The 52,531-nt window shown below is 59.0% G+C and carries 65 protein-coding genes and 8 pseudogenes (1 of these 73 only partly in view); 37 read left to right on the top strand and 36 right to left on the bottom strand.

Going from position 1 to position 52,531, the window contains the following annotated elements:
• Window positions 1-445: 445 nt before the first annotated feature.
• Window positions 446-922 carry an SH3 domain-containing protein gene (locus tag RBH77_RS04635; RefSeq protein ID WP_311030971.1) on the bottom strand — a complete coding sequence of 159 codons (477 nt, stop codon included), beginning with the start codon at window positions 920-922 and terminating at the stop codon, window positions 446-448.
• Window positions 923-1,175: 253 nt separating this feature from the next.
• Window positions 1,176-1,679, bottom strand: coding sequence for a MarR family winged helix-turn-helix transcriptional regulator (locus RBH77_RS04630; RefSeq protein ID WP_311030970.1), 504 nt, complete (start codon window positions 1,677-1,679; stop codon window positions 1,176-1,178).
• Between the two features lie 277 nt (window positions 1,680-1,956).
• Between RBH77_RS04630 and ectA the strand changes: the two genes are divergently transcribed.
• From ectA to RBH77_RS04580, 9 genes and pseudogenes are all read left to right on the top strand, one after another.
• Entirely contained in the window at window positions 1,957-2,514 is a 558-nt protein-coding gene (gene ectA, locus RBH77_RS04625; RefSeq protein ID WP_311030969.1) for a diaminobutyrate acetyltransferase, read from the top strand.
• Window positions 2,515-2,543: 29 nt separating this feature from the next.
• Window positions 2,544-3,842: a diaminobutyrate--2-oxoglutarate transaminase gene (gene ectB, locus RBH77_RS04620; RefSeq protein WP_311030968.1), complete on the top strand. Its 1,299-nt coding sequence runs from the start codon at window positions 2,544-2,546 to the stop codon at window positions 3,840-3,842.
• 12 nt (window positions 3,843-3,854) lie between these two features.
• Window positions 3,855-4,253, top strand: coding sequence for an ectoine synthase (locus RBH77_RS04615; RefSeq protein ID WP_311030967.1), 399 nt, complete (start codon window positions 3,855-3,857; stop codon window positions 4,251-4,253).
• 47 nt (window positions 4,254-4,300) lie between these two features.
• Window positions 4,301-5,230, top strand: a complete 930-nt coding sequence (thpD, locus tag RBH77_RS04610; protein WP_311030966.1) for an ectoine hydroxylase — start codon at window positions 4,301-4,303, stop codon at window positions 5,228-5,230.
• 62 nt (window positions 5,231-5,292) lie between these two features.
• Complete coding sequence (locus RBH77_RS04605) at window positions 5,293-6,729, top strand: aspartate kinase (protein ID WP_311030965.1); 1,437 nt, start codon at window positions 5,293-5,295, stop codon at window positions 6,727-6,729.
• Window positions 6,730-7,151: 422 nt separating this feature from the next.
• The gene (locus RBH77_RS04600) at window positions 7,152-7,643 is read left to right on the top strand and encodes a BCCT family transporter (RefSeq protein WP_311030964.1); all 492 of its coding nucleotides are present in this window, start codon (window positions 7,152-7,154) and stop codon (window positions 7,641-7,643) included.
• A gap of 94 nt (window positions 7,644-7,737) precedes the next feature.
• Entirely contained in the window at window positions 7,738-8,121 is a 384-nt protein-coding gene (locus RBH77_RS04595; RefSeq protein WP_311030963.1) for a transcriptional regulator, read from the top strand.
• Between the two features lie 32 nt (window positions 8,122-8,153).
• A pseudogene (locus RBH77_RS04585) lies at window positions 8,154-8,915 on the top strand (mechanosensitive ion channel family protein); the annotation flags it as partial.
• Between the two features lie 78 nt (window positions 8,916-8,993).
• A complete protein-coding gene (locus RBH77_RS04580; RefSeq protein WP_311030961.1) occupies window positions 8,994-9,146 on the top strand; it encodes a hypothetical protein in 153 nt (50 codons plus the stop codon).
• Window positions 9,147-9,321: 175 nt separating this feature from the next.
• Here the strand turns inward: RBH77_RS04580 and RBH77_RS23980 are convergent, their stop codons facing one another.
• The 4 genes from RBH77_RS23980 to RBH77_RS04565 all read right to left on the bottom strand — a co-directional run bounded on the left by RBH77_RS23980 (window position 9,322) and on the right by RBH77_RS04565 (window position 11,247).
• Window positions 9,322-9,594, bottom strand: a complete 273-nt coding sequence (locus tag RBH77_RS23980; protein ID WP_371832867.1) for a GCG_CRPN prefix-to-repeats domain-containing protein — start codon at window positions 9,592-9,594, stop codon at window positions 9,322-9,324.
• On the bottom strand, window positions 9,515-9,895 hold the full coding sequence (locus tag RBH77_RS04575; RefSeq protein ID WP_311030960.1) for a hypothetical protein: 381 nt from the start codon (window positions 9,893-9,895) through the stop codon (window positions 9,515-9,517). The genes RBH77_RS23980 and RBH77_RS04575 overlap by 80 nt, the downstream gene beginning before the upstream one ends.
• Before the next feature lie 266 nt (window positions 9,896-10,161).
• Window positions 10,162-10,674, bottom strand: coding sequence for an Hsp20/alpha crystallin family protein (locus RBH77_RS04570; RefSeq protein WP_311030959.1), 513 nt, complete (start codon window positions 10,672-10,674; stop codon window positions 10,162-10,164).
• A gap of 96 nt (window positions 10,675-10,770) precedes the next feature.
• Window positions 10,771-11,247, bottom strand: a complete 477-nt coding sequence (locus tag RBH77_RS04565; protein WP_311030958.1) for an Hsp20 family protein — start codon at window positions 11,245-11,247, stop codon at window positions 10,771-10,773.
• A 227-nt stretch (window positions 11,248-11,474) separates the two neighbouring features.
• Between RBH77_RS04565 and RBH77_RS04560 the strand changes: the two genes are divergently transcribed.
• Entirely contained in the window at window positions 11,475-11,798 is a 324-nt protein-coding gene (locus RBH77_RS04560) for a DUF982 domain-containing protein (RefSeq protein WP_311030957.1), read from the top strand.
• Here the strand turns inward: RBH77_RS04560 and RBH77_RS04555 are convergent.
• Window positions 11,782-12,060: an usg protein gene (locus tag RBH77_RS04555; RefSeq protein ID WP_311030956.1), complete on the bottom strand. Its 279-nt coding sequence runs from the start codon at window positions 12,058-12,060 to the stop codon at window positions 11,782-11,784. The genes RBH77_RS04560 and RBH77_RS04555 overlap by 17 nt on opposite strands.
• A gap of 21 nt (window positions 12,061-12,081) precedes the next feature.
• A complete protein-coding gene (locus RBH77_RS04550; RefSeq protein ID WP_311030955.1) occupies window positions 12,082-12,423 on the bottom strand; it encodes a hypothetical protein in 342 nt (113 codons plus the stop codon).
• A 331-nt stretch (window positions 12,424-12,754) separates the two neighbouring features.
• On the opposite strand from RBH77_RS04550, the gene groES reads away from it, so the two are divergent.
• From groES to RBH77_RS04535, 3 genes are all read left to right on the top strand, one after another.
• Window positions 12,755-13,069, top strand: coding sequence for a co-chaperone GroES (groES, locus tag RBH77_RS04545; RefSeq protein WP_311030954.1), 315 nt, complete (start codon window positions 12,755-12,757; stop codon window positions 13,067-13,069).
• Window positions 13,070-13,120: 51 nt separating this feature from the next.
• The gene (gene groL, locus RBH77_RS04540) at window positions 13,121-14,749 is read left to right on the top strand and encodes a chaperonin GroEL (protein ID WP_311030953.1); all 1,629 of its coding nucleotides are present in this window, start codon (window positions 13,121-13,123) and stop codon (window positions 14,747-14,749) included.
• A 69-nt stretch (window positions 14,750-14,818) separates the two neighbouring features.
• Window positions 14,819-15,043 (top strand): hypothetical protein, encoded by a 225-nt coding sequence (locus RBH77_RS04535; RefSeq protein WP_311030952.1) that lies wholly within the window; start codon window positions 14,819-14,821, stop codon window positions 15,041-15,043.
• 272 nt (window positions 15,044-15,315) lie between these two features.
• On the opposite strand, the gene RBH77_RS24060 is transcribed toward RBH77_RS04535, so the two are convergent.
• The 6 genes and pseudogenes from RBH77_RS24060 to RBH77_RS23975 form a co-directional block, all read right to left on the bottom strand.
• Window positions 15,316-15,777 (bottom strand): hypothetical protein, encoded by a 462-nt coding sequence (locus RBH77_RS24060; RefSeq protein WP_442920460.1) that lies wholly within the window; start codon window positions 15,775-15,777, stop codon window positions 15,316-15,318.
• A 308-nt stretch (window positions 15,778-16,085) separates the two neighbouring features.
• Window positions 16,086-16,271: a DUF2934 domain-containing protein gene (locus RBH77_RS04525; protein WP_311032428.1), complete on the bottom strand. Its 186-nt coding sequence runs from the start codon at window positions 16,269-16,271 to the stop codon at window positions 16,086-16,088.
• Window positions 16,272-16,319: 48 nt separating this feature from the next.
• A pseudogene (locus RBH77_RS04520) lies at window positions 16,320-16,505 on the bottom strand (hypothetical protein); the annotation flags it as partial.
• 11 nt (window positions 16,506-16,516) lie between these two features.
• Window positions 16,517-16,801, bottom strand: a complete 285-nt coding sequence (locus RBH77_RS04515) for a PRC-barrel domain containing protein (RefSeq protein WP_311030951.1) — start codon at window positions 16,799-16,801, stop codon at window positions 16,517-16,519.
• Between the two features lie 178 nt (window positions 16,802-16,979).
• The gene (locus RBH77_RS04510) at window positions 16,980-17,288 is read right to left on the bottom strand and encodes a low affinity iron permease family protein (protein WP_311030950.1); all 309 of its coding nucleotides are present in this window, start codon (window positions 17,286-17,288) and stop codon (window positions 16,980-16,982) included.
• Window positions 17,289-17,445: 157 nt separating this feature from the next.
• Window positions 17,446-17,670, bottom strand: coding sequence for an MgtC/SapB family protein (locus tag RBH77_RS23975; protein ID WP_371832836.1), 225 nt, complete (start codon window positions 17,668-17,670; stop codon window positions 17,446-17,448).
• Between the two features lie 705 nt (window positions 17,671-18,375).
• Here RBH77_RS23975 and RBH77_RS04505 point away from each other — a divergent pair.
• The 3 genes and pseudogenes from RBH77_RS04505 to RBH77_RS04495 form a co-directional block, all read left to right on the top strand.
• A pseudogene (locus RBH77_RS04505) lies at window positions 18,376-18,639 on the top strand (transposase); the annotation flags it as partial.
• A 220-nt stretch (window positions 18,640-18,859) separates the two neighbouring features.
• Complete coding sequence (locus RBH77_RS04500; protein ID WP_311030949.1) at window positions 18,860-20,221, top strand: IS110 family RNA-guided transposase; 1,362 nt, start codon at window positions 18,860-18,862, stop codon at window positions 20,219-20,221.
• Window positions 20,222-21,116 (top strand): annotated as a pseudogene (locus RBH77_RS04495) (IS3 family transposase); the annotation flags it as partial.
• Window positions 21,117-21,287: 171 nt separating this feature from the next.
• On the opposite strand, the gene RBH77_RS04490 reads toward RBH77_RS04495, so the two are convergent.
• Window positions 21,288-21,710: a PRC-barrel domain-containing protein gene (locus tag RBH77_RS04490; protein ID WP_311030948.1), complete on the bottom strand. Its 423-nt coding sequence runs from the start codon at window positions 21,708-21,710 to the stop codon at window positions 21,288-21,290.
• 842 nt (window positions 21,711-22,552) lie between these two features.
• Between RBH77_RS04490 and RBH77_RS04485 the strand changes: the two genes are divergently transcribed.
• Complete coding sequence (locus RBH77_RS04485) at window positions 22,553-22,897, top strand: hypothetical protein (RefSeq protein WP_311030947.1); 345 nt, start codon at window positions 22,553-22,555, stop codon at window positions 22,895-22,897.
• Window positions 22,898-22,911: 14 nt separating this feature from the next.
• Here the strand turns inward: RBH77_RS04485 and RBH77_RS04480 are convergent, their stop codons facing one another.
• Together RBH77_RS04480 and RBH77_RS04475 are read right to left on the bottom strand one after the other, a co-directional pair.
• A complete protein-coding gene (locus RBH77_RS04480) occupies window positions 22,912-23,955 on the bottom strand; it encodes a PAS domain S-box protein (RefSeq protein WP_311030946.1) in 1,044 nt (347 codons plus the stop codon).
• A gap of 428 nt (window positions 23,956-24,383) precedes the next feature.
• Window positions 24,384-24,716: a hypothetical protein gene (locus tag RBH77_RS04475; RefSeq protein WP_311030945.1), complete on the bottom strand. Its 333-nt coding sequence runs from the start codon at window positions 24,714-24,716 to the stop codon at window positions 24,384-24,386.
• Window positions 24,717-24,851: 135 nt separating this feature from the next.
• On the opposite strand from RBH77_RS04475, the gene RBH77_RS04470 reads away from it, so the two are divergent.
• The 4 genes from RBH77_RS04470 (at window position 24,852) to RBH77_RS04455 (ending at window position 28,239) form a co-directional block, all read left to right on the top strand.
• On the top strand, window positions 24,852-26,060 hold the full coding sequence (locus RBH77_RS04470; RefSeq protein WP_311030944.1) for an alpha/beta hydrolase: 1,209 nt from the start codon (window positions 24,852-24,854) through the stop codon (window positions 26,058-26,060).
• Between the two features lie 281 nt (window positions 26,061-26,341).
• Window positions 26,342-27,196 carry a DUF1236 domain-containing protein gene (locus tag RBH77_RS04465; protein WP_311030943.1) on the top strand — a complete coding sequence of 285 codons (855 nt, stop codon included), beginning with the start codon at window positions 26,342-26,344 and terminating at the stop codon, window positions 27,194-27,196.
• 121 nt (window positions 27,197-27,317) lie between these two features.
• Window positions 27,318-27,803: a DUF992 domain-containing protein gene (locus RBH77_RS04460; RefSeq protein ID WP_311030942.1), complete on the top strand. Its 486-nt coding sequence runs from the start codon at window positions 27,318-27,320 to the stop codon at window positions 27,801-27,803.
• Between the two features lie 97 nt (window positions 27,804-27,900).
• Window positions 27,901-28,239 (top strand): DUF1236 domain-containing protein, encoded by a 339-nt coding sequence (locus tag RBH77_RS04455; protein ID WP_311030941.1) that lies wholly within the window; start codon window positions 27,901-27,903, stop codon window positions 28,237-28,239.
• A gap of 811 nt (window positions 28,240-29,050) precedes the next feature.
• Here RBH77_RS04455 and RBH77_RS04450 read toward each other — a convergent pair.
• The 6 genes from RBH77_RS04450 to RBH77_RS04425 all read right to left on the bottom strand — a co-directional run bounded on the left by RBH77_RS04450 (window position 29,051) and on the right by RBH77_RS04425 (window position 31,861).
• Entirely contained in the window at window positions 29,051-29,263 is a 213-nt protein-coding gene (locus RBH77_RS04450) for a transposase (RefSeq protein WP_311030940.1), read from the bottom strand.
• 68 nt (window positions 29,264-29,331) lie between these two features.
• The gene (locus RBH77_RS04445; RefSeq protein ID WP_311030939.1) at window positions 29,332-29,595 is read right to left on the bottom strand and encodes a hypothetical protein; all 264 of its coding nucleotides are present in this window, start codon (window positions 29,593-29,595) and stop codon (window positions 29,332-29,334) included.
• Window positions 29,596-30,024: 429 nt separating this feature from the next.
• A complete protein-coding gene (locus tag RBH77_RS04440; protein WP_311030938.1) occupies window positions 30,025-30,204 on the bottom strand; it encodes a hypothetical protein in 180 nt (59 codons plus the stop codon).
• Window positions 30,201-30,392: a DUF3606 domain-containing protein gene (locus RBH77_RS04435; protein ID WP_311030937.1), complete on the bottom strand. Its 192-nt coding sequence runs from the start codon at window positions 30,390-30,392 to the stop codon at window positions 30,201-30,203. Before RBH77_RS04435 ends, RBH77_RS04440 begins: the two co-directional genes overlap by 4 nt.
• Before the next feature lie 14 nt (window positions 30,393-30,406).
• Window positions 30,407-31,228, bottom strand: coding sequence for a non-homologous end joining protein Ku (gene ku, locus RBH77_RS04430; protein ID WP_311030936.1), 822 nt, complete (start codon window positions 31,226-31,228; stop codon window positions 30,407-30,409).
• A gap of 267 nt (window positions 31,229-31,495) precedes the next feature.
• Window positions 31,496-31,861 carry a PRC-barrel domain-containing protein gene (locus tag RBH77_RS04425; RefSeq protein WP_311030935.1) on the bottom strand — a complete coding sequence of 122 codons (366 nt, stop codon included), beginning with the start codon at window positions 31,859-31,861 and terminating at the stop codon, window positions 31,496-31,498.
• Between the two features lie 662 nt (window positions 31,862-32,523).
• Between RBH77_RS04425 and RBH77_RS04420 the strand changes: the two genes are divergently transcribed.
• Window positions 32,524-32,802, top strand: a complete 279-nt coding sequence (locus RBH77_RS04420) for a DUF6894 family protein (protein WP_311030934.1) — start codon at window positions 32,524-32,526, stop codon at window positions 32,800-32,802.
• Here RBH77_RS04420 and RBH77_RS04415 read toward each other — a convergent pair.
• Complete coding sequence (locus RBH77_RS04415; RefSeq protein WP_311030933.1) at window positions 32,777-33,661, bottom strand: Crp/Fnr family transcriptional regulator; 885 nt, start codon at window positions 33,659-33,661, stop codon at window positions 32,777-32,779. The two genes, RBH77_RS04420 and RBH77_RS04415, sit on opposite strands and share 26 nt — an antisense overlap.
• A 526-nt stretch (window positions 33,662-34,187) precedes the next feature.
• Between RBH77_RS04415 and RBH77_RS04410 the strand changes: the two genes are divergently transcribed.
• The 6 genes from RBH77_RS04410 (at window position 34,188) to RBH77_RS04385 (ending at window position 39,217) form a co-directional block, all read left to right on the top strand.
• Complete coding sequence (locus RBH77_RS04410; RefSeq protein WP_311030932.1) at window positions 34,188-35,084, top strand: hypothetical protein; 897 nt, start codon at window positions 34,188-34,190, stop codon at window positions 35,082-35,084.
• 571 nt (window positions 35,085-35,655) lie between these two features.
• Window positions 35,656-35,904, top strand: coding sequence for a hypothetical protein (locus tag RBH77_RS04405; RefSeq protein WP_311030931.1), 249 nt, complete (start codon window positions 35,656-35,658; stop codon window positions 35,902-35,904).
• Window positions 35,905-36,034: 130 nt separating this feature from the next.
• Window positions 36,035-36,688, top strand: a complete 654-nt coding sequence (locus tag RBH77_RS04400) for a BA14K family protein (RefSeq protein WP_311030930.1) — start codon at window positions 36,035-36,037, stop codon at window positions 36,686-36,688.
• Window positions 36,689-37,040: 352 nt separating this feature from the next.
• A complete protein-coding gene (locus RBH77_RS04395) occupies window positions 37,041-37,877 on the top strand; it encodes a DUF1236 domain-containing protein (protein ID WP_311030929.1) in 837 nt (278 codons plus the stop codon).
• Between the two features lie 72 nt (window positions 37,878-37,949).
• Window positions 37,950-38,264 carry a DUF1236 domain-containing protein gene (locus RBH77_RS04390; protein ID WP_311030928.1) on the top strand — a complete coding sequence of 105 codons (315 nt, stop codon included), beginning with the start codon at window positions 37,950-37,952 and terminating at the stop codon, window positions 38,262-38,264.
• A gap of 458 nt (window positions 38,265-38,722) precedes the next feature.
• Window positions 38,723-39,217 (top strand): YciE/YciF ferroxidase family protein, encoded by a 495-nt coding sequence (locus tag RBH77_RS04385; protein ID WP_311030927.1) that lies wholly within the window; start codon window positions 38,723-38,725, stop codon window positions 39,215-39,217.
• 783 nt (window positions 39,218-40,000) lie between these two features.
• Here the strand turns inward: RBH77_RS04385 and RBH77_RS04380 are convergent.
• Window positions 40,001-40,324, bottom strand: coding sequence for a hypothetical protein (locus RBH77_RS04380; protein WP_311030926.1), 324 nt, complete (start codon window positions 40,322-40,324; stop codon window positions 40,001-40,003).
• A gap of 110 nt (window positions 40,325-40,434) precedes the next feature.
• On the opposite strand from RBH77_RS04380, the gene RBH77_RS04375 reads away from it, so the two are divergent.
• Window positions 40,435-40,599 carry a hypothetical protein gene (locus RBH77_RS04375; protein ID WP_311030925.1) on the top strand — a complete coding sequence of 55 codons (165 nt, stop codon included), beginning with the start codon at window positions 40,435-40,437 and terminating at the stop codon, window positions 40,597-40,599.
• 552 nt (window positions 40,600-41,151) lie between these two features.
• On the opposite strand, the gene RBH77_RS04370 is transcribed toward RBH77_RS04375, so the two are convergent.
• From RBH77_RS04370 to RBH77_RS04360, 3 genes and pseudogenes are all read right to left on the bottom strand, one after another.
• Window positions 41,152-41,271, bottom strand: coding sequence for a hypothetical protein (locus RBH77_RS04370; RefSeq protein ID WP_311032427.1), 120 nt, complete (start codon window positions 41,269-41,271; stop codon window positions 41,152-41,154).
• A 39-nt stretch (window positions 41,272-41,310) separates the two neighbouring features.
• Window positions 41,311-42,126, bottom strand: a pseudogene (gene tnpC, locus RBH77_RS04365) (IS66 family transposase); the annotation flags it as partial.
• A 96-nt stretch (window positions 42,127-42,222) separates the two neighbouring features.
• Window positions 42,223-42,609: pseudogene (locus RBH77_RS04360) on the bottom strand (hypothetical protein); the annotation flags it as partial.
• A 272-nt stretch (window positions 42,610-42,881) separates the two neighbouring features.
• Here RBH77_RS04360 and RBH77_RS04355 point away from each other — a divergent pair.
• A complete protein-coding gene (locus RBH77_RS04355) occupies window positions 42,882-43,127 on the top strand; it encodes a DUF6074 family protein (protein ID WP_311030924.1) in 246 nt (81 codons plus the stop codon).
• A gap of 50 nt (window positions 43,128-43,177) precedes the next feature.
• Here RBH77_RS04355 and RBH77_RS04350 read toward each other — a convergent pair whose 3' ends face one another.
• Complete coding sequence (locus tag RBH77_RS04350) at window positions 43,178-43,393, bottom strand: hypothetical protein (RefSeq protein WP_311030923.1); 216 nt, start codon at window positions 43,391-43,393, stop codon at window positions 43,178-43,180.
• A gap of 213 nt (window positions 43,394-43,606) precedes the next feature.
• On the opposite strand from RBH77_RS04350, the pseudogene RBH77_RS23970 reads away from it, so the two are divergent.
• Together RBH77_RS23970 and RBH77_RS04340 are read left to right on the top strand one after the other, a co-directional pair.
• Window positions 43,607-44,124 (top strand): annotated as a pseudogene (locus tag RBH77_RS23970) (SRPBCC family protein).
• A gap of 331 nt (window positions 44,125-44,455) precedes the next feature.
• Window positions 44,456-45,094: an outer membrane protein gene (locus RBH77_RS04340; RefSeq protein ID WP_311030922.1), complete on the top strand. Its 639-nt coding sequence runs from the start codon at window positions 44,456-44,458 to the stop codon at window positions 45,092-45,094.
• A 101-nt stretch (window positions 45,095-45,195) separates the two neighbouring features.
• On the opposite strand, the gene RBH77_RS04335 is transcribed toward RBH77_RS04340, so the two are convergent.
• From RBH77_RS04335 to RBH77_RS04325, 3 genes are all read right to left on the bottom strand, one after another.
• Window positions 45,196-45,558, bottom strand: coding sequence for a hypothetical protein (locus RBH77_RS04335; protein ID WP_311030921.1), 363 nt, complete (start codon window positions 45,556-45,558; stop codon window positions 45,196-45,198).
• A gap of 341 nt (window positions 45,559-45,899) precedes the next feature.
• Window positions 45,900-46,442: a cytochrome b gene (locus RBH77_RS04330; protein WP_311030920.1), complete on the bottom strand. Its 543-nt coding sequence runs from the start codon at window positions 46,440-46,442 to the stop codon at window positions 45,900-45,902.
• A gap of 607 nt (window positions 46,443-47,049) precedes the next feature.
• Window positions 47,050-47,388: a hypothetical protein gene (locus RBH77_RS04325; protein WP_311030919.1), complete on the bottom strand. Its 339-nt coding sequence runs from the start codon at window positions 47,386-47,388 to the stop codon at window positions 47,050-47,052.
• A 115-nt stretch (window positions 47,389-47,503) separates the two neighbouring features.
• Between RBH77_RS04325 and RBH77_RS04320 the strand changes: the two genes are divergently transcribed.
• Window positions 47,504-47,764, top strand: a complete 261-nt coding sequence (locus tag RBH77_RS04320) for a hypothetical protein (RefSeq protein WP_311030918.1) — start codon at window positions 47,504-47,506, stop codon at window positions 47,762-47,764.
• A 1,241-nt stretch (window positions 47,765-49,005) separates the two neighbouring features.
• Here RBH77_RS04320 and RBH77_RS04315 read toward each other — a convergent pair.
• Window positions 49,006-49,293, bottom strand: coding sequence for a hypothetical protein (locus tag RBH77_RS04315; RefSeq protein ID WP_311030917.1), 288 nt, complete (start codon window positions 49,291-49,293; stop codon window positions 49,006-49,008).
• Between the two features lie 253 nt (window positions 49,294-49,546).
• Between RBH77_RS04315 and RBH77_RS04310 the strand changes: the two genes are divergently transcribed.
• Window positions 49,547-49,789, top strand: a complete 243-nt coding sequence (locus RBH77_RS04310) for a hypothetical protein (RefSeq protein ID WP_311030916.1) — start codon at window positions 49,547-49,549, stop codon at window positions 49,787-49,789.
• A 253-nt stretch (window positions 49,790-50,042) separates the two neighbouring features.
• Window positions 50,043-50,222 (top strand): hypothetical protein, encoded by a 180-nt coding sequence (locus RBH77_RS04305; RefSeq protein ID WP_311030915.1) that lies wholly within the window; start codon window positions 50,043-50,045, stop codon window positions 50,220-50,222.
• A gap of 14 nt (window positions 50,223-50,236) precedes the next feature.
• On the opposite strand, the gene RBH77_RS23965 is transcribed toward RBH77_RS04305, so the two are convergent.
• Together RBH77_RS23965 and RBH77_RS04300 are read right to left on the bottom strand one after the other, a co-directional pair.
• Window positions 50,237-50,527, bottom strand: coding sequence for a DUF982 domain-containing protein (locus tag RBH77_RS23965; RefSeq protein ID WP_371832835.1), 291 nt, complete (start codon window positions 50,525-50,527; stop codon window positions 50,237-50,239).
• Window positions 50,528-50,798: 271 nt separating this feature from the next.
• A complete protein-coding gene (locus RBH77_RS04300) occupies window positions 50,799-51,110 on the bottom strand; it encodes a DUF982 domain-containing protein (RefSeq protein ID WP_311030914.1) in 312 nt (103 codons plus the stop codon).
• A 252-nt stretch (window positions 51,111-51,362) separates the two neighbouring features.
• Between RBH77_RS04300 and RBH77_RS04295 the strand changes: the two genes are divergently transcribed.
• Entirely contained in the window at window positions 51,363-51,662 is a 300-nt protein-coding gene (locus RBH77_RS04295) for a type II toxin-antitoxin system Phd/YefM family antitoxin (protein WP_311030913.1), read from the top strand.
• Window positions 51,659-52,132 (top strand): type II toxin-antitoxin system VapC family toxin, encoded by a 474-nt coding sequence (locus RBH77_RS04290; RefSeq protein ID WP_311030912.1) that lies wholly within the window; start codon window positions 51,659-51,661, stop codon window positions 52,130-52,132. The genes RBH77_RS04295 and RBH77_RS04290 overlap by 4 nt, the downstream gene beginning before the upstream one ends.
• 91 nt (window positions 52,133-52,223) lie before the next feature.
• Here RBH77_RS04290 and RBH77_RS04285 read toward each other — a convergent pair.
• Window positions 52,224-52,531: pseudogene (locus tag RBH77_RS04285) on the bottom strand (hypothetical protein) (its annotated part continues 87 nt past the right edge of the window); the annotation flags it as partial.

The following is a 52,531-nucleotide window of genomic DNA, read 5'->3' as shown; positions in this document are numbered from 1 at the left end:
GTTGGTAGCATCGGCTTATTTCCCTCCAACTTTTCAGTATTGGACTCTCATTCCTGAACAAGGTTCGGAATCCGCTATGAAGGCGAAGGATAACATAAAATGTTGAGTTTTGATCCTTCGTGATGTGGCGACCCCTTGGTGCGGCTTTGCGCTAGCCATGACGGCTGGTTTGACCGTCGTCAGCAGGGACTGCCCCACAGCCTTCGGCAATCTGTATTCCTATGACGACGCCATCGTGCCGTGGCTGAACGAACTGGCCGACGAATGTTACAGACAGGGCGAGGCGGCGATGATCCGATTGGTATCGTCGTGCCGTATGACAGATTCCGGTCTAGGCTTCCCGTGCCATGATAAACGCTGTACCGATCATGCTTCGGCCAGAATCTCGGGCAGGCTGGGAACTTCGGCTGGGAGGGTAACAAGCTTGCCGCCAATCATTCGTTGCTTACCGATCACCATCTGTATTGATGTTCATATAAAGATCATCCCGATCGACCCAACCCTTCTCGGCTTCCCAGGAGACTTTGCACCAGCCTACCTTGCATTCGTGGACGAGCACGATGCTGGACGCTGGTATTATCCCCTTCAAGTTCGCAGATCGGGATGGGTGAGCACGGATCGGGGTTTGCGACGCAAATGTCATATCCACGCCCTCCAGCCACGCTGCACTGATCCAAACATGGCGTCCCTCCCAACTGATTTTGCAGTCGGGCAGAGGGGAACGTGTACAGTTCTTGACTTCGACAGTATCACCGCTGGGCTTTAACCTGACAGGCGGCCCTTCAAGGCTATCGACACGGGCTGGAATGGATGCACGGGCTCCAAATTGAAGGCTTGTCTGCCAAGCCAATGCCGGTGAGCAAAAAGTGACAAGCAACAGGATTGCTCCTCCCACGCGGCCAAAGACCTCATAATAGGTCATGCGGTACTCCCTGAGACTCCTCTGACGATTGTGCGCCGGACATGGCTATGTCGGCTTCGGGCAGGACGCAACCCTCCCTCATGGAAGGAGAACCTGGCATCAATTTCTCGCTCGGGATCGCTGAGCAGAGCGTCCGTGGTCCTGGCGTTCCTCGCCAGAGACTGTACTCGGATTGAGATGCCATAGTCGCCTTGGAATTATTCGCTCCCGCCAATTTGTGACATGCTTCGGCTAACCAGATAAGCCGTGAATGTCAGTTCCCCTCAATCCGAAAGCTAGGGAGTTCCAACGCGTTTTCCACCCCCTCGGCGAGTGTCTCGGCATCCAGATCCTCGGGACCGAGCATATCGGCAACCCGCTCAAGCGAGGCGATCAGCATTGCCTGCTCCCAATCCTTGAGTTGAATGAAGCGCTGGTGAAAACGTGTGTGCACGCCATCCGGGGCAATTGCCAGCACTGCCCGCCCCTTGTCACTGAGCGTCAGCCACACCTGACGCCGGTCGGTTTCGCCCCTGCGTCGCGTCACAAATCCAAGAGCCTCAAGCTTGTGGGTCAAAGCTGTCGTCGTCGCCTGGGTGATGCCCATGCGGGTCGCAATCACCCCGGCCGTCTTTTCATGGCCGTCGTCCAGCATCTGCAGGAAGATAAGTTGCGACGGCGTCAGCCCGGTCTCGCGGATCAGCGCCTTGCTGTTGGCTTGAGCGACACGCAGAACCTTACGCATCGCGGTCAGGATCGTTTTCGTCCGGTCGTCCAAGGCTGTAACCCAACTTCGAAATCTACCCTAAGCCTTCTGCATGCCGAAGCGAATGATGTCCATATCGGTTCATATCTCGCAGTTTCCGAATGTATTTGGCCATCGAATGATTCGGACACCGATCAAGATGCATATTTCTCCCGTCAAGAAATTTGAGCGGGGAAATACCTTTTTCTATCAGCCGATTACCCTGATCCTTCCTCAGAAATGTGGCGGTACGCCGGTTGACACTTAGTTCGTAATAGCTAAGTTTCCGGCAATCGGAAAGGAGAGGAACATGCCTCCGACGGAGATCGCCGCCAGGCGTTCCACGGAACAGAACGACGACATTACCATTCGAATGCCCAGTGAAGAGGACGGGTCCAAGGTCTGGCGACTCGTAAAGGCGGCAGACACGCTCGACGAGAATTCCATGTACTGCAATCTCCTGCAGTGCAGCCATTTCGCTTCCACCTGTGCGCTTGCTGAGCGGAACGGCAAGATCATCGGCTGGGTTTCCGGTTATATCCCGCCAGACCATCCTGAACGCCTCTTTGTCTGGCAGGTCTGCGTGCGCGAGGATGCCCGCGGCAATAGCCTCGGCAAGCGCCTTGTTCGCGATATCCTGGAACGCGATACATGCCGTGACATAAGCCACATCAATACAACCATCACGGACGACAACGACGCGTCGTGGTCGCTTTTCCATAAGATCGCGCAGTCGCTCGATGCCGACCTGGCACGGTCGGCGCATTTCGAGGAAGAGACACATTTCGATGGCCATCATCAGACCGAGCATCTGGTGACGATTGGCCCCTTCGATGTCGACCGGGCCGCGATAAAAGTCGCAGCCTGATTCAATACGACACCAACCGGAGAAAAATCATGACACACACTGACGGCGTTGCCGCCGGCGGCAGGAATACGTTCGAGCGGATCGAAAGCCAGGTGCGCAGCTATTCGCGCAACTTCCCCCGCGTTTTCGGCAAGGCGACGGGCGCAACGATCTACAGCACGGACGGCCGCGCCTACACGGATTTCCTCGCCGGCTGCTCGACACTCAATTACGGACATAACGATCCCGACATGAAGCAGGCGCTCGTCGATTATATTGGCGCTGACGGCATCGCGCATGGGCTCGACATGTTCACGGTCGCGAAGGAACGATTCCTGGAGGCGTTCGAGGAGATCGTGCTGAAGCCGCGCGGCATGGATTATCGCATCCAGTTCACCGGCCCAACCGGCACCAACGCCGTCGAGGCGGCGCTGAAACTCGCCCGCAAGGTGACCGGCCGCCAGACTGTCATCGCCTTCACGAACGGCTTCCACGGCGTTACCCTCGGTTCACTCGCCGCCACCGGCAATGGCGGCCATCGCGGCGGAGCCGGGCTACCGCTCGGCGGCGTCCACCGCGCACCCTATGACGGCTATTTCGGCCCAGAGGCCGATACGGCCGCGATGCTCGACAAGGAACTCTCCGATCCCGGCAGTGGCGTCGATGCGCCAGCGGCAATCGTTGTCGAGACGGTGCAGGGCGAAGGTGGTCTCAATGCCGCCTCGGCCGATTGGCTACGCAGGATCGAGGCGATCGCCCGCAAACATGGCACCCTTTTTGTTCTCGATGATATCCAGGCGGGCTGCGGCCGCACCGGCACTTTCTTTTCCTTCGAGGAGATGGGCCTTTCGCCCGATATCATCACTATGGCGAAATCACTTTCCGGCATGGGGCTGCCCTTCGGCATTACGCTGATGAAGCCGGAACACGACATCTGGTCACCGGCCGAGCACAACGGCACCTTTCGCGGTAACAATCACGCCTTCGTCACCGCCCGGGTAGCGCTGGTGAAATACTGGAAAGACAAGGCTTTTCAGAACGAGGTCCAGGACAAAGCCCACCATCTCGCCAGCCGTCTCGAAGCAATCGCCAAGCGTCATAGCCTTTCGGTCAAGGGTCGCGGCATGATGCAGGGCATCGATGTGCGCACGGGGAAGCACGCCGCGGCGGTTTGCGCCGCCTGCTTTCGCGAAGGCGTGATCATCGAGACTTCCGGCCCGAATGACGAGGTGGTCAAGGTATTGGCCCCACTGACGATCTGTATGGACCAGTTCGATGCAGGCATCGCCATCATGGAAAGCGCCTTTGCCGAAGTCTTCGACAACGAAACCCTGATCGCCGCAGAGTAAGAGGAAAGAGGAATGATCGTCCGCAATCTCGAAGACGCCCGCAAGGGCGAACGCCTCGTCAAGACCAGGGGATGGGACTCGACCCGGCTGCTGCTTGCCGGAGACAAAATGGGCTTTTCGTTTCACATCACCCGCATCTTCGCCGATAGTGTCAACACGTTTGAGTACAAGCATCATTTCGAGAGCGTCTACTGCATCTCGGGCGAAGGTACGATCGAGGACCATACGACGGGAGAAATCCACGAGATCCGTCCCGGTGTCATGTACGCCCTCGACAAACACGACCGGCACACGCTGCGTACCAAACCAGGCCAGGAAATGGTCATGGCCTGCTGCTTCAACCCCCCGGTCACCGGCAACGAAGTGCACCGAGAAGACGGCTCGTACGCGCCGATGCCGGAAACCGTCTGACGCTTTTTCACCCACCCCGAACGCCCCGGAATGAGAATGGAGAAACAATGACACAGGCACTCAGAGAAAACATCAAGGACCTTTATCCGACCCGATCCGCCGAGGACGAGAGCTGGAGCGAACGCCATGATCCGGTAGTCTGGTCGGACTGGAACGCCGCAGCGCCATTGACGCGTGCCCAGGCCGATGCCTTCGAGCGTGAAGGCTATATCATGCTTGAAAATATTTTCTCGTCGGGCGAGCTTGCCATCCTGAGGAACGAACTTGATGCCATCCGCGGTGGCGGCAAGCGCCTAACGCCCGACAGCGTCATTACCGAACCGGGTTCCGATGAGATCCGCACCGTCTTCCAGCTCGAAAAGCAGAGCGAGGTCTTCGATCGTCTGGCACGCGATGCGCGCATCGCCGGTGTTATCCGCTTCCTGCTCGGTGACGAGCTCTACATCCATCAGTCGCGTCTGAACTACAAGCCGGGGTTCACCGGCAAGGAGTTCTACTGGCATTCGGATTTCGAGACCTGGCATGCCGAAGACGGCATGCCTCGCATGCGCGCCATCTCCGCCTCGATCCTGCTTACCGACAACGACGCGCTGAACGGACCGCTCATGCTGATGCCCGGATCCCACAGAACGTTCGTGCGTTGCGCCGGCGCAACGCCCGACGACAACCACAAGACCTCGCTCAAAAAGCAGGAAGTGGGTGTGCCGTCGAACGAGACGCTGACACGCATGGCGGAAAAGCACGGGATCAACTACGCCGCAGGCAAGGCGGGCACGGTGATCCTGTTCGACTGCAACACGCTGCACGGGTCGAATGGTAACATCACGCCATTTCCCCGTTCCAACGCCTTCTTTGTGTTCAACGCCTGGTCGAACCGCCCACAGCGACCCTTCGCTGCAGCGAAGCGGCGGCCGGAATTCCTCGGTGCTCGCGCGCCGGAGGCGCCGATCGCCATCGAGCGCGGCGGCCTCGCCTAGTCTGGGCACCCAATCCCGACCCGATTTGCCCTGGCGGGCCAGGCCGTGAAAGGAATACCAAAATGAAGAGCCATTCCGTCGAGAAGATCGGTGGCACGTCGATGTCGCGCACCGAAGCCCTCCTCGACAATGTCCTGATCGGCGGACGAAAAGGCACTGATCTCTACTACCGCATCTTCGTCGTCTCCGCTTATGGCGGCATGACCGACCTTCTGCTCGAACACAAGAAGTCCGGCGAGCAGGGCGTCTACAGCCTCTTTGCCAGCGCCGAGAGCGGCTGGAGCTGGGGCGACGCGCTCAGCCGCGTCGGCGAGCGGATGATCGAGAAGAACGCCGACATCTTCACCGACCCGACGGCGCTGGCGACGGCAGACGCCTTCATCTGCGAGCGGATCGAGGGCGTGCGCTCCTGCCTGATCGACCTTCAGCGGCTTTGCTCCTACGGCCATTTTCAGCTTGAGCATCATCTCTTGACTGTGCGCGAAATGCTGGCCGCTCTCGGTGAGGCGCACTCCGCCCACAACACGGCGCTGCTTCTGCGCCAGCACGGCGTAAAAGCCCGCTTCGTCGACCTTACCGGCTGGCGCGACGAAACCCAGCGCGGCCTCGATGACCAGATCCTTCATGCTTTTGCCGAGATCGACGTAGCTCTAGAACTGCCGATCGTTACCGGTTACGCACAATGCCTGCCGCCACTCATGCAGACTTACGATCGCGGTTATTCCGAGGTGACGCTGTCGCGTCTCGCGGTCGTCACCGAAGCACGTGAGGCTATCATCCATAAGGAGTTTCACCTCTCGTCCGCGGATCCCAGGATTGTCGGAAAGGATGCGGTGCGGGTGATCGGTGAGACCAATTACGACGTCGCCGACCAACTCTCCAACATGGGCATGGAGGCGATTCATCCGAGCGCAGCTAAGAGCCTGCGCCAATCGGATATTCCACTCAGGGTTAAGAACACCTTCGAGCCGGATCATTCCGGGACATTGATCCGCTCCGGTCTCGATGCGGATGGTACCGGGGTCGAGATCGTCACTGGCCTGAGGGGCGTTTACGCCTTCGAATTCTTCGAACAGGATATGGTCGGCGTAAAGGGCTATGACGCCAGCATTCTCGAAGCGCTGAAGCGCCACAAGGTGTGGATCCTATTCAAGACCTCAAACGCCAACACCATCACCCATTTTCTCAAAGGGTCTATGAAGGCGATCAAGCGCGTCAGCGCCAATCTCATGGAGAAATTTCCACACGCCCGCATTGCAATCCGCAAGGTCGCAGTCATCTCGGCGATCGGCCGCGACTTGAGTGGCGCCCGTAGCGCCGCCCGTACAATCACCGTGCTCGACGACGCAGGTATTGAGCCGGTCGGCTTCCACGATTTGATGCGCAAGGTTGACCTGCAAGTGGTCGTTGAGGAGAGCGATTACGAGAAGACGATCATTGCGATGCATCGTGGGCTGATTGAATGCAATAGCACCGAAGAACTTCGCAAAGCCGCTTGAGCCACAGCGGTGAGCGCGGCCTCAAATAAGAACCGGCCACTTCCACGAGGCGCATCAGCGCCAATATGGTTGCGGGGGCGGGGGCGGCCCCGACTAACGCTATCACCTGCCCACACCCTGCCTTGCGCGAACACCCACCTGTCTATTGCATCATCAGCGAAAAACCGCAACCGCCGGAGAATGTGGATAGTTGTGTGCAGCCCCTGCCCTTCGATATCGAGCTTGCACCTGTCCTCTCACCGGAGGCAGGGCGTCTCTTCCCTTAAAGCAGGCAACTGCCAACGGCGCACCACTCTCCCCACACTTACGCTTACGTCCCGTCAATTTGCCATTCCCCGCCGAGGATGGGATAACCCGCCATCACCCTGACTGGAGGAATAGCGTCCGGATTGGCCTTCGGACGGAAGCAAAAAGGATTGCCGATGAGTTTGCCGAGCGAAACCGAATACGAGGTTGGGCAGGACAACATTGAGATATTCGGCCTCGATATACACAATCCGGTTTTTTTCGTCTCCGGCGGGACCATCGTTCTGTTTGTGTTTATCGCCGCGATCTTTCAGGGACCTACGACGGAGTTTCTTGGCTGGCTCCGGCCTGCGGTAACTGACTCGTTCGACCGGTTTCTAGTCATATCCGGCAACATCTTCGTCATCTTCTGCGTTGCCCTGATCTTTACGCCCCTCGGCAGCATCCGCCTGGGAGGTGAGGATGCAAGGCTTGACTTCTCCTATACGGGCTGGTTCACCATGCTGTTCGCCACCGGCATGGGCATCGGGCTGATGTTCTACGGCGTTTCAGAGTTGAAGGCGGCGGCATTGACGACCGGCGCGCCGTTTGCGCTTGTTCTGCTCGGCATGTGCGTCGCTATCTGGAAAGATCTCTCCTCCGAGAGAGCCAGTTTGCAGAACGCCTGAGTTCATCGATTTCTCGTCGGTCAGCATGCCCTGCGTCCGCACGGCATGCTGACCAATTTTGCATCTACTGGATTCAATGACTTGGAGATTGACGATGTTTGCAGACCAAAACGCGCCTCACTATGACGACACGCTTGGAGGCCGCATATCGCTGGCCCGAGGAGCCAAGGCGATTTCTGCTAAGGAAGCAGCACAGCAGCTTGGCGTTCTTCCGTCAAGCTGGAACGCGTGGGAGTGTGACCGAGATACTCCCCGTGTGAACCGATTGACAATGATGGCCGGTATTCTCGGCGTCAGCCCAACCTGGCTATTGACCGGCCATGGAAACGGCCCGCTGGACCACACCGCAGACCACGATCGGGGGGACCTGCTTCAGGCCATCCGTGAAATTTCAGACGACCTTGCAGCGCTTGACAGGCGCATGCGCGTATTGTCCCGGCGTTTCGAACGCGACGCCATGGCCTGTGAGGTAGATTGAGCAGACCGCACGATGATCCCGACCTTTCCGACATGCTCCCGGTTCTCGCCACTGCGACTGCCCTTGTCGCGCGGGCACTGGCCGCCCTCTTCGCCAACTATGTTGTGAAGGCGGTTCTGGTGCGGCTGCTAAACCGTGTGCTTGCCTATACCGCCTATGGCCGCGATCCTGAATTGCGTCGCCATGGGTTCATCGAGCGTCTGGAAATGTCACGCCCGCGCTGGTGATCTCGACCGGCATCGGGCTAGATTCCAATCTCCCCCCTTCGTCGCGGCGCTGCTGATGATCGCGACCCTCATAGACCGATCGCCGCTGATCCTGCTGTCAGGCCTTGGCGCCACGCCGCGGTCCCCATCCTGGTATTCCAGGACACGTTGTTGTCGCTGTTGGCAGGCATCCAGATTTCCTCCACGGATATGGTGCGCGTGGGTTACTGGATCGAGATGCCGGGACAGAATGCCGACGGAGATGTTGTCGAGATCGCTTTGCACACCGTAAAGGTGCAAAACTTCGACAAGACCGTCACAACATCGCCGATCCGCAAACTGGTCACGGAGCCGTTCAAGAACTGGCGTGGAATGCAGGAAACGGGCGGCAGACAGATCAAGCGAGCACTGTTTATCGATCAGACAGGCATCCGCTCCCTGGCGTTAGAGGACCAGAAAAGACTTGCATCTTTCGGACACCTGGAAGCTTACCTGAAAAGCAAGCAGGCCGAACTTGCTGAATGGAACGACAAGCTCGGCGAGCGCACGAAAATCCCTGCCAATACGCGCCGCTCGACAAATATCGGGATAGCGTCCCGAGAAGTGGTGTAGGAGGCGGCCACCGCGCTCTTTCGATAGTCTGAGGTTTGTCGAAGACCGACGACCATGAAGCAGAGTACGATGACCGAACCGATGATCGACCTTCCGGGGCTGATCGCCAAGAGCGACGACACGGATTTTCTCAAGGAGCTGATCGAGGAACCGCAGCTTCGAGAGGACGCGACGATGCCGATGACCCTCATCACATGGACACGATGAGGCGGACGGCGCGGTGGATCTTCCAAACTTGCTGGAACCACAGTAACGCCGAGGGAGCCGGTGACCGCCCGCCGCACTTGCAAAATGATACCCGAAAAATGGATTCGAGATAGAAGTTCCTAGGTTTCCCCGACATTCGGGACGTCCGTTTGTGGATGCCCGTGGAGGTCAGGTATCAGCGCCAGGTGGGAACGCAGAAACCTTGGCGATTCAGATGATAGTGGGGAGGGCATGCTCGATAGACTCCGCGGTTGCGAACGCAGAAACCTCGGCGGTTCAAGTGCCATCCGCGCGGACAGGCCCGGTAGACTTCCCGATTGCGAACGCAGTCACCCCATCGGTTGCGATGCCATCCCCGGCCGCACCCTTCAGAAACGTTGATAACCAGCGATGAGGATGCGCCCGGTACAACTGGCGTGTATGGCGTTGCGGCCGATGAAGGCCCCATCGAGAGTATCAGTGAACCGGCGGCCAGAAACGCCGCGACAGAGAGTTTTGCAAATATGATATGAGCCTCCATTCGCCCCGCCCGCAAATGTCAGGTCGATAGCCAGACACCGATGATGATGAATGATAGATCGGGGCAAATGCATGGCATCGCTCCATTCCACCCGGGTCACCTTTCGAATCAGCTTCAGTTGACGAGGCCCGAAATATTCCAGATCGTTCGAAGGATTTTCCACGGGCAAATCCTGCCATAGACGTAAGTGCCCGGAGAGGCTCGGTGCAGGGAGGCTGCGCTGGGACATAAGCAAATCCCAGCGGAGGCGGTTCTTGCTTTGTTACAATAGAAAGACGGGCGTGAGCCCGTCCTCGGTGATGTGCCTGATGATTGAACAGATGGAGCAACATGTCTGATAGGATCTGTTCCTGAGGATTGCCAGAGGTTGTTCGGTATGTGTTGGACCGCGAGCGGCGGATCATCATCGGTGTCAACCAATGTTTTGGCTGGGCTTATCGAATTTGCGACGGTCCGGAAGGCGGCGCCGGCCGCCTTCCGGAACCAATCTGAACGTCAGTTCTTGATGGTGATGCGCTTGACCTGCGACTGCGCCTTCTCGGTTTTGGGCAAGGTCACGGTCAGCACGCCGTTTTTGAAGCGCGCATCGACCTCGTCTTCCTTGACCTCATAGCCGACAGGGATGCGACGCTCGAAGCGGCCGTAATAGCGTTCGGAGAACTGCTTGTCCTTGTCCTCGGTCTCGGAGCGCTTTTCGCCTTTCAGCGTCAGCACACCGTCATCCTCGAGCAGCACTTCGATGTCCTTCTCTTCCAGACCCGGCACCTCGGCCGTCACCTTGATCTCCCTTTCACCGTTGGAGATCTCGACGCTCGGCCAGCCGCCGCCGAAGGCGGAGACGCTGCCCAACGACGGTAAGCCGGAACCGAAACCACGGAAGACCTCGTCGAACAGGCGGTTCACCTCTCGATGCAACGACAGGAACGGATCGCGCTCGCTGTCACGGAAGACGCTCGGAACCCGGTTGCCCTCGTTTCGGTTCCAAGGAATCAGATCACGCACACTCATTGTTCTTCTCCTTTCGTTCGTTCGATTGACAATGCCATCCCGTCAGCGCCGGGCTTGTCGCCCAGCGCCTTGCGAAGTGCGCCTAACGAGATAGCCTCACGCGGCCTGCTTATCGGCTTCGATCCGCTTCGGCGGCACCTTGGACGACGCGTCCGCGGTTGCAATCTCGATCCGGCGCGGCTTCATTTCCTCGGGAAGCTCGCGTCTGAGATCGATGGTAAGCAGGCCGTTGGCGAGGCCGGCATCCATCACCTTCACGTGGTCCGCGAGCTCGAAGCGGCGCTCGAAAGGCCGCCCGGCGATGCCCCTATGCAGATAATCGCCATTGTCCTCGCTGGCCTTTTCGCCAGCCACGACGAGCATGTTGGGCTCGTGGATGATGCTGAGTTCATCCTGAGAGAACCCGGCCACCGCCATGGTGATGCGGTAGTCGTCCTCGCCGGATTTGGTGATGTCGTAGGGCGGCCAGTTTTCGGCACTTGCCGTCCGGCTGGCGTTCTCAAGCAGGTCGGCAATGCGATCGAAGCCGATGCTCGAACGGTAGAGCGGGGAAAAGTCAAATGCGGTTCTCATAGCCATATCCTCCTGTGAGCAACATGGGTACGAGGAGCGCCAAGAAGCGGCGCTCCTTGACCATTTGCCGGCCCCTTTGGCGTCGGCGACAATGATTTGGGAATTCACTTCCGTTGCGTCAAGAGGTTTTGCTCTCCCTTCGCGCAACCAGTGGAACGTCGCTTACCCGAGGCACGTTATGCAACCGGAGGAAGAACCCTTTCATCACTCTTCGGGAGGACGCGGCGATGCCGATTCCCGAACCTGTTATCCTGAAATCACCTCGCGGCCTTCCGCGCAAGGTGGCCAGCAGCTTCGAGGCGCTCGAATGCCTGGATCAGGAGTGGCCCAAATGGGCGCGGGGCCGCAGCTGGCGCGCCGCCTGCCGGGCCTGCCGGGACGCGCTCGAGGGGTGGCGCGGCGCCCGCGATGCACGTAGGGCATTCGTAAAGGCGGCTGAAAGGGCTGGGCTTGCGATCGTGCGCGAGCCTGTCCGGCCGCGGAAAGGGGCGCCCGCGTTCCGGCTGCCGCAAGGGGCCACGCAACAGCCCTCGCTCAGTTCAGCGGGATGATGCCGTCGACGGCGCGCCATTCGGAAGGCTCGATCAGCCCGTGATGGGCGACCCGGACCGAATGCAGCGCGCCGTCAAGTTCGCGCGCCCAGTAATCGAGAAAGCCACGCAGTTCGGGAAACGCCGGCGCGAGATCGTATTCCTGCCAGACATAGAGCTGCAGAAGGCTCGGATGATCGGGCATGTGATAATGGATCTCCGCCGTCGTCAGGCCGTAGCCCTGCATCTGCAGGCGGAATTCCCGGCTTACCGGTGACGCCATTCGCTTCCTCACCTTCTTCTGTCAGGCATCCAGCCGATCCATGTTCGGCCGGTCGCAATAGCCGTAAACGTATGGCCTCGGTTCTTCGTCGAGCCGCCTCAGCGCGTCCATGATCTGATTGAAGGAAACAGGCTCGCTGCCGCCCGGCGGCTGGCGAAGCGCCGGCATCGACTCTACGGCACAGGCGTCCGAGGCCCAGGACGACAGGATCGCCCGCTTTTCCTGAAGGTCGAGCGTTTCATCGGCGAGCACGTCGTCGGGATGCCGGAAATGGCGCGCCGGCGATAGCAGCCGGTCAAGCGTAGGATCGGATGTTTCGGGTACAAGAGCAGGGATGATCGGCGTAGGGTTCTGTCGGTCCATCTTGGTCCTCCGTCTTCCAAAAAACTCCCTTTTAGGCTCTGGTTTCCACCTGCTTCGCCGATGGCGAAGCTTCGGATAATTTTGTTCGGCCGTTTGGAAAATTCAAGCGGAAATGCACGACACCGACCCCAATTAGCCGTATGTTTTCATGGCGCTAACACTCCGTTCCGGCGAGTGCCAAAATTTTTTCCAAGCCCCCTTGAAATCGAAAAACGGCAAAACCAGATCACACGCGCGCGACGCCCGCGAGGGGTCGCGTGCCCCGCGCCGGCCTTCCCCAGGCCGGAGCGGAGGAACCTCTCACAATCTGTTTGTCCAGAAGGAGAACGATATGACGTTCCGTCCATTGCATGACCGTATCCTGGTCCGCCGCGTCGAAGCCGATGAGAAGACGGCCGGCGGTATCATCATCCCCGACACCGCCAAGGAAAAGCCGCAGGAAGGAGAGGTCATCGCCGTCGGCTCCGGCGCGCGCGACGATAGTGGCAAGCTCGTTCCGCTCGACGTGAAAGCCGGCGACCGCATCCTCTTCGGCAAATGGTCCGGTACCGAGATCAAGCTCGATGGCGAAGACCTGCTGATCATGAAGGAATCCGACGTGATGGGTGTGATCGAAAATGCTGCGACGCTGAAGAAAGCGGCCTGACCGTCTCTAACTCTATCAGTCAATGAAGCTGCCCATTGAAGGAGTGAACCAATGGCTGCCAAGGAAGTGAAATTCCATTCAGACGCTCGTGAACGCATGCTGCGCGGCGTCGACATTCTCGCCAATGCGGTGAAAGTGACGTTGGGCCCGAAGGGCCGCAACGTCGTGCTCGACAAGTCGTTCGGCGCGCCGCGCATCACCAAGGACGGCGTCACCGTCGCCAAGGAGATCGAACTGGAAGACAAGTTCGAGAACATGGGCGCGCAGATGGTGCGCGAGGTTGCCTCGAAGACCAACGACCTGGCCGGCGACGGCACCACGACCGCGACCGTGCTCGCCCAGGCCATCGTCAGAGAGGGCGCGAAGGCCGTGGCGTCGGGCATGAACCCGATGGACCTGAAGCGCGGCATCGACAAGGCCGTCGACGCGGTGGTCGGGGAGTTGAAGAAGAACGCCCGCAAGATCACCAGGAACGACGAGATCGCGCAGGTCGGCACGATCTCGGCCAATGGCGACACCGAGATTGGCCGCTTCCTTGCGGAAGCGATGGAAAAGGTCGGCAACGAGGGCGTCATCACGGTCGAGGAAGCCAAGACCGCCGAGACCGAGCTCGAGGTGGTCGAGGGCATGCAGTTCGACCGCGGCTATCTCTCTCCTTACTTCATTACCAACCAGGACAAGATGCGCGTCGAGCTGGAAGAGCCCTATGTGCTCATCCACGAGAAGAAGCTCTCCAATCTTCAGGCCATGCTTCCCATCCTCGAAGCGGTCGTGCAGTCGTCCAAGCCGCTCCTCATCATCGCCGAGGACGTCGAGGGCGAGGCGCTCGCCACGCTCGTCGTCAACAAGCTGCGCGGCGGCCTCAAGGTCGCGGCCGTCAAGGCTCCGGGCTTCGGCGACCGCCGCAAGGCCATGCTGGAGGATATCGCCATCCTCACCGGCGGCACCGCTATCAGCGAGGATCTCGGCATCAAGCTTGAGAACGTGACGCTCCAGATGCTCGGCCGCGCCAAGAAGGTGGTGGTCGAGAAGGAGAACACCACCATCGTCGACGGCGCGGGCAAGAAGGAAGAGATCCAGGGCCGCGTAGCCCAGATTAAGGCCCAGATCGAGGAGACCACCTCCGACTACGACCGCGAGAAGCTGCAGGAGCGCCTTGCCAAGCTCGCGGGCGGCGTCGCCGTGATCCGTGTCGGCGGCTCGACCGAGGTGGAGGTGAAGGAGCGCAAGGACCGCGTCGACGACGCCATGCATGCAACGCGCGCGGCCGTCGAGGAAGGCATCCTGCCCGGCGGCGGCGTGGCGCTTCTGAGGGCGGTGAAGGCACTCGACGGCGTCACGGTCGACAATCCGGACCAGAAATATGGCCTGGACATCGTTCGCCGGGCCATCGAGACGCCAGTGCGCCAGATCGCCGAGAACGCTGGCGCCGAAGGCTCCATCATTGTCGGCAAGCTGCGCGAGAAGGCAGAGTTCGCCTGGGGCTGGAACGCACAGACGAACGAATATGGCGACCTCTACAAGCAGGGCGTTATCGACCCGGCCAAGGTGGTGCGCACCGCGCTGGAGGATGCCGCCTCCGTCGCCGGCCTGCTCGTCACCACCGAGGCGATGGTGGCCGAGAAGCCGAAGAAGGAAGCCGCACCCTCCATGCCCACGGGCGCCGGCATGGACTTTTGAAGCCCCCGAAAAAACCTGCCCGCTCCGCCGAGAGGGCGGGTAGCGATCGGGAATGCCCGGGAGCTTGCCATGAACATGATGACAGGGATCGAAACCGTGCCGCCGCCGACGCATCCGACGGGCGAATTTCTGGCCTACGAGATGGAATACCGGAGCACGCTGAAGCCGTTGCTGGCCCGATTGCTCGACATGGCCCAATCGGCCGGCTGGAACCGTCGGATCGCGGCGACGGCGCTGATGTTCCTTGCCGCGCATCATGTCTCGGCAGCTTCCCAGGCATCCGACAAAACCTGAGTCCGAATGCCAGCGGAAGGGAGGTCACGACATGATTCCGGGGCGATTGCGCCAATGTCTGAAAATTCTGAGATGGAAACCTGCCGATCTTGCGGACGAGCTTGGCCGTCGGGAATGCGAGGTAAAGGCCTGGATCGAAGGCCACGCTCCTGCGCCCCTTGCCGTTGCCGCATGGATCGAGGCGCTGGCCAAGGCGCATGAAACGTTGGCGCCGCCGCGCCGAGCCTCCGCGGCATCGAAACCGAGGAGCAATGAAATCGGGCCGGCGGGAATCAGGTTGCCCGAGGCAGGCTGTCGAACGATACAGCACGGCGCCGCACAAAGAATGATCTCGCGACCGGCACATCTGCTTGGAACCGGATTTTCCGGCGCAGCCGGCATTCCAGCCGCTTCAGAAAGGAGGTTAAAGACATGGATCGCGCCCGCTTTGAGGAGCCTGTCACGCTTCTTGTCGGAATGGGCTTCCCGCAAGGATCGAGAGTACGACGGAAGCATACGCCCTGCTTCAGGATTGGCCGGCCGCCAATAGGAACCATACGCATGGCGTTGCTCTCAATGCCTGCAAGGCCGGCATCGCGGGCGAGGTCGATCCGGAAACGGTGCGCGCGGCCCTGGTCGCATTCGCACGGCGCAACGACATATTGATCCCAAGCATGAGCGTATTCGTAGCCCCAACCTCGCGCGGTGAGACGCGGCATGCCGAATGATTTCGCAGGGCCGCGTTCCACCGCCATTACTTCGGATATCTAATCCTTGCGCGGGTATTGATAGCGGCCGAGATCGCCGGAAAGACGGTGCGAGGGGCCCCCACTCTGGCCGCACCTGCGCCAAACCAGTCTGGACTGCGCGGGCCCCGGCCTCCGTAGGCGGGTGTCTCATTGGGCGAGTGGCGATGCTCTCTCTGCCATCTCGTTGGCCAGGAAGGGAAACCGGGAAAAATTTCCCTGTCACCAATACCACCATGCCCAGTTGACGCGACCTGCAGCCGGCTGGATGACAACGGACTCCTCGGCAAAGAGCCTTCGCCGAGATATCCGCGCCGTCACTGGCCACTCTTTATACGGGATGGATCGGGCTGTGATGCATCTTTCGAGTGCTCCGCCAGTGCCGGCCCCGCGCCTGAAGTTGCTTGTGCTGCCGATGAGCGTTGGTCCAAGGCGTCGATCTCCCGTTCGGCTTGGTACCAATGATCTTCCGAAGCGCCGGTTCGGCCGCGTTCCTCCCAAATCTGATGGGCTCGGGTCCGAATGCGATCTTCTCGGGACGGTTGATAGTCTTTCGTAGTGACCGCGTCAGACGGATCGCTTCTGTCGGGGTCCTGTAGGTTCTCTCCAGCAGCGTCACGATCGATGGAAGGGCCGTCTTCGGCGGGCAGGTATCCCAGGGGCCGGCTTTCCGGCGGACCTTCCCATCGTGGCTTCTGATCGGTGGTGCCAGGCGCGCCAGTCTTAGGCGTAGGCATGATTTTGCTCCTCATTCTTTGTGTTCCGGCATCGCTTCGAGCTGGTCTTTCGTCCATGAAGTCACTGCGTGAACATCCCCATCCTCATCTCGCATGAAGTCCAGCTCGGCAGCCGGGACAGCGACGGATTTGGCGCCGATACCAAGGAAGCCTCCTACGTCGATAACGACCTGGCTGCTGTGCACATGATCAACGGAGCCAATCTCCTCGTCATCGGGTCCGTAGATGGTGGCGCCTTCGAGTATGTCAGGGGTTAACTCGGCGCTGGTCAGGCGCACATGATTGCTGTGGTCCATCTGGATGTCTCCTCTCTGGTGGGACATCCTCAACATTCGAGCTAGCCAAGCGTTCCGAAGGAATCGGACCTGATGCCAAATGTGATCGCGCTCCAGTGCGATTCCAATGCCAGATGCCGCGCACGCCGTTAGCCCCTCGTCCTGCCGGCGTAGGCAGAAGACAGCAGCAGCCCCATCCCTACGACCGTCGTCTGCGTTCCTCGATCTCTTCGGGTTCTTTCTGGTCGATCTCTGTAATCTCATCCCTGGCGCTGCCGTTCGACCGGATCAGTTCATCGATCTTGGCCTGAAGCGCCTGGGTATCGCGGTGCTCTGCTCGCTGGATAAATAGCGTCATCGCCCAAGTGGCGAGGGTGGCGACGCCGTGCCAATTGAGGCTGTGCGGTTCGAAGATGAGCCATAAAACGGCGTAGACCAGCAAGATCAGAAAGGCCCAGGGACGGGCTGTGAGGGTGCCCAACTTGGTGAGAATGCTGGCGGCGTCCATTACTGGCCTTCTGGTTTGATAACGAGCCGGGTTTGGTCGAGGATGTTCCTCGCCGGAGTATTTCAAGGACAGCAGATTATCCGATTCCATTTCACTTCTTGGGTTGTATTATCTGCAGGAGACCCTAGGACAGCCGGGTCGGATCGATGCTGATTTCCTATCCATTGAAGTCATCGAGATGTGTGATTTCGATCGTTAGAACGGCGATTGCGCAGGCTGATAGACAGATGAGGACGTGCGTCCTCGGCCCTGCCACACGATCCCGCCACTCGCGTTCGGCTCCCACCAGCGCACCAAGGATTGCGGCCAAAAGCAACCGTCCGGAGACGACTGAAAAGGGAAGCCATGTGGGATGGCCGAACCGATCAAGGAACAATTCCATGGTTCAGAAACGGCCAGCGCCCTTGGCCGGTTCCACGAGAGCAGGAGGAATCGGGGGACGCGTTAGCTGAGAACTCTTGTCAGCGACGGACGCCAGCGCCACCTCTTTCGGCCTCATCCCTGCTGAGAAGGATTTTGTATCGGTAAAGCGATTTCCGACAATTCACGCCGCTCCCACGGACTGTAACAATGACATCGCCATTTTGGCGCAATTCAAGATCAGCTTCCTCCAGCGGCTTGTCGTAGATTCCCGCGCTACTGTCCTATACATCTGGCCGGACCAACTTCAATGCGCATGCGACCGTAGCGTGTTTGGCTCGCCACAACGGAGAGACGCAACGAAAGTTCCCTGGCCAAGAAATTCGAAAGCCCGCCACGTTTCGGCGACGGGCCTCAATCAGAACAGCGAAGTCAGAACTTGTAGTTCAGCCCCACGCGAATGCTGTCATCCAGCCATCGAGCGCGACTCCCAGATGATCTCGAAGGTGCCCGCCGACGATTGGGCCAGGCCGCGTCCGCGTGACTGTTGCGGGCCGGTCCCGCGACTACCGACACATTCTTACGATATTGACCAAAGATTTGATGTCTGACTACGCATGGAATGCTGCCTCTCTTGCCGACACCGTCATCGGCGGGACCGTAAAATGGCCTGCTGCCGGTTTCGTGGACACCGAGATAAGGTGTTTAACGGGACTGGAGAGTTGGAATGCAGAGAAGGAAGTTCAGCCGCGAGTTCAAGCTTGAGGCGGTGAGGCTGGTGAAGGAACGCAGCGCCGCGGTGACCCAGGCGGCTCGTGACCTTGATCTCCATGAGAACGTGCTGCGCAAATAGGTGCGCGATCTGTCTGGCGATCCGCAGCATGCGTTTCCCGGCCACGGGCAGATGAAGCCGGAGCAGCAGGAGATTGACCGGCTGCGCAAGGAAGTGGCAAAGCTGAAAGCGGAGCGCGACATCCTAAAAAACCGTCGCTGGGCCGCGGCCCGCCTGTGCGCGGTAGAAACACCTGCTAGTCTTGCAGGCGGAGGGTAGTTGCCGATGGCTTATTGGTGGCGTCTGACCGCGTTAAAAAACGTGGCACATGGGCCGATGCGCACTTGAGAATGGTGACGCCGCTTCGGCGGTGATCCCGGTTAGGAAGATGACGGACTTGCATGGCCCAGCCCCTCCGACCTGAACGGAGGAGATGTTTATGATGAAGATCGACACCGGTAACAGGCCAGCTCTGAAGATGATCAATCCCGGAGCCGCAGCGGTCGACATTGGTTCGACTATGCATATGGCCGCAGTGAACCCCGACAGTGACGACACGCCGGTGCGCGCATTCGGCACTTTCACGCAAGACCTGCATGATCTGGCCGACTGGTTGCAGTCTTGCGGCGTGACCAGCGTCGCAATCGAATCTACTGGGGTCTATTGGATTCCGGCCTTCGAGATTCTCGAACAGCACGGCTTCGAAGTGATCCTCGTGAATGCCCGATATGTCAAGAACGTGCCGGGCCGGAAGACCGACGTGAGCGATGCAGGATGGCTCCGTCAGCTTCATTCCTACGGCTTGCTTCGGGGGAGCTTCAGGCCGGCGGCGGAGATCGCAACCCTGCGAGCCTATCTGCGGCAACGTGAGCGGTTGGTGGAATACGCTGCCGCTCATATCCAGCATATGCAGAAGGCCCTGATGGAGATGAACCTGCAACTTCATCACGTAGTCTCGGATATTACCGGTGCAACGGGAATGCGGATCATCCGGGCGATAGCGGCTGGCGAGCGCGACCCGGATACGCTGGCGTCCCTTCGCGATGTCCGCTGCCATTCCTCGATCGAGACCATCCGTGCATCGTTGGTTGGCAATGACCGCGACGAGCATATGTTCGCCCTGAAGCAATCCCTGGAACTCTATGACTTCTACCAGAAGAAGATGCTGGAATGTGACCGCAGGCTGGAGGCGGCCATCTCGGACCTGACGGTTCGCGGTGAACATCAGCTGCCAGCTCTGCCGAAGGCAAGAACAAAGACCAAGCAGGTGAATGCGCCATCCTTCGATGTTCGAGCTGCGCTTTACGGTGTTCTCGGCGTTGACCTGACCCAAATCCATGGTCTCAGTCCCTCGCTGGCGCTCAAGTTGATCGGGGAATGCGGCGCGGATCTGCAAGCATGGCCGAGCGCAAAGCACTTCACATCCTGGCTTTGCCTCGCGCCGGGCAACAAGGTCTCGGGTGGCAAGCTACTCTCATCACGGACACGCCGATCTTCCAGTCGGGCAGCAGCACTGCTGCGGTTGGCGGCCGTCACGCTAGGACGAAGCGATACGGCGCTCGGTGCATTCTACCGACGTCTCGCAGCACGGATCGGCAAGCAGAAGGCGGTGACCGCGACTGCTCGCAAGATCGCGGTCCTGTTTTATAACACCCTGCGGTTCGGCATGATCTATTGTGATCCTGGCGCCATAGCCTACGACGAGCGGCACCGAGGCCGTGTGTTGGCTAATCTCCAGCGTCGAGCCAAGACGCTCGGATATTCCCTGGCGCCCATGCCCGATGCCGAGGGTGTTTCTTAGGAAGGCCGCAGCCTTCCTCGCGAGGGAAGCGCTATGAGGTTCGCTTTCATTGCGAGGCACCGGAACATCTGGCCGGTGGCATGGCTGTGCGAAGCGCTGGATGTCTCTCGGTCGGGCTTCCATGCCTGGCTCAACCGCAGCCCCTGCGCTCGCTCCCGGCACGACGAGGTGCTGGTGACGGCTATCGATCGCAGTTTCAAGAGCACAGCGACCGAACCTATGGTGCTCGTCGCGTCTGGCATGACGTTCTGGCCGAAGATCCATCCTGTGGCTTGCACCGCATCGAGAGGCTCTGCGCGAGAACGGGCTGCGTGCCCGGCCGCGCCGCCGTGGGCTGCCAAAAGACACCGGCGAGCGAGCGGCAGTGTCGGATAATCTCCTCGATCGCGCTTTCGAGGCCGCGGCTCCGAACCAGAAGTGGATCGCCGACTTCACTTACATCTGGACCGCCGAAGGTTGGCTCTATGTTGCCGCCGTCGTCGACCTGTTCTCCCGGCGTGCCGTCGGCTGGGCAATGAAGGCGGAGATGACGGCTCAGCTCGTCACCGACGCTCTCATCATGGCGATCTGGAGACGAGGCAAGCCGGACAGCCTGCTGCACCACAGCGACCAGGGCAGCCAGTATACGAGCGAACAGGTCCAGCGCCTGATGGCCGATCACGGCATCACCTGCTCGATGAGCCGGTCGGGCAATGTCTGGGATAATGCTGCGATGGGGAGCTTCTTCTTGTCGCTGGAAACCGAGCGGACAGCCCGTAAGTCTACAGGACGAGGGATGACGCCCAGGGCCGATGTGTTCGATTACATCGAGCGCTTCTACAATCCCCGGCGACGGCGCTCGACACTGGGCTACATGAGCCCCGTCGAATTCGAGGAGAAAGCTATGTTAGCTTAGCCTAGTGTCCGAAAAACCGGCAGCAGGCCAAAAGGCGCAGAGACAGTGCGTCGAGCTATCCGCATCGCCGCAAAATGGGAAAATTCTGAAGTACGTCCTCTACGTCCTATATCTGCGTGGGCGGAGAAAGGGGAGGCCGGCGGGTTCTTCCTTCGCCGGCCAAAGATGAGGCTACTTCGCCCACCGCCCTTCGTACTTGAACTCAGGCGCGCCCTCAAGCACATCTTTCGTGGCGTTCATGGTCGCCGTCCATTTCTTATCGTTCTCATTATAATTAATCTGGACGGCTGAGGGCGCGACCACGACGTATCGCTCTCCCACTCCAAGGAAGCCGCCCACCGAGATGACGTAGCCGGCTAGCTGCCCATTGGAGACGACCAGATCCTTGATCTCTCCTATTTCTTCCTTCTGGGCATTGGTAATATCCAAGCCGATCAGGTTGCTGCTGAGTATGTCCGTGGGCTGGGCCGTCACAAACGTATCGGTAGTGGTCGCTGGAGCGTCGGTCTTTGTCTCTGTCGATGTTGCGGTCTGCGCCATGGCCGGAACAGACAACAGCGTGGCCACTCCAAGTGCGATCAGAACCTTTTTCATTTGCTTCTCCTTGCTCAATGCCCGCCACGAAGCTCAACGCCAGCATCAAGGAAGGGTTCCGCTCGCATCAACCAGCGATCGCCTCCTTTGGCGATCCTTAAAGACTCGCGGCTTTATTTCGATTCGGAAGCACCCGTGAACTGTGTCTGGGAACGGTGAACAGTTCTTGACGTTGATATGCACTTCCAACGCAAGGAGAGATACCCTGAAATCTGTTCTGATCGCCGCTGCTGTGGCCGTAGCTACTATCCCTATTGCTTCCGTTGCTTCGCAGGCCCAATCGGCAAGCGTCACTATCCGCACCGATGACGGCCATTATCGTTATAACCATCGCGATCATGACAACGGATTGCACCGGGGCCGGTACATCGGAAAGCACAAGGGCTGGGGCAGGCACGAAGCCCGGAACGAGGATTGCCGCACCAAGACTGTGAAGACCTACCGCCACCACAAGGTCGTCATCCAGAAGACACGTGTGTGCGACTAAGCTCTTCATCTCAAGTGCGAGAGGCCCTGCCGGTCCGCCGGCGGGGCGCGTTGTTCCTTGGGAACATCTGCCACCAATTCCGGTTCGATATACCCGGAGGCCAGCTATGGAAGTCGAGCACCAGGCCACTTCCGTTGGCTTGGTGTCGGACCCAGGCGTGTACCGTCTTGCGGATGTGACTGTCGTTCCTGTGCGATCAACATGAACTCGTGAGCCCCTCTGAGGCCGCGCAACCACTCGCTTACGGATCCGATAACCGATCGTTAATCTTCGAAAAAGGTTTTCGGGAACCCTCAACCCCCATGCCCGTCCGAGAGTTCAGGTTCAGAACAAACAGGGCAGCAACAATCCCAAGATGGGTAGTTTTGCAAATCCGAACGGCGCAGCTAACGTCGACTTGCATTCGTTCATACTCGGGAAGATGAAGGGCCTGCGCCGGTCTTCTGTCGTGTCGATTAATTCGAGTGTCAAAGACATCCGAACAGCAACGCCGTCATGTTCGCTCTCTAACGAGCGATTGATTAAGCTCATAACCGAGACAGCGATGTTGCTGGGCCTCGTGCCGGTCCTGGACCGCCGCCAGTTAGCGTATCAGTATGGCCAATTCGGCGGCGCGTACGATAATCGCAAGCCGTCCCAACGCCGCGATCTTGAGCGAATGATCCCGAAACTCGATGTAAAATCCGATGACCTTCGGTAGGAAACTGGCATCATTTATATGGAATAAGCAGGTGGCTCGTCCTGCGCATCGAGATGCTGTGCCACCACGTAGCGCGTTGGGGCTTTCAGTGACCACGTGACCCCGCCTGGGGCCCGATCAAGGGTGGCTCTGCCTCCCACCGATTGAGGTGCTATTCGCTGTAAAACAACATTTCCGAAGCCGCGTCGCGTCGGATCGACATCAGTCCCGCCACGTTCTCCCGACAGTTCTTTCCACTCAATGTGGATTTCCTCTCCGCCGATGCTCCATCGCACGTCGATGTGTCCCGCAGAATTTGACAGCGCACCGTATTTCGCGGCGTTGGTTCCCAACTCATGAACGGCCATCCCGAGGTATTGGACGGCGTTGGGTTGCAATGTCACCAAAGGTCCACTCAGCGCGATCCGCTCCTCGTGTCCAAACGGTTTCAGGTGTTCCTGAACCAGTTCGAACAGGCTCGCTCCAGACCATTCCGACGACACTAGGAGATCATGTGATCGCGACAATGCGGTGATCCGCTCCCGGATATGCCGCATGAATTCCTCGGTGCTCCGGGTCCTGTTCGCCGTCTCCCGTATCATTGAAAGGATGACCGCGAACTGATTTTTGACGCGGTGGTTGACCTCCCGCAGAAGATACCGGATGCGCCGTTCGTTCTCCCTCTTTGCAGTGATGTCGCGGGCAATCTTCGAAGCGCCAACGATGGTTCCGTTCTCATCTTTAATCGGAGAAATCGTCAGCGACACGAAGATCAGCGAGCCGTCTTTTCGACGACGTGTAGTGTCGAAACTTTCCACCCGTTCGCCGTTCTTTATCTTGCTGATGATCTCGATCTCTTCATCATGCAAACTTTCGGGGATGAGCATGAGAATAGAACGGCCAATGGCCTCATCCGCCGTGTACCCGAACATACGTTCGGCGGCTGGATTCCAATCGGTGATGATACTATTGATGTCCTTCCCAACGATGGCGTCGAAAGATGAATCCACGATGGCAGCAAGTCGGGCCTCCGCGCTCATCGATCGTCTAAGTCCAAAATCTGTTTTGTCGACCATCATTAGACAGTAATCCAGTCGCGCACCAACCGCAGCAACAATTTCCTATTGGCGCCGGGGTCTGACCGCTTCGCCGAAATCCACTCGCGCATAGGTGCGGCGGATGCGCCAGCGGCACGAAGATCTAGTGCCCTCTCACCTGCGCGATGCGGACATAGTCCGTCACCATCGCGCAGCCACAAGCACATTGCCCTCAGCGGCGCAGTGTCAGTCGGAAAACCAATCTTATCGGCTTCTCGAAAGCGGGCGTCACAGGATACGTCGATCGCTCTGGCATCACAATCAATCGAGCCTGGCGCTCCTCTACAGCGCCATGCCGGACGACGAGCCCTTGGTTGCAGCCGGCCGCAGTCAATCCGCACCGTCTTCTCAAGAACTGGAAAGCGACCTCCGTAGAGGTCAGCCTCAAGATGGAAGCCCTTCTTTCACCCCTATCGCCGCTTGCGGGATGCAGCGGCAACAAGAACGCTGCGCGTGGCGGCAAGCGCGTCCCACCCATCGCTCATGGACTGCCATGGCCATCGGCGGCACTCGTCCACCACTATGTCCGAGGGGATCGCGAGATCGCGGATGTCGCGCGCGGACATCCTGGCGATCTCCCGGCGCTCGGCCATGCACTCGTACCATCGGACAAAGATCAGGCGGATAGTCGAAAGCACAAGACCAATGTGGGCATTGCGCATCTCAACGGCGCGGCGGACATAGCTATCCGTATCGATCGATCCGTCGTGCCGGCGGCGAATTTCAGAAGCGTCCGGTCTCATCGCTTGGCTCCCTCTTCGTGACAAAGATGATGCCGTGATCATGCAGATGCCGAAGGCGTGACGCTTGAGGAGAACCTTGCTAAAACTTGGCTTATTTCTTGTCCTTCTCGTTATTCTCGTAGAGAGGATCGGTCGGTGAAGGCGTATCGGTTCGGCTCCTGCGAGCTTCGGCCGCAAAGCCGCGAACTTCTCGTCGACGGGCAGCCACGCCCCGTGGAGCCTCAGGTGTTCGACCTCCTGTGCCTTCTTGCGAGAGAGGCCGGCCGGGTGATTTCTCATGACGAGCTGATCGCGGAGATCTGGGGAGGACGCATCGTCTCGGACGCCGCCATCAGCGCACGGATAAGCGCGGCCCGAACGGCGATCGGCGACAACGGCGCAAGCCAGCGCTATATCAGGACCGTTCCGCGCCGGGGCTTCCGCTTCGTCTGCGCGGTAGATGAAATCGGCGCGGAGAGGAACAGCGGCTCGGCGGTAACCGCTACTGTCGAGCAGCAGGTCCGCTTCACTCGCTCCGCCGACGGCACGCGCATCGCCTATGCGGAGACAGGCTCCGGCTATCCGCTGGTGAGGGCCGGGCATTGGCTCACACATCTGGAATATGACTGGCACAGTCCGATCTGGCGGCCGCTTCTCGACCAGCTCAGCCGGGATTTCCACGTCGTCCGCTATGACCAGCGCGGCAACGGCCTGTCTGACTGGGATCCGCCGGAATATTCGCTCGAGTGCTTCGTCGATGATCTGGCGGCGGTCGTGGACGCCGCGGCGCTCAAGCGTTTCGCTCTCTACGGCACTTCGCAGGGCGCGGCGGTCGCCATCGCCTATGCCTGCCGCTTTCCTGAGCGCGTCAGCCATCTCATCCTCCAGGGCGGCTATCAAGCCGGGCGGCTGGTCAGGTCGTCGGCCAGCGAACGCTCCGAGGGGGAGGCCCTGGTGACGCTCGTGCGCTATGGCTGGGGCAAGCCGGAGAGCGCGTTTCTCAAGATGTTTTCAGCAATGTTCATTCCCGACGGGACGAAAGAGGAGATCGACGCGCTTGCGGAGCTGCAGCGAATGACGACAACGGCCGAAAACGCGCTACGCATTCGCGAAGCCGTCGACCGCTTTGACGTTCGCCACCTTCTTGCAAACGTGGCTGTGCCGACGCTCGTGCTTCACGCGCGTAACGACAGCGTCCATCCGCTGGACCAGGGCCGGAAACTTGCGGCCGGCATTCGCGGCGCCCGGTTCGTCATGCTCGAAAGCGCCAACCACGTCACCCTGCCGCGCGAGCCGGCGTGGGACGTGATGCTGCCGGCGGTCCGCGACTTTGTCCGCGCCTCGCATCCTGCCGCGCCTGCGTGATTTTCATCTGATGATCGCCGCTGTCGGCGGCGGGGTGTGCGCCAGCGGTTGAATGTCGCTTCGCCTTAACCTGAAGACCGGACTCCGCTCCCCTCCGATTTATTTGCGAATATAGGAATATAATCCAAGTGAGCGGCTCGGTCGCCGTGAACGAGGGACATGGGACTTTTGTCCGATTACCGGCGATCATTGGTCCCAGTTACGCATTTCAAGGGAACGGCGGCAGCGCTCCGATGTTGGCCCACTGACTAGGGCTGGCGGGACAGCAGACGGAGAATGAAATGAATATCACTAGCAAAATGGCCGTAAGCAGCCTCGCCATGATGGTCGGTCTTGGCCTCGCATCGGGCGCAGTCTGGGCGCAGGACGCCCAAGGCAACACCAAGCTCGACAACAATTCGAAGATCGAAGCGCAGCACCAGAGCAAGCGGGCGACTGGCTCAGAGACGAAATCAGAGGGCAAGACCATCGGCGGTATGAAGGCCGAAGGTGGCACCCGCATGAAGGGTCTGTTCCATAGCCAGAGGATGAAAGGCGAAACGAGCAGCCAGACGAAGGCCGAGGGCAACGCTCAGATGAAGAGTGAAACCGGTAATCGAACCAAGGCCGAGGGCGGCACCCCGATGAAGGGTGAAGGCCAGAATGCCCAGACGGGTACTGGAATCAAATCAGATCAGAAGACTCACATGAAGACGGAAGAGTCCGGCTCGATGAAGAAGGGGGAGGGCTCTCGAGCGCAGATGAAATCCGAAACGGGCAAGAGCGGCAGCGCCACGTCTGGCGGCAGGACGAACAGCGAGAGCACGACGACCGGTCAGAACGAGCGTTCCGGCACGAGCAACGAAAAGACCGGCTCGGTGCAGAAGAACGGCGGCGTCGATGTGAACATCAGTGGCGAACAGAGGACCGAGATCAAGCAGGTGATCAAGACGGAGAACGTCGAGCACGTCGAGCACGTGACGTTCAATGTCGATGTAGGCACCTCAATCCCGCACAGTGTGCATCTGCACCGGCTGCCGCCGAAGATCGTAAAGCTTGTCCCGGCCTATGACGGCTATGAGTATTTCGTTCTCGCCGACGGCCGCATCGTTATCGTCGATCCGGACTCGTACGAGATCGTCTACATCCTCGCATGAGCCGTGTGATCGGTGAACGCAGCCCGCCGGCTAAGTCCCCCGGCGGGCTCGCGGGCGACATGATTGCAACCCGCCAGGAGCGCTCACCGAGTTCCTGTGCGGCAAGACAAAGGAGATTTCCATGAAGACGTTCGTAATGACCGCCGCTGTCGTTTCACTGCTATCCGCTACCCCGGCCTTGGCGGCTTCGGATCAAGCCCAGGAAGTGGGGCGGCTCGAGTGCATCATTCATGGTGGTGTCGGGATGATCGTCGGCTCGTCGAAAAAACTGGACTGCACCTATACGCCTTCGGACCCGAACATTCCGAAGGAAGATTATGTCGGCCGTGTCACCAAATTCGGGCTCGATGTCGGCGTCACCGGCAAAGCCGTGATGCAATGGCTGGTGCTCGCTCCGACCAAGAGCGGTTATGGACCCGGCGCACTTGCCGGCGACTATGCCGGCGCCAGCGCCGAGGCTAGCGCCGTCGTCGGCGCGGGTGCCAACGTTCTGGTTGGCGGCTCCGACCGCACATTCACTTTACAGCCCATAAGCGTACAGGGCCAGACCGGCGTCAATGTCGCTGTCGGGGTCACAAGCTTCCACCTGGAAAGCGTCCTGAAATAGCTCTTTCTTCTGGGATGCGAGAAGGCTCCCGGAACCAAAGGTTCCCAGGCCAATTACCGGTCTGCCAGGGCGGACGGATAATTCACGGAGATTACAAATGAGGAACGCAATCCGTACGTCGATCGCAAGCAGTCTCTCAACGGGTGCAGCATGTATTGCTCTAATTATCGCGACTTCGGTGGCCTCGGCAGATTCGGTGATCATAACGAAGGAGCAGGCACCGGAAGTGCATCAATACATCGTCAAGCAGCACGTCGAGCCCATAACGCCTCCGGAGGGCTTCGACGTGCAGGTCGGTACCGTTGTTCCGGATACTGTGGAGATCCATCAATTGGATGTTCCGAGTCTGCCCAAGCAATACGATTACATGGTCGTAAACGGGCAAACGGTAATCGTCGACCCGGACACCCGCAAGATCGTGCAAGTTCTGGAATAGTCATCACCGTCCAGGTGACGCATCTTCATTCCCGCCGGCTCTGGTCGGCGGGTTTCTCTTTTGAACCCGGAGCGATCCTCGTGGCGCGAAGTTAGATCATTGCTATTTTCCCTGACAGCATACTCCAAGGCCCCATCCCGCCGGTCTCGAACCCGGCGAGTTTTTATTTGGGAACAAAGCGCCCATTTGAATGTTTGGTAGATGTTGCCCGTGGCTGAATTTCCTCTCCGAACTGCCCTGCCGGTTGCCCTCGCCGGCGGGGCTATTTCGTTGTTGCGTGTGGGACCTTGGTCCGACCGCCGAAGCGCATTGGTCCGGGGCATCAGATTCGTTGGAACTTCAGCGACAGGCGGTTGTTTGTATCCCGTCGTCGCTTGGCGCAGTTAACCCGCCCGTTGCAGTTGAGAGCGAACGAGAGCCCCGCCCGTCCTCCTCGGTCGGCGAGGCTTCTCTTTTGGGGTGGGGTTTGTCAAGCGGAGTGGAACTCTACGCGAAGGTTGGCGCGCAGGGTGTGGCTTTAATGGTATGCGTATCGGCATCGGCGCAGAGGAAGATGGTGAGTCCCGCCAAGGGTCTGGGAAGTCGGCGCGAAGCCGCTTCATGATCGGGTCGGATGGAGAGGCATCTCAAATCTTTTTTCGAACTGGCAGCCTAAGCTGACGTCCAGCCCACCTCGAGATTGCCCACCCACTTGTCCCTGCCGGGACCTCTATCAGCGCCGCAGCGTGGAGCCCTTTATCCGATTTCCTAGACGACATCGGCCTCCCGCGATATGGCGTGTTATCGACCCACATCCGATGCAGGATGATCGCTAGGCGTCGCGCCACCGCCACGAGGTAGCCTTCATCATACCTCGCCGGTGAGCGATGGAGAGGTCCCACGCCTTCAGCGGCGAACTTCTCTTTGTAAGTCGCAGCAGGATCCCTGCGGCCTCTACCAATACCCATTGGATGCCGGCATCGCCACACTTCGAGACTCCGCTATCCCGATCAATCTCGCCGGATTGGTAGCGTGACGGCGTCAATCCGAAATGGGCTTGTACTGAGCGTGATCGGCGGAACCGCGCCGGCTAGTCGACACCTGCTTGGAAACTCAGGGCGACAACCGGGCCGACACCCCGGCGCCGTCATGAGGAGCTTGCATACGCCGTCGCTCTCGGCCAGTTGCACCATGGCCTTGTGAGCGGACCGGCTTCAAGGCCGACGCGCTTGTAGGGCCCCCGATCGTATGAAGCATAGCGCCAATCGCATCCGGCTCGGTCTCGAACTTGCTCTCGCCGATCAGTTCACCATTCGCGTCCGTCACGCAGACGCTGGTAGTGCGAAGGGAAACATCAAGACCGACGAACAGTTCCATGGCAGACCTCCTGACTGGTTGAACCGTTGGAGCCTGCCTGTAAGACCGCCTGCACGCTATTCCCTCGCTTGGCGGCGCCGGAGCCCCAATCATCCGATCTTTTTCATCGCGGAATCAATGGCTGGAAATTCAATCTTGCCGACCCGGAAGACCCATGGCTTAATACCTATTGGCGGGCCGGTGAGTAGAGGCAGGACAAGTTCATGCCATTCCGGACGATGGTACAGGACGGGGTTCTGATGTCCGATGATCTGGATTTTCTACAGGATATCTACGACGCGGCGACGAGGGGTTTCATGAACGTCGACGATTTAATTGATGCATGCGGTCGCTCAAAGGATGATGCTATATTACCGCGCGGGAGAGCGGGGCAAGGTGCAGTTGATCGGAGTGGCGCTGGATGAGCTTCACCGCGCGGCCGGCTGAGCCTCACCCATCCATCTCCAGCGGCTCGTGGTCTGGCATCGCATGCCAGAGGATTTCCTTTAGCTCCTCTCCGTCAACCATTTGACCGCAGAACCGGCATTCGAAGAAACGCTCCTCACCCACGGCAAGCGGGAATGGCGGGGCTTCGATCCTTGGATCGCTTAGATCGGATAGCTTGGTCATGATCGTTCCCGAAGCTCTTTCGCCGCTTCGACCAGATCCTCGCGCTTGTTGCCGACCTTCCTGATAAGGTCCGGCACCTGATCCGGGTCGACGTCATTCTGCTCGGCAAAATGGCGGACTTCGTGGTCATCGTCGGCAGACCCCCGGTCGCGGTCACGATAGTCGCGTTTCGTCTTCACGTCTGGCATAGCGTGCTCCTGTTTCAAGCTGCCGACTTATTGCCCTTCTTCGGCATCGCCGCACCCTCCTTGGCCAGGCTCTTCTTCAGCACGTCCATTAGGTTGACGACGTTCTCCTTCGGCCTCGGAGCGGCTTTCGGAAGCTTCTTGCCCTTTTTCTTCGCCTCGATCATCGCTGCCAAGGCATCCTCGTAACGGTCCTCGAACTTCGACGGGTCGAACGTCGTCTGCATCTTGTCCATGATCATGGTGGCGATCTCGGACATTTCCTTGTCGACCTTCACCTTCTTCAGCCCGTCGAAGGCCGATGACGCGGCGACGACTTCGTTGTGGTTGCGCAACGTCGTCATCAGCATGCCCTCCCCCTCCGGCTCGATCAGGACGTGGTGCGTGCGCTGGTAAAGCACGATGCAGGCGAGCGCCGCGACCTTCTTCTTGGCCAGCGCCTCTCGGACCACTGCGAAGGCTTCGTTCGACGGCGCATCGGCCGGGACGAGATAGTAGGGCTTCTCGAAATAGATCGGATCGACCGAAGCCTTGTCGACGAAGCCGTCGACATCGAGCGTGTGTTCGGTTTGCAGCTTGAGCGCCTTGATCTCGTCCGGCTCGAGGAGGAGGAATTCGCCGCGGTCGGTCTCGTAGCCCTTGACCTGGTCCTCGGCTTCGACAGTGTCTCCGCTACCCTCGTCGACATAGGCGCTCTTCACCGGGAGCTTGTCCTTGCGGTTCAGGATGCGGAAATGGATCTTGCCGGCTTCGCTCGTGGCGCCGACGAGCTTTACGCCGCAACTCACGGCGCCGAGCTTCAGATAGCCTTTCCAGACGGCGCGCGGTGCGGCAGCCATTGTCGTCTCCTGGTGAACAGGAGACCGAACGGAGAACGGAGCGAATCGTTCCGCACGGATGTTCAGTAAATGATGCGCCCGGACATACACGGAAGCTTACAAAAGACCGGCGTCCTAGCGACGTGGACACCGGTCTGTTCCCGCCTTTTGCGAGCCCGCGTGGAGAGTGGCGGCCCGCGATATGAGGTCATCGCGGATGATTTCCTTAGGCTCCTCAATTTGTTACGTCATCGCCGACGACCGACCGAAGCGTAGTTCCATCGATGATCACCAGTATGGGCTGACGCCATAATAATCGTAGACGCGCCGCCCACCTTCCGGGCTCCAGTCGTAATCCTCGCCTTCCGCGTACTTCGGTGCCCCCTCCACCTGCTCCTTGGTGATGTCGACCTGAAATCCGTCAAGGTCTTCGCTGTAGTCCAGCATTTCCCAAGGGAGCGGGTAGTGATCATGCCCCATTCCAAGAAAGCCGCCGAAGCTCATCACGGCATAAGATACCCGGCCGCCGCGCTTTTCGAGAATGATGCGCTCGATCGAGCCTATGTGCTCTCCACCCATGTCATAGACGTTGGTCCCAACAACCTTGTCGCTCGCTATCAGGTCGTGGGATTCATGAAGATCGGGGTCTGCCATCGGTTAGTCCTCCTTCCATTCGATGGGGACCGAACGGCGACCTGAAAGGTTCGTTCCCTACTCCGTTTGACGGAGTTCATATCGCGATCCACGCGAATCCAGCCCGCGAGATCAATGAGGGATCGAAGCAGAGAGGCTATCGCCACACAGCCTCATTCTTTTGCTCATAGTCAATCTCGACTGACGGTTCCCTTGCGCGTTCCTCTGGCGCTGAGGCGCGGCACGAGCGAGCTTCACGCGTTTCCGATGGTTTAGCTCGACAGCCGATATGCGGCATCATTCCTCGCTGGATGATTACCGTCGCTCGTCGTTAACGACTGGCTTTGGATTCGCCGGGTAGGTCGCCGCGTCTCATCTCAGTTCTGCCCGCATTTCCTCGACCTGTGGTGGCTCGAATCCTCCCCATACGTTTTGGTTTTGCGGCACGTGCATGACTGCCTCCCTTCAAGGAGGTCAGGGCGAATGCGCAATGTTCGCTGACTGCCGCTGGCGCCCATGTCAGATGGCCAGCGATCAATCAAAATACTCCCCTCGCTACGAGGCCGAAATAAAGAATGACGCATTTCGGGCAATTCCGGGAAGCTGCCTTCCGCAGTCGCGACGCCGGGGAACAAAGGCCCTCTTCCGACATTAGGATGCAAAACAACCTCAGGGAAAATTCGATGCCGCTCTATTTCTTCGATACCTATGACCAAGGCGAGCTTTCCCGGGACGAACAAGGCATTGAATGCAGTTCTAAATCACAGGTTCAGACTAACGCGTTGGACGCGTTGCCGGACATGGCCCGGGAAGTTCTTCCAGACGGTCCCAACCATTGCTTCCGCGTCGAGGTCCGCAGCGAGCAAGGCCGCGTGGTTTTCCGGGCCAGGCTGGATCTAAATTCCGAATGGCTGGAGGATGCCCGAGATAATGAAGTCAACGCGGTTCCACGCGCAAACTGAGATAGGTCGGATCGAATTCCGCCAACTGGGCCAGACCTCTAAAATCATGAATAGCGACCGTTCCGCTTTTCCATTCTGCCAGCCCTGATGCGCGAAGCTCCTGCAGCTTCTTGTTCACGTGAACGACGGACAGACCCAGCGCGTCCGCAAGCTGTGCCTGGGTCAGGGGAAAATCGAACCGAAAGCCCGTCGCGATACCCGCCGCCTCCAGCCGCAGATACAGTTCGCAAAACAGGTGGGCCATGTACTGGGTCGCTGAGCGGCGCCCCAAGCATGTGATCCATGTGCGCTGGATGGCGGCGTCAATGACGGTGGACAGCCAGAACAATCGGCCCAGATGAGGGCTTTGCTCGGTCACGCGGCGAATTTCGTCGTGCGGCACGAAGCCGACCTCACAAGCATCCATTGCGACCACGCTGTGGTCCATGACCTTCAGCAAATAGGCATGCAGATCGACAAAGTCTCCGGGAACGTGAAACGCTGTGATTTGCCGGTCGCCCTTGCGCAAATACTGGCCTCTTGCCGCAATGCCCTTCAGCACCATGCAGCTTTCCGATGGCCGCGAGTGCTCTGCAACCACGTCGGTGCCGCCGGGAAAGGTCTTCCTTCTCACCGGCATGGACTTGATCAGGGCGATCTCGTCGTCCGAGAGCGTATCTCTCTTTTGGAGCATCCGGATGAATGCGAGCACTTCAGGAGGATGTGTGGGCGCCGCGTACGTCATAAGTGCCCAACGGTCGTTATATCCTAGGGGTTCCTTCTTATAGGCCAGCGAGAAGATTGGCTCGGGTGCAAAGAGCGGGAGATTACCGGCGGCGAAATGCAGCGACGGCCGCCAGGAATGCGCGAGCGCCGGCATCGGATTTTTGCCTAGACGGTCCGTTCGCCAAGAGGACCACGTCGGCAGCCTTGCGAGACAGTCCGTATTTCTCGGCAAATTCTTCAATCGTGTAAGGCGTCTCGGCACACGTGAACGTGTGGTCGCCGTCGCTCGCTGCGCCCACGCCATTCGCACCAGTCTTTCGGTGGCTGCTCATGAGCGACCATAGCCCGAAGGAGAGGTTGCCGCATTAAAGTTTGACACATTTAGCTGTGGGCCGTCCGACGCTCTCCGCGGGCTGGGCGTGTTCCCTATCCTATGGCTCCCCGAATGCCGACCGGTTCCCCGCGCCGGCGAGGCTTTACACCCTATTGCGTAAAGCGCCGCTCCTGTCGGCGTGGTGTTTGGGGAACAAAGCGCGGCGATGGGCGTTCCTGAGCGATCAATCTGCATCAGGGATAATCATCATGAACGGCATTATCTATCTCGTCGGGTTGATCGTAATCATCATGTTCATCCTTTCTTTCCTCGGGCTTCGCTGAGCTCCCGCTGCGGAGGCTTAACCATGACCATCATTGAAGAAGAGACTGCAATCGTTGCCAGTCAGGACGCCACTGCGGACGCACGAAGCTATCTGGACTGGCCGGCCGTGATCGCCGGCGCCGTGGTGGCTTCGGCAATCTCGCTTGTGCTCATCACCTTTGGCTCCGCCATCGGATTGTCGCTAACATCGCCGTTCGACAACTCCGGCATCTCGGCTGTGGGGTTGGCGATTGCTCTAGGCCTCTGGCTCGTGTGGGTGCAGGTTTCGAGCTTCATGGCTGGCGGATACGTCACAGGGCGGATGCGTCGCCGAGCCTATGACGCGAGCGAGCATGAATCCGACGTACGTGATGGCATGCATGGGCTCGTAATGTGGGGCTTGGGTGTCCTTATCGGAGCGCTCTTCCTAGCGCTGAGCGCGACCGGTGTCGCAACAACTGCAGTGAAGGCCACCAGCGGAGCGGCCCAGGTTGCCGTCGAGAAGATGGCGGAGGCTGCCCAAGGCGCCAGTCCCTGGTCCCGCGCGGTCGACACCGCCTTCCGGTCGAGCCGTCCCGAAGCGACCAATAGCGCCGATGCACGCGATGAGGCGACGGCGATAGTGGCGCGTGGGATAGCGCGGGGCGACATTCCCGAGGCTGACCGGGCATATCTGGCTCAAGTTATTTCGGCGCGCACCGGTGTTTCAGCGGATGAAGCCAAGACCCGCGTCGACGCAATGATAACCAACGCACAACAAGTAGCAGAAGAAGCTAAGCAGAAGGCAAAACGCGCGAAACACTTCGCCGTGCTGGCAGCTTTCGTTACCGCTGCATCGCTGGCTATCAGCGCTGCAGCCGCATTCTGGGCATCAGGCATGGGTGGTCGGCACCGCGACGAAGGAACATTGATCCCGAGGTGGTTTGACCGGATGCCGTAAACCGAAGTGTGCTGCCTGCTCGATTGCGGCGACGTGCTCGACGGAAATGCGAACGGCGCTTTGCATTTCGGCTGATGGATACTCGCCGCGGCGTCCGCTCTTGTACGCCTTGGGTAACCCCGCCCAAATTATCTTCCAAGCCGTCATTCCCCACGATCGCAAAAGAACAGGGGTAACCCAGGAGAGGGAATGCAGCGCCAAGCGTTCACCGTGGGTGGGCGGCAATCCATGCTCCGCCCAATTTCAACGACGTCAAGCTTTGGGCGACGATGGTCGAGGTCGACAGCTCAACGCTGGGTCGTCATGATCTACTTCCATCGGATGAATTGACCATCCCTCTGATCGTGCCCATCGTAACGGCACGATCAATATCCGATTTCCGCCTCGCTGCCGAAAGGTGGCGGGGCTTTTTACGTTCGAAGCGTAGGACTTTCGACCGATCGCCGACGGGCATTAGACCCAGCCATCAGTTGACCGGAACTTCATCCGTTATTGGTTGTTCATAAAACGTCGATCGTCACGCAGGTAACGCCGCCCGTTTCTGCGTCGCGCGAACCGAACGGAGGGCACCATGCAAATCGAAGTTGGACCAGCGCGGCGGCCGGGGATGACGGATACCATCTATGAAGGACCGCTGAAGACAGATGACCTGCAGGTTAACCCCGATGGCGGAATCGCTCTGACGGTCGATGCAAATGGAATAAGAGATGGCAGGTCTCAATATCGTTATCGGATCAGTTTCACAGCGGCCGAGGCGGGTCGGCTAGCCGGTGCGATAGCGAGCACCGAGGCGGGAACAAAATCTCCGATTTCCCGATGAAGAAATGTGCACCAGCGATTTGTCCGTGCCATGGGACTTGGCCGGTTGTGGCTGTCATATTTCCCCGCGTTGGGAACAGTTTCGCCCAGCTTCGCATTCTTAACGCTAAGGGCGAGCAGCGGAGGTCGGCATGAGAAACTTCATCGCTGCTTTTTGTGGTTTCTGTCTAACTCTTTTCATCTTTGGCGGCGGCGCTTTAACGGCGATCGTCTTCATCACAGCCGCACCCGCGCCAGCGCATCACATCGACAGCGACATGGGCGCGCTCTGGACGAGCAAAGCAGTGCGAGTAATTCCTGCCACCCAAGATCTGGACCGTCTTCCTGCGCGCCCTATCCCGGAACAGCCGGGCCAAAATGCGCAACCCTCGCGAGATCCTGAGCCGACCAATAACCCCGGATCGGCCGACGCCACTATGACAGCTGCGATTACCACGCCGCCGAAGCCCGAGCCCGCAATGAACGCTGTTCATGTCGAATGGTGCTCAGACCGGTATCGGTCCTATGACCCGGCCGATAACAGCTATAACACATACAGCGGGGTACGACGTGAGTGCGTCTCGCCTTATTCTGAAGGCGGTTTGAGCCCTGAAGAACCGGATAACGTCAACGCCTTTGCAGAAGAGCCTCCGAATTTGATCTCCGCCGCTCATTCGACTGAGATGCCCAGCGCAGCGGCAGATACGGAACATATCCAATCCTGTTTCGACCGGTATCAATCGTATCGGCCAGAGGACAACACCTACCAGCCCTATGGTGGCGGCCCTCGGCAGCAGTGCGAGTAGGGCTGAAGCTACGATCGCATTGTTGAGCCTACATAGGCCAAGCGCGGAGCATGGGGGCTCACATACGGACGAACTACAAGAGGACCAGGCCGGCCGTTCCACGCCGTCCGCGCTCGTCATAAAACTAGCGGCATTCGATGGGCTCGAAACATTCCCACTGATGACCGCTGTCCCGACAGCATTTCTCCCCGAACGTTCTGGCTTCCGGTCGGGGGCTTTTTGCGTTTGAGACACGGACTTTGGTCCGACCAGCGCCATCATTGGTCCCAATCCCGTACCTCGAGGGAACCGCAGCAACGCTCCCATGTTGGCACTTTGAGCAGGGCTGGCAAGTCAGCAAACGGAGATTGATATGAACATCGCCCGCAAAATGACCGTAAGCAGCCTCGCCATAATGGTCAGCCTGGGCTTCGCATCAGGCGCTGTCTGGGCTCAGGATGCCCAAGGCAACATCATACCCGAGAACAAGTCGAAAATCGAGACGCAGCACCAAACCAAGGGTGCAGCCGGCTCAGGGATGAAGTCGGAAAGCAAGACTGGTGGTGGCATGAAGGCCGAGGGTGGTACCCGCGTGAAAGGCGAGGCCGACAGCCAGACAAAGGCGGAAGGCAGCACGCGGACCAAAGGCAAAGCGGACAGCCAGATGAAGGCTGAGAGCAAAACCCGGAAGAAGAACGGAGAGCAGAATGCGGAGACGAGTGCCGGCGCCAAATCGGATCAGAAAGGCCAGATGAAGGTTGAAGAATCCGGCTCGATGAAAAAGGGCGAGGGTTCCCGTGCGCAGATGAAATCCGAAACCAGGAAGAACAGCCGGGCCGCCTCAGACAGCGATCGGACCATGAAGAATAACGAGACGACGAAGAGCGGCCAGGCGGAAAGCACGGGCACCAGCAATGAGAAGACGGGTTCCGTGCAGAAGAATGGCGGCGTCAACGTAAATGTCACCACCGAGCAGAAGACCGAGATCCGTCAGGTGATCAAGACGGAGGATGTCCAGCCGGTCGAGCACGTGACGTTCGACGTGGATGTGGGTACTTCCATTCCGCACAGCGTGCATCTTCACCGGCTGCCACCGAAGATCGTGAAGATCGTCCCGGAATACGAGAGCTACGAGTATTTCGTTCTCGCTGATGGCCGGATCATTATCGTCGATCCGAACTCGTACGAGATCGTCTATATCTTAACCTAAAGCAGATGCGCCAGATGGGATTCTCGCCTCATTGAGGAGGCTAGGAGCAAAAAATCCAAAGGAGATTTTACTATGAAAGCTAGAATAGCGTGTGCCACCGCAGGCATGGCCATTCTCTTCGGGTCGGCAGTTGCCTCGGCAGATTCGCTGATCATAACAAAGGAACAGGCACCGGAGGTGCAACAGTACATCGTCAAACAGCACCTCGAGCCGGTCACCCCTCCCCACGACTTTGACGTGCAGGTCGGTACCGTTGTTCCGGATACTGTCGAGATCCATCATTTGGAGGTCCCGAGCTTGCCCCGGCAATATGACTACATGGTTGTGAACGGGCAAACAGTCATTGTCGATCCGGACACGCGCAAGATCGTGCAGGTTCTTCAATAGACGCAGATCGGTTACAGGAAGCCCCGCGCCTCTGAGCGCGGGGCTTTTTCATTGCGGAAACAATGGCCGAAATTTCATTGCTAGGTGTCCGATGAAGTGAGGTAGCCGAACCCCTTCAGTCTATGGAGTGCCCCCTTTGTCATGCCCCGGCGGCCCGTCGGTCGGGCTTTCGCGATTTCGTTTGCTTCGTGGCTTTCCTTGGATTGCGTGGCGACAGCTTCCTTTGCTCCTCTCTTTCGATAGCCGCTACAGAAAGTTATTGAATGACCGGCCGCGTGCGCTACCGCGTTAGCAGCTTTTCCGAACAGCTTTTCCAAGGAAATTCTCCGACATTTTCCCGCTAAATGCCCGGGACAGCGGAATCGTTCCTCTAACTGCGCTGATCCGCGGAACAAAAGCGCTCTCCACTTATTGGAGATGGGCGCCGGGGCGGTGCCCAAGCCAGAAGGAACGCCAAAATGCCGAAGGAGAAGAAGCTCGAAGATCTGTTCCACGACACGCTCAAGGACATCTACTACGCGGAGAAGAAGATCCTGAAGGCGCTGCCCAAGATGGCCAGAGCAGCGGAATCGCAGGATCTGAAGGCCGCGTTCGAAAAGCACCGCGACCAGACGGAAGGTCACGTGGAGCGCTTGCAGCAGGTATTCGAGGCGATGGGCAAGCGAGCTCAGGGCAAGACGTGCGAGGCGATCGAAGGGATCATCGCCGAGGGCGAAGAGATCATGGAGGAGTTCAAGGATATGCCGGCGCTCGACGCGGGACTGATCTCGTCCGCCCAGGCGGTCGAGCATTATGAGATCACGCGCTACGGTACCCTCAAACGCTGGGCCGAGACCTTGGGGATGAAGGACGCCGTCAAGTTGCTCGATGCGACCTTGAAGGAAGAAGCCCAGACCGACGAGGACCTCACCAAGCTCGCCGAAAAATCGGCAAACATGAAAGCTGCTGCCTAGGCGCCCGCCTGCCTGTAACTGCCCCGCTGGCTTCGGCCAGTGGGGTTTTCCGTTTCAGAAGCTTCCTTGACCGTCCGGTCCGGGATCATTTTGCGCTGGATTATTGCTGCTGCACGTTGTTCGCGACTGGCTTTGGATTCGCCTGGCAGATCCCCGCGCCTCAGCCGCATCTCCTCCACCTGTGGCGGCCATTGCCGTCGGAACGTAGGCGGGAGATTCATTTCTCAGGCGAGAATTCCGGCCGCCGCGATCGACGGCTTGGTCATTCGTGGCGGGCCATCCTGATAGCAATGCGGGGGGGGTTTCTATGTGGTTGGCGCGCCTACCGCAAAGGACGTATGTCGCATAATTGCGAAGGCTCTAATATATCATTGTCGCGCACCCAACCGCGACGGCGCCCGGCGTCAATCGGGCAACGGCGAAATATCGCGGCGTCGGGCGGACTTATTTGCGCTTAAAGGCGATTTGCTCAACCGAAACTGAGACGGACGACATCGGCCAACTGTCCGGATGGAATCTGCCGGTCACCTGATAGCCCTGCGAGGGAGGTTCTGCCGCGTCGTCAGCCTCAGCCTCTTTAGTGAGTTGCGGGATCAGGATCTCGAAGCGTGTTGGGCGTCTTGGCATAGTGCGCCGGAAATCCATGGGGGCCGCTATTGTTCCGGCACGTCCAATCACATTTGGGCCTGCGTTGATGGTGCGGACGCTGGGCAGCCAGATCCGCGAGTACGATATCGCGCGCCATTGTCGCGCCGTCGCCTCTACGCATGCCCCTCCGGCTCGTCATCCGTTCCACCCTATCGCCTCCAGCACCACGTCGGCCTCGGGCAGGAAGTCCATCCACATGGACTTGCCACGGAACTCGGGGAGATGGCGGAACCGACACAGGGCGCGTGCTGCTTTCTCTCGGTCGGATCGCGGCTTCTTAGCCATCGACGCCGCCCGTTCCTCTGCCTTTGACAGTATATCCCTCTTTAGAAGTTCGCCAAGCACCTCCGCGACTTCTTCCAGAATCCGATGCATTTCGTCATGGCTGAGCTTTTCGACATGTTCTGCGGCGTCCATGACATTGAGAAGCAAATCGACGCCGCGTTGATGAAGCTGCATCCATCCCTCCTCTTCGATGCTGCCGAGCAGCCGTAACATCTCCATTCAACAAATGTATCACGCACGGAACGAAGGTCTTTCGCGCCGGTTACGGCGTAAAGAGGGCCATCATGAGGCATATCGCTCAAGTGCTTGAAGAGTTGCGGCGCTACATCGCCGGCAAGGAGGATCGTGCTGAACTGGAGGAAATCGACACGCTGCTCAGCGTCGCCCTAGATGAAGTGCGGCGAAAGCTAGCACAACACGATGATCAAAAGGAGCCGAGACGGACATAGAAGCATGAACGTAACGTCGATGATGCCGGTCGGGCGGCTTGGTAGCCGGAGAGCCTGCGTTAGACCGATCCGATGGCAACGAAAGCAATATACGATTCGGCCGCCGGCACCTTCACTCTCACCAAGGACGTCTGGTCAGGTACGTTCCCGATCGCTGATTTGCCGAAGTGGCTCACCTTCTTCCGACGCCAGCGGGAGTTGTTTTCCGAGCCGTGCGGGGTCCTGTAACGACGACCTGAAGGCCCTGGAGGCAGTCCGAGAACTGATCGCCGCGGATTGATGCGGTTTTCCACAGCCGCTCGACCGATCACTAAAAGTCGAACGATCCGGTTAAGGTCTCGCTGAGCCGACGCGGCCGATGCTGAGGGTGTGGGCATACCCTCGTAAGCCTACTACCCCGCCGCCCGAAGACGCTCCGATCTGGGATAAGATCGGGGCGCCTTTTTGCTGTGTAGGAGGGGAAGCGCGCTTGTTCAGCTTGGCGCCTGGGGCGCCTTCCAGTTAATTTGGTTAGGAACTCTCAATTATTCGGGGGACCCTCACATGGGCGGGCTAAGTTGCTTTACCGCAAGCGGTGTGGCGCTCACACCTGGGCGGGATAATTCCAAGAAGCAGCCGATCGATCTGGCCCTGTTTATGGCCATTGACGATGGCGGTGAGCGTGCTGGTCACGTAGGCCTGCGGATCTATTGCGTTGAGTTTGCAGCTCTCTATGAGCGAGGCGATGGTGGCCCAATTTTCGGCCCCGGCGTCGTGGCCTGCAAAGAGCGCGTTCTTGCGGTTCAGGGCAATCGGCCGAATGGTTCGTTCGACACTGTTGTTATCGAGTTCAATACGGCCGTCCATCAGGAAGAGAAGCAGGCCATTCCAGTATTTGGCGATGTAGCTCAGGGCCCCGCTAAGCGGCGACTTGGCAGCGATGCGCGCACGGTGAAGGGTGAGCCACCTTTCCATGTCTGCAACCAGTGGGGCTGAACGCTCCTGTCTTTCAGCCAGTCGGGCTTCTGAATCAAGGCCTCGTAGCTCGGCTTCGATCCGGTAAAGTTCGCCGATCCGCTTCACACCGTCCTCGGCAATCGGCGCAGGTCCGGTGCGGGTGATCTCCACCAGCTTGCGGCGGGCATGCGCCCAGCAATAGGCAAGCCGAATGTCGGGACCGACACGTTCCGGCGCGATCAGTCGATTGTATCCGGCATAGCCGCCGACCTGCAGAACGCCTGAGAAGCCCTGCAATATCCATTCTGCATGCTGTCCCCCACGACCGGGAGCATAGGTGAAGGCGACGCCCGGGGGGCACCGCCGCCCCATGGACGATCATCACGCGCCAAAGCCCAGAAGTATCCGATTTTGGTCTTACGGGAACCAGGATCGAGCACCGGGGCACGGGTTTTGTCCGTCCATGAAGAGCTTCGTCGAGCGCCTCAGGTCGATCATCAATGCGTCGAAGACGGGCCGCAGTTCGAAGGCCGCCCGGCCGACCCAATTGGCAAGCGTGGGGCGGTCGAGATCAACGCCCTGGCGGCTCATGATCTGCGCCTGACGGGACAACGTGGGGGCAGAACACCGGTTACGCTTTCCCCAACCTAGAACGGCTCTAACTATGCGCAGGTAGACGGGACCATCGAGAGCAGCGCGGACACGCCGAGCCGCCCTCGATGCCGTCATCGAATGCCCGACATGGCAGTAGCTGACAATCGTGTGGAGTTGGAGATCGGACAATTCGAAAAAGCGCTTCGCCTCGCCATAGGTGTCGTTCTGTAGCCCATCCTCACGCAGAACGGGATCTCCGAAGGCAACGGAGAACGGTGATCCATCCCTCCGCATCAGGTCGCGATCGGACCAAGGATGGTATTCGGTGCCCGCAAGGGCATTGAGCATACGGCGTGGATCACGCTCGAGCAGCTTCAGCCAGCGCTCGAGGCGTTGCCTTCAATCCATCGGGGCATTTTTGGGCTCGGTGGTAATGTGCTGCGCTACGTTCGACAGTTCGTCGCGTGATTGGTGCTTCATGGCAACCTCCTCCACGGATGGATGCCCCCGATCCCCCTCTCCAACGGATTATACTACAAAGGAGCCCTCTTGGCCCTCGCTGACCGTTCAACTTTTTCTCACAACGGCTGCCGAAACTCCGGCGCTCCGGCATTCGATCGGAGCGCCTTTCTTGTTTCTGCTGGCATGTTTCCCCAAGAATCACGGCCAAAGAAAAGCCGCCCGGAGGCGGCCGCGATAGAAGGCGTTAATCCTCACCGCCATAGCCTCTCCCCGATTCGGAAGGGGAGCTTATGCATTCAACCGTCGTCGCGTTTCCGCTGAGGTGCCAACAGAAGCTTCTGAGAGGCATTGCAGCTGTTCTAGGCTCAAAGCAGGGCGAAGAAGCCACGCTGTTTTGGCGGCAGACAGCAAAGGCTCTGCTGCAAAATCTGGTTGAACGCGGCGTGGACGCCCAATTGGCCGAAGATGAAGTGCGAGACCTGTTTTATGCTGTCATGGCAGAGATAGAAATGGGTGCTCAGGTGAGCAGGGGCTGAGCGCGCATTGTGCTGAGACTGAAACCCCGCCGGAGCGGATGGAAGGGAAGCTAACCGACAGGCTGTTTGATGACAAACCTCTGCGTCTCGACCACCATTCTGTCCATCAGCTTGAGATAGCGAACAGCCTCCTGCGGCATCTCTCGAACAGGAACGTCGGCTGAGCATCGCAGGTGCTGGAGCATGAAATAGGCCGCCGTTGCGGCGTCGGGGGCGCCCACGTAAAAGATCTTCTCCTCGAAGAGAAACTCCCATCCTCTCTGCACAGAGTCCTCCACGCGTGTCATCCTCATGGGAGAACAACGTTTTTGCGAGGACAACGTTGCTGCCCATCGAGCACGATAAGCTGATGGAGAAACCACCGTAACCTACCTCAGATAAGTTGACCGTTCCTCCGATCGTGCAATCGTACCTTCCGAACTGTCCTGTATTCCGCCCAGTGTGGCGCTGTCGGGACGCCGACAATTGTGTGAGAATAGATGGTGGCGGGGTCCGTCGTAGAGAGGAATCCGCAGATGACAAAAAGAACGCTAAGAATCCTGTCGTCCGCTATCGCCGCGACGGGTGTTTTGGTCGGGCCGGCCGCCGCACTGGAGGTCGCCAGTTCCGCCACTGTGGCCGGAACACCGGACGCCGTCTGGCAAAAGATCGGCGATTTCTGTGCTATTCAGGTATGGTATCCGTCCGTGTCAAAATGCGAGCAAACCGACGAGGCAGGTGCGACCTACCGCACACTCACTGCCACTGACGGCGGAACGATCAAGGAGAAACTCGTAGAGAAAACGGAGACCAGTTACACATATGCGTCATCGAAACTCCACTTCCTGTCGAGAACTACCGCGCCACGATCAGTGTTTCGGCTGACGGAGATGGAACCAGGGTGGACTGGAAGGGCAGCTTCGATGCGAAAGGCAAATCGGACGCCGAAGCCAAGACTGTGATCAGCGACATTTACAAAGCCGGACTCAAACAGATCGCCAAGATGAGCGGCAACTAGTCTGCCTACTCCTTTACAAACCGTCAGGCCGTCGCTCCTCATGAGGCGGCGGGCTCTTTTGCGTTTCGGGCGGGAACAATCCTCTCAGCAGGATGTTCGATCGTGGGTGCTTTGCGCCAAGCAGCATTCCCTCTTGATCCTGCCCGCTGGCTCCGGCCGGCGGGCTTTTTGTGTTTCAAGGCCACGCCGGGCGTCGAGCTTCCGGACAAATCTGCAACACACTACCGATTTTTTGCGCGTCTTGGTTGTTGAAGGTCAAAAGCAGGCGTACTGCTTTGGCCACTTCAATTGGGGGGTAATCATGAGAGCTTGTCTACTTGCCGGAGCAGCGATGCTCCTTGTCGCTTCGACGCCGGCATGGTCCGCAGATGCGATGGCAACGATGCCCGTCGCATCCTTTAACTGGACCGGCGCCTATCTTGGTGTTGTCGGCAGCTACAATTGGGGACGCACCGACTGGGAGTTCATTAATCCTGGTGGTACGAATGCCGATCATCACGCCGATGGGGGCGGCATCGGAGCCACTTTTGGATATAATTGGCAGTTTCCCAATAATGTCGTTCTCGGCATTGAAGGCGACCTGTCATGGCTGGATGCCAAAGGCGTCACCGTTTGCCCGAACCCCGCCTATGAATGCCATTCGAAAGTGACATGGCTGGGAACGGTTCGGCCGCGCCTCGGCTATGCGATTGATCGTTTCATGCCTTATGTGACGGGAGGGACGGCTTTCGGAAGAGTGAAATTGTGGTCACCAGGGGGTGTCTTGCCTGCTATTTCCGAAAGCCATACAGCGTTCGGATGGGCTGCGGGCGCAGGCGTGGAATATGCCTTCACCGATCATCTGACCGCCAAACTTGAATACCTGCATGTCGATCTCGGTAAAGACACCTATTTTGGTGGCACCATAGACGAATCCCGAGGGCAATGGCGTAATGACAGCGTGCGGATCGGCCTGAACTACAAGTTTTGACCTCGCTGTTTTGATTATGCCCCGCTGCCGAAAGGTGGCGGGGCTTTTTTGCTTTTTGGCGGTATCTCTGGCTCTAGTCAAAACGTCATGGTCCGCGCGCTTCAGTGCATCGCAACCAGACGGTGGATCGCATCGCGTATGGCGTTCGATACGGTCTCTACTTGTCGGACGTCTTTGCCTGGCGCGGTAAGAACGAAGACTCCTTCCGTACCGTCAGCCAGTTCCAGATATAGATGAAGCTCGCCATCGAACGGCTGCGCGGTAAGGCCAGCCACACTATGAACTCCTATGGGATCCTCGATCTTCGGAGCATTCCCCGCTTCCGCTGCAAATGTGTCGAAGATCGCCTCCGCCGCATCTAACCCTACTCTAATCGTCTCCCTTGTCCCCGCGTTGTCCGTGACCTCGACGATAACCTCGCAGGTAGTCTCATCGAACCGGACTTCTGTCGTTGCCGTCTTCATTATTGCTCCCCTTTCGGGGCCTTTTTGCGTGCTGCAGAAACAGACGCGCATTTTGAGTAAGCCCGGCCGCCTGGGGTAGTGTGGGAACAGAGGCGACCGGGCCGTTGTTGCGGTCGGTTCAGCTTTGACCGCTACCTCAAGCTAACCCGGATCATTGGCGAGGAGCTGTGGGACCTTGGTCTGACGCTGCCCCGGCATTGGTCCGGGTCACGGTTCCATTGGAACTTTCAGCGATAGGCGGCTGTTTGTATCGCGTCGTCGCTTTGCGCAGCTGACATTTGCCTGTTGCTGATGAGAGCGAAACGAGAGCCCCGCCTTTCCTCGCCGGTCGGCGGGGCTTTCTATCGTGACGTTCCGGGCAGCATCCTTCGTAAAACGCGGTCTCCTCGGACGAAATGGTGGTAGATCGCGGCGACCACATGCAAGCCCACCAAGGTAAGCAGGACATATTCGGACAGGAATTCATGAACATCACCCGTCCACGCCCAGCCGGCCGCGCGGGTGGCCATGATCTTCGGCATCGTGAAAAGATCGAAAAACGAAACCGGCATGCCACGCCAGGAAGCGTTGATCCAGCCGAGCACGGGCAGGACAAATAACAGCACGTAGAGGAGCCAGTGGACGATACGCGCCAGCATCGTTTGCCATTGCGGAATCCCGTTTTCCGGTTCGGGCTCTCCGTGGCCGATGCGCCACGCGAGCCGCAGGACAGCCACCAGGAGGATCAGCACGCCGAAGGAAAAATGCAGGCTGATCAGGGTTGTGACGGGAGTATCACGACCGATGTGCGGCATGGACCATGCGAGGCCGAACTGAACGATGAGCAAAGCCAGAATGGTCCAATGCAGCGCCTTGGCAGTGCTGGTGTAGGCCTTATCTGGCATAACCTACCATTCCTTGTCTCTACTACCGCGCCGCTCCATTGCGCGCTGCGGCTCGCCGTGGCGGGGATGTTGTCGGACATGGCTTCATCCATTCTCGATCAGACGTAGGAGCTTCTTTGGCCAGAGGCAATAAATCCGTCCAAGCGATCGAAAAGACGAGCTTCGCCGCAAGCTTATCCGTTTCCACGATGCTCGCCGCAATACCAGCGCGTTTTCTTGCCGTGCGGCTCGCCGAAGCAACCCCAGCGCTTGCAGCCCGGGTGCTCGCACCAATGCGGGATGACCCCGGTTGGCACTCGGATGGGCTCTTCGGCCGAGGAGGTGGGATCTTCGCTCATTGCCGCGCCTGCTCCATAGCTCGCGCAATCGCCAAGTAGGCGACAAGCTTAGCCTCCTCGCGCTCCTCGGACCTCTCTGCTGCTATCAGTCTTAGTAGCGCCTGCGAAATCTCTCCCGGTGCCCAACCGGCTGCGAACGCCAATCTCATCAGATCGTGAAACCCAGACTCCAACGCGAATTCGCAGTCGGTTAGCCTGTCAGGATACAACTCCGGCCTCTTCGGTAAGGCGACCATGACCATTGCGCATCCCTTCCTCTGTTACCGTGCCTACATACAGTGCCGATTGCGCTGGGCGGATTCGATGGCGACCATTTCGCCCTTGTATTGGGCAACCTCGCCAGCGCGGTCTGAGCCCGACAGGCTGCTCACCGGGACACCGATCAGGAAGACGCCAACAGCATCTCCCGTGACAGCCTGGCGCTGCGCCGCTTCGACCTGTTGTAGCTGAAGCGAAGTCTTCTGATGCTCGCTGCCCAATTGTCTGCAGTCGAGACCAGAATAGGCATTTATAGGCATCGTCATCGGCGCGATCGATTCCGGGTTCTTCGCGCAAGCGCTCAGCGACGCGCATGCCAGCGCGACCCCGACAATACTTCTGAGTTTCATATTTCTCTCCCAAGCCCGCCGCGAAAGTGCGCGTCAGGGTTGAGCGAGTCAACCACTTGCGTCCGGTTTTACACCGGAATAAGTTCCTACTTTGTTCTCAAGGTAGCGGTGGAGCATGGTCAGGCACAAGCGATACGAAAAGATCAACGGCAGCGACTTGCGCGAGATCGAGGCATGCGCCGATAAGCTGAAGGCAGCTGGCCAAAGGGCGATGAGGAACCTGGCCCCATCCGGCCCGCACTATGCTGCCGTTCTGGAATTGAATCGGCAGGCCGTGCGCACGCTGAACGTACTGAACGATCGGTCGGAAGACTGCGAACAGCCGCACCACGCGCCGATGTCGCAATGCCGAGATATGAGCGGCCAGGACGGCTAGAACCAGGGGCGCGCCAGCAACCAGACCTTCGCGACCGGATGCCCGACGAACAGCACGAATGCTCCAATTGCGGCGAGATCGAGCACGGCAAGCTGTGCGAGACGCCGGCGTGATCTATGCTTACCGGAAGGCTTGACGTCGCCTTCTGCTGCGCCAAATCCCCCTTGCCGTTCTCGATGGTACGGCCGATCCTGACTTGCCCCGCCGAAAGGTGGCAGGTTTTTTTTCAGTTTGGCGGGAACGATCCGCTCCGTTAGAAGTTACTGATATGCTGTTCTCCCCGGCAGCATCCTCGACGGGCCCGCTGGCTTCGCCGGCGGGCTTTTGATTGGAAACTATGATGTACGAGACGAGCGGCAGGGAGCGCGTCCGGCGTGGCCAAACACCTCGCCTTGCATCCCGATTTGTCGTTCCAAAAGATCAGCCCGCAGAGTTTCGCCAGCTGCTGGAAAAGCTCCAAAAGAAAGAAAGCGGCACGCCCTCGGACTGCCACAACTGAGAAACTAAGTCCAGATCCCCGCGAGGAAGGTAAGCACGATCAGGGCTAAGACAAGCACCAGCACCAGTTCAACGGCCAGTCCCAGGTCAAGAACGTTGTTACGTCTCTTGGACTTCATGGCTGGTCATCCCAGATTGGCGCTTTAGAACTTGGTCTCCTTCAAATGATGCGCTCTCCGGCGGCGTAGGCACGCTCCCATCAACGTTGATGTTGCCATTTCGGTTGCACTAACCGGACAGTGCGTCGACGCCAATCGCCGCTTCATCATCAGGCCGACGTGACATTGCATGACATGCTGGCTCGGTAGCGGTTTTCGGGTTTGGGAACTTTTTTTGCATGTTCGCGTTTTTGCGATCCAAAAACACGGGAGGGTTGTATGCACATAGAAGTCGGCCCGGCGAGACGATCGGGAAATTCTTTCACCATCTATGACAAGCCGCTGGACGAAACCGAGCTTGAATTCGGCCACAATGGCGAGGTCGTCCTTACGATCAGGGCCAGCGGGATTAATTGCCGAAAGTCGCTCTACCGATACAAGATCCGCCTCAGCCCACACGAGGCCGAACAGGTGGGCCGAGGTCCGTCCGCTAACGGCAAGGGGGCTTCCTTGCTTGGAACAAGCCTTCATTTGACGACCAGCCAGAGCAGTCCTTAGCCCGATCCCAGCATATTCTTCGCAATTGCGGAGCCAAATCACTGGTCATCCAGGATCTTGAGGGGAACCACCTCCAAGCTGAGGGCTTCACATCAGTTTTTGCTGTTCCGGTATGAGATCGATTTCTAATACCGTGTAGCCGGCGGGAACAAAATCTCCCTGCCAAAACCTGCCGAACTCTATGGCGCAGCCCTGTTGAAGAGCCACATTTAGGATCAGTTCCTCTAGCCCTTTGCAGGCCCAGCCCTTGAGTTTATGGCGACGGACGATGGCATCGAGGATCATTGTAATGTTCACGATCTTTTGCTTCGCCATCGCGGCGTTGACGCTTTCCAGCACCTCTTCGTTAAGCCCGTCAGGTATGAAGCGGAGCATTGCGTATCGCCTTTCGCTGCCGTCGCCCTGAACGACCTATAGTGCGCCAGAATGCGCTAGGTGGCAAACGTTAATTCGAAAAACTTCAATATATACAGAGAGTTATAATATTGCGGCCTCTACCAATAAGGTGCTCTTTCGGTATGGTGAGGCTCCACCGTTAAACCGACCTTTTCAGCAAGGAACTAATTCGCTATATTCTACGTTTATTACTCATTCTTGTAATCGTGGCATTCCGCTGATGGAGGCAGTGATGGCTGATTTAGAACGCCCGGAACGACTGCAGATTATGCTGAGCGTGGAGGAGCTTACCGCCCTGGAGGATTGGCGCTTTGAACAACGCATGCCGAGCAGGGCAGCGGCCGTACGCGAGCTGCTGCGAAGGGGCTTGATGGCAGAAGGTATGCTCAACGGCCAGGGTGCGAAGTCGCAGGACTTCGGTGTGTTATCCGATCCGGCAAAGAATGGAGAAGACGAGGTACCTCAGTCCGGCTGAGGCACCTAGCCAACACGAGCCGGAGGGCGGCGACGGCTCCCTCCGTTTTTGGTGAACATCTGTGCGCCGCAGTGGCTGCCGCGGCCACCGCTTTCAGCGTCACTTAGCCTCTTCAGGAGCTCCTGGATCGGAAAGGATTCCTCTTCCGGAACAGCAAAGATAGGATGATGGCTTAGCTTTTCAGCTACTTGCCCGCGAACCTTCTCGCTTCCTATCGCATCTGGCCGGCGCTCGGTCCCGCTACGAGGCTGACTTGTTCCTGAATTGGGCGCTGCGGGCTCGCCTCGGCCAAGTGGTCGGGGCCGGCCTCTCGCCTCGTCAGGTTCTCGACCAGCGCGACGACTTCAAGCGGCTCATCCAGCGCCAGTGCGTCCAGATCGGATCGGAGTGGATGCCTGCGCTCCCCAACGAAGACCAGAAAGGCGCAGCATGATGGATTCCGCTAATTCATGCTGCCAGGGTAAATCTGTCTGCGTCGGTGTCTGTGGGGTTTCCAGCTTGATTCTGGTCGAGCACACGATGAGCTCTCGCCCATCCCACAAAGGCATTTCGAACCGTCTCTACAGAGAGAAGGCCCTGCAGCGCGGCGACCATCCCCCATCGCACGCAATCGTAAACGACTCCCCGTCTATTCGTTGGCCACTTGTTCAGAAAGGCCAAAGCCTCGGGAATCCCGCCGATCTGGACGGTGCTAAATCCGTCCCTCACATAGATTGGACTGTCGAACCTACCATTCATCACTTCCTCCAGTTTCTCATTGCCTGGTTGTTGCAAGCGAAGCGACCCGCCGCCGAAAAAATTAGGCAGCGGGTTTTGAGCTTCAAGGATGTGAGGCCGCTTAATGGGCCGCGTCCGAACGGGGGTGGATTATGGCTGGTACATCTGCGGAGGCGCGCCATTCTCGCCGCACATCCTTTGAAAAAGGTGTGATCCGATGTGGAGTATGGGGCAGCCTCACCGCCAAAACTATACCGTCAGGCTTGAACGCGGCCGCCGGATGCGGGTTTGATCATCCAGGGCTGGACCGCAGGTTCCTTCTCAAGGATGCTTTCTTGGCTCCGAAGGCTCGTATCGCGTCTCTCGCGGCTTTCACCGGCTTAAGGCCGTCATGGGCCATGAAGCAGGTATTCAACGCGGCTTCATAGAGTACGTCGCGCTTGTCCTCGGGCCACTCAAACAGGAAATCGATCGTCGTCGAGCTTGTGATTTCCCGGATACGCCCTTCCCGAGATTGGCGACAATGCGATCGGTGATCCGCGCATAGATGTCGGCGCACCCGCTTTCCTTCTTCCCATTCATTTTCCTCGGAGGCCGCGCCCATCGCGGCCCCTCACGGCGGTCCATGGCCGGGGAATTCAGTGTGGACGGCGCACCGTCGGCCGAAACGCAGTGGAGGGCGGCAAAGCCGCTGCGCCGTCCGCCGGCACCGACAGGACTCCTCAGCCGGGAGGGACCGCGATGGGCGCCTGCCCTCCTTCCTGCTTCGCCCCGATTCTTGCTCTCGTGTGCGATCTGGGTCTGGCAGGACACGGTTGTCGGTGCTATATCCCTGACCATCTGACTAGGTGAGAACATGGCCAAAAGCGCGGACGTGACGAAAGTACTGAAGGCTCGCCGGACTGCGGGCCGTCGATGGAAGCTGGAAGACGCCAAGGCGCGGTTCAGCGAGATGGTCCGGCATGCCCGCGAGGATGGGCCGCAGCGCGTCAGCGTGCGCGGCCAGGACGCGGTCGTCGTGATGAGCGTCGAGGAATTCGAGCGCCTCGCGCCCGCGAAACCGCGCGCGCCGTTCGTCGAATTCATGGAGAGCCTGCATCTCGACGGGCTCGATCTCGGCCGTGAGGCGGATGACGGCCGGGACGTCGAGCTTTGAAGGGTTGGCTGCTCGACACCAACGTCGTCGCCGCGCTGATCAATCCGCGTGGCGCGCCGTCGGTGAAGTCCTGGGCCGCCGGTCAGGACGAGGCCACCTTCCACATCAGCGTTCTGACGCTCGGCGAATACGACAAAGGCATCCACAATCTCGCCGACGACCATGTAGATCGGCCACGCTACACGGCCGCGCGCGATGCGCTGGCGGAGCGGTTCGGCGCCAGGGCGCTGTCGCTCGATGACGAGATCGTCCGGCGTTGGGGACGGATCTCCGGCGAAGTGAAACGCGCGAGCGGCCATGCCCCCCCGGTCATCGACACGATGCTTGGGGCAACGGCGATCGAACACGACCTTTATCTCGTCACCCGCAATGTGAAGGACACCAGGGCGTCCGGCGCGACGGTGTTCGATCCGTGGAATGACGATGCGACTATGTTTCCGCTGAGCCCGCGCGCGGCGCGGCGTCGATAGCGACATAAAAAAGGGCCGGACCCGAATGGGACCGGCCCTGAGATGCCAACGGCGGAAGAATGGGCGAGGCCGAAGCCTCGCCCGAGGCGGCTCAGCTGAGCGCGGCCAGCTGGAGTTCGGCCGCCTTGCGGCCGACGGCCTGGCCGGATTGTCGATTGGGCGCTCGAACGGCTTCCAGCGCTCGCCGACGACCTGCTCGTAGGCTGCGACCACACCCCTGGCCGCCATGCGAAGCGCATGCGGCTGAAGCGCCATGTCTACGGCGAACTCACGCTTGCGCTGCGCGGCGCTGTCGAAGCCGACCGGACCGTCGAGGTCCTCGTCGCGGACGTCGTTGGCGGCCTTGGCCGTGGCGTCGCGCGCCTCCGTCAGGGCGCGGGAGTAGAACTGGCCTGCCCC

The organism is Mesorhizobium koreense (assembly GCF_031656215.1).
Taxonomy (GTDB): domain Bacteria; phylum Pseudomonadota; class Alphaproteobacteria; order Rhizobiales; family Rhizobiaceae; genus Mesorhizobium_L; species Mesorhizobium_L koreense.
This window is presented reverse-complemented; position numbering and strand designations above follow the sequence as displayed.

What these genes read in the sequence shown, in the direction of transcription:
- RBH77_RS04465 (WP_311030943.1), top strand. Translation starts at nt 26,342, where the DNA reads ATGAATATCACTAGCAAAATGGCCGTAAGCAGCCTCGCCATGATGGTC.
- RBH77_RS04535 (WP_311030952.1), top strand. Translation starts at nt 14,819, where the DNA reads ATGAACATGATGACAGGGATCGAAACCGTGCCGCCGCCGACGCATCCG.
- RBH77_RS04580 (WP_311030961.1), top strand. Translation starts at nt 8,994, where the DNA reads ATGAAGCAGAGTACGATGACCGAACCGATGATCGACCTTCCGGGGCTG.
- RBH77_RS04320 (WP_311030918.1), top strand. Translation starts at nt 47,504, where the DNA reads ATGGTCAGGCACAAGCGATACGAAAAGATCAACGGCAGCGACTTGCGC.
- RBH77_RS04635 (WP_311030971.1), bottom strand. Translation starts at nt 922, where the DNA reads ATGACCTATTATGAGGTCTTTGGCCGCGTGGGAGGAGCAATCCTGTTG.
- RBH77_RS04510 (WP_311030950.1), bottom strand. Translation starts at nt 17,288, where the DNA reads ATGGACGCCGCCAGCATTCTCACCAAGTTGGGCACCCTCACAGCCCGT.
- RBH77_RS04310 (WP_311030916.1), top strand. Translation starts at nt 49,547, where the DNA reads ATGGCTGATTTAGAACGCCCGGAACGACTGCAGATTATGCTGAGCGTG.
- RBH77_RS04500 (WP_311030949.1), top strand. Translation starts at nt 18,860, where the DNA reads ATGATGAAGATCGACACCGGTAACAGGCCAGCTCTGAAGATGATCAAT.
- RBH77_RS04390 (WP_311030928.1), top strand. Translation starts at nt 37,950, where the DNA reads ATGAAAGCTAGAATAGCGTGTGCCACCGCAGGCATGGCCATTCTCTTC.
- RBH77_RS04455 (WP_311030941.1), top strand. Translation starts at nt 27,901, where the DNA reads ATGAGGAACGCAATCCGTACGTCGATCGCAAGCAGTCTCTCAACGGGT.
- RBH77_RS04475 (WP_311030945.1), bottom strand. Translation starts at nt 24,716, where the DNA reads ATGAGACCGGACGCTTCTGAAATTCGCCGCCGGCACGACGGATCGATC.
- RBH77_RS04615 (WP_311030967.1), top strand. Translation starts at nt 3,855, where the DNA reads ATGATCGTCCGCAATCTCGAAGACGCCCGCAAGGGCGAACGCCTCGTC.
- RBH77_RS04410 (WP_311030932.1), top strand. Translation starts at nt 34,188, where the DNA reads ATGACCATCATTGAAGAAGAGACTGCAATCGTTGCCAGTCAGGACGCC.
- RBH77_RS04335 (WP_311030921.1), bottom strand. Translation starts at nt 45,558, where the DNA reads ATGAAGACGGCAACGACAGAAGTCCGGTTCGATGAGACTACCTGCGAG.
- RBH77_RS04605 (WP_311030965.1), top strand. Translation starts at nt 5,293, where the DNA reads ATGAAGAGCCATTCCGTCGAGAAGATCGGTGGCACGTCGATGTCGCGC.
- ectB (WP_311030968.1), top strand. Translation starts at nt 2,544, where the DNA reads ATGACACACACTGACGGCGTTGCCGCCGGCGGCAGGAATACGTTCGAG.
- RBH77_RS04445 (WP_311030939.1), bottom strand. Translation starts at nt 29,595, where the DNA reads ATGGAACTGTTCGTCGGTCTTGATGTTTCCCTTCGCACTACCAGCGTC.
- RBH77_RS04375 (WP_311030925.1), top strand. Translation starts at nt 40,435, where the DNA reads ATGAGGCATATCGCTCAAGTGCTTGAAGAGTTGCGGCGCTACATCGCC.
- RBH77_RS23980 (WP_371832867.1), bottom strand. Translation starts at nt 9,594, where the DNA reads ATGGGGCCTTCATCGGCCGCAACGCCATACACGCCAGTTGTACCGGGC.
- RBH77_RS04300 (WP_311030914.1), bottom strand. Translation starts at nt 51,110, where the DNA reads ATGGGCGCGGCCTCCGAGGAAAATGAATGGGAAGAAGGAAAGCGGGTG.
- RBH77_RS04575 (WP_311030960.1), bottom strand. Translation starts at nt 9,895, where the DNA reads ATGTCCCAGCGCAGCCTCCCTGCACCGAGCCTCTCCGGGCACTTACGT.
- RBH77_RS24060 (WP_442920460.1), bottom strand. Translation starts at nt 15,777, where the DNA reads ATGGCGGTGGAACGCGGCCCTGCGAAATCATTCGGCATGCCGCGTCTC.
- RBH77_RS04355 (WP_311030924.1), top strand. Translation starts at nt 42,882, where the DNA reads ATGCATTCAACCGTCGTCGCGTTTCCGCTGAGGTGCCAACAGAAGCTT.
- ku (WP_311030936.1), bottom strand. Translation starts at nt 31,228, where the DNA reads ATGGCTGCCGCACCGCGCGCCGTCTGGAAAGGCTATCTGAAGCTCGGC.
- RBH77_RS23965 (WP_371832835.1), bottom strand. Translation starts at nt 50,527, where the DNA reads ATGAATGGTAGGTTCGACAGTCCAATCTATGTGAGGGACGGATTTAGC.
- RBH77_RS04595 (WP_311030963.1), top strand. Translation starts at nt 7,738, where the DNA reads ATGTTTGCAGACCAAAACGCGCCTCACTATGACGACACGCTTGGAGGC.
- RBH77_RS23975 (WP_371832836.1), bottom strand. Translation starts at nt 17,670, where the DNA reads ATGGAATTGTTCCTTGATCGGTTCGGCCATCCCACATGGCTTCCCTTT.
- RBH77_RS04330 (WP_311030920.1), bottom strand. Translation starts at nt 46,442, where the DNA reads ATGCCAGATAAGGCCTACACCAGCACTGCCAAGGCGCTGCATTGGACC.
- RBH77_RS04395 (WP_311030929.1), top strand. Translation starts at nt 37,041, where the DNA reads ATGAACATCGCCCGCAAAATGACCGTAAGCAGCCTCGCCATAATGGTC.
- ectA (WP_311030969.1), top strand. Translation starts at nt 1,957, where the DNA reads ATGCCTCCGACGGAGATCGCCGCCAGGCGTTCCACGGAACAGAACGAC.
- RBH77_RS04425 (WP_311030935.1), bottom strand. Translation starts at nt 31,861, where the DNA reads ATGGCAGACCCCGATCTTCATGAATCCCACGACCTGATAGCGAGCGAC.
- RBH77_RS04560 (WP_311030957.1), top strand. Translation starts at nt 11,475, where the DNA reads ATGCCGATTCCCGAACCTGTTATCCTGAAATCACCTCGCGGCCTTCCG.
- RBH77_RS04405 (WP_311030931.1), top strand. Translation starts at nt 35,656, where the DNA reads ATGCAAATCGAAGTTGGACCAGCGCGGCGGCCGGGGATGACGGATACC.
- RBH77_RS04315 (WP_311030917.1), bottom strand. Translation starts at nt 49,293, where the DNA reads ATGCTCCGCTTCATACCTGACGGGCTTAACGAAGAGGTGCTGGAAAGC.
- RBH77_RS04400 (WP_311030930.1), top strand. Translation starts at nt 36,035, where the DNA reads ATGAGAAACTTCATCGCTGCTTTTTGTGGTTTCTGTCTAACTCTTTTC.
- RBH77_RS04490 (WP_311030948.1), bottom strand. Translation starts at nt 21,710, where the DNA reads ATGAAAAAGGTTCTGATCGCACTTGGAGTGGCCACGCTGTTGTCTGTT.
- RBH77_RS04460 (WP_311030942.1), top strand. Translation starts at nt 27,318, where the DNA reads ATGAAGACGTTCGTAATGACCGCCGCTGTCGTTTCACTGCTATCCGCT.
- RBH77_RS04600 (WP_311030964.1), top strand. Translation starts at nt 7,152, where the DNA reads ATGAGTTTGCCGAGCGAAACCGAATACGAGGTTGGGCAGGACAACATT.
- RBH77_RS04550 (WP_311030955.1), bottom strand. Translation starts at nt 12,423, where the DNA reads ATGGACCGACAGAACCCTACGCCGATCATCCCTGCTCTTGTACCCGAA.
- RBH77_RS04435 (WP_311030937.1), bottom strand. Translation starts at nt 30,392, where the DNA reads ATGCCAGACGTGAAGACGAAACGCGACTATCGTGACCGCGACCGGGGG.
- RBH77_RS04485 (WP_311030947.1), top strand. Translation starts at nt 22,553, where the DNA reads ATGGGTAGTTTTGCAAATCCGAACGGCGCAGCTAACGTCGACTTGCAT.
- RBH77_RS04325 (WP_311030919.1), bottom strand. Translation starts at nt 47,388, where the DNA reads ATGAAACTCAGAAGTATTGTCGGGGTCGCGCTGGCATGCGCGTCGCTG.
- RBH77_RS04340 (WP_311030922.1), top strand. Translation starts at nt 44,456, where the DNA reads ATGCTCCTTGTCGCTTCGACGCCGGCATGGTCCGCAGATGCGATGGCA.
- RBH77_RS04420 (WP_311030934.1), top strand. Translation starts at nt 32,524, where the DNA reads ATGCCGCTCTATTTCTTCGATACCTATGACCAAGGCGAGCTTTCCCGG.
- RBH77_RS04385 (WP_311030927.1), top strand. Translation starts at nt 38,723, where the DNA reads ATGCCGAAGGAGAAGAAGCTCGAAGATCTGTTCCACGACACGCTCAAG.
- RBH77_RS04570 (WP_311030959.1), bottom strand. Translation starts at nt 10,674, where the DNA reads ATGAGTGTGCGTGATCTGATTCCTTGGAACCGAAACGAGGGCAACCGG.
- groL (WP_311030953.1), top strand. Translation starts at nt 13,121, where the DNA reads ATGGCTGCCAAGGAAGTGAAATTCCATTCAGACGCTCGTGAACGCATG.
- RBH77_RS04515 (WP_311030951.1), bottom strand. Translation starts at nt 16,801, where the DNA reads ATGGACCACAGCAATCATGTGCGCCTGACCAGCGCCGAGTTAACCCCT.
- thpD (WP_311030966.1), top strand. Translation starts at nt 4,301, where the DNA reads ATGACACAGGCACTCAGAGAAAACATCAAGGACCTTTATCCGACCCGA.
- RBH77_RS04565 (WP_311030958.1), bottom strand. Translation starts at nt 11,247, where the DNA reads ATGAGAACCGCATTTGACTTTTCCCCGCTCTACCGTTCGAGCATCGGC.
- RBH77_RS04380 (WP_311030926.1), bottom strand. Translation starts at nt 40,324, where the DNA reads ATGCAGCTTCATCAACGCGGCGTCGATTTGCTTCTCAATGTCATGGAC.
- RBH77_RS04440 (WP_311030938.1), bottom strand. Translation starts at nt 30,204, where the DNA reads ATGACCAAGCTATCCGATCTAAGCGATCCAAGGATCGAAGCCCCGCCA.
- RBH77_RS04415 (WP_311030933.1), bottom strand. Translation starts at nt 33,661, where the DNA reads ATGCCGGCGCTCGCGCATTCCTGGCGGCCGTCGCTGCATTTCGCCGCC.
- RBH77_RS04555 (WP_311030956.1), bottom strand. Translation starts at nt 12,060, where the DNA reads ATGGCGTCACCGGTAAGCCGGGAATTCCGCCTGCAGATGCAGGGCTAC.
- RBH77_RS04480 (WP_311030946.1), bottom strand. Translation starts at nt 23,955, where the DNA reads ATGATGGTCGACAAAACAGATTTTGGACTTAGACGATCGATGAGCGCG.
- RBH77_RS04295 (WP_311030913.1), top strand. Translation starts at nt 51,363, where the DNA reads ATGGCCAAAAGCGCGGACGTGACGAAAGTACTGAAGGCTCGCCGGACT.
- groES (WP_311030954.1), top strand. Translation starts at nt 12,755, where the DNA reads ATGACGTTCCGTCCATTGCATGACCGTATCCTGGTCCGCCGCGTCGAA.